The sequence below is a fragment of the Paeniclostridium hominis genome (assembly GCF_014306135.1).
Lineage (GTDB): Bacteria > Bacillota > Clostridia > Peptostreptococcales > Peptostreptococcaceae > Paraclostridium > Paraclostridium hominis.
The window spans coordinates 57,672-115,342 of the sequence record NZ_JACRWD010000005.1 but is presented as its reverse complement, the minus strand read 5'-3'; the positions used below and the strand labels follow the sequence as shown (position 1 = coordinate 115,342).

Below are 57,671 nucleotides of genomic sequence, written 5' to 3'. Positions count from 1 at the left end.
CACAAGTTACGTCAAACACACCTTTTGTAAGAGTTCCAGTTTTATCAAATACTACTGTGTCAACACTTCTTAAAGCTTCTAAGTAGCTACTTCCTTTTATAAGTATACCTTGTCTTGATGCATGACCTATTCCACTAAAGAAACTTAATGGAATAGATAAAACTAATGCGCAAGGACAAGAAACTACTAAGAATACTAATCCTCTATAAAACCAATTACTGAAATTTTCGCCTGGTATAAAAATAGGCGGAACTAACGCTATTAATAATGCTGCCACTACAACTATTGGAGTATAGTATTTTGAGAATCTAGTTATAAAATTCTCAGTTTTGGATTTTTTGCTACTTGCATTTTCAACTAAATCAAGTATCTTAGATGCTGTAGATTCTTCAAATTCTTTTTGTACTTTTATAGTTAAAACTGCATTTTTATTTATAAATCCAGATAAAACGTCTTCTCCTGCTACCACTTCTCTAAGTAGTGATTCTCCTGTTAATGCAGATGTATCTACCATGCTAGATCCATCTATTACAGTACCATCTAAAGGTACTTTTTCTCCTGGCTTTACAATTATTATATCTCCAACTTCCACATCATATGGTGAAACTTCTTTGATTTCAGATCCTAACTTTAAATTAGCATAATCAGGTCTTATCTCCATAAGTTCAGATATAGACTGTCTAGATTTACCTACTGCTTTACCTTGTAAGAACTCACCTATTTTGTAAAATAGCATAACCCCTACAGCTTCTGCAGATTCTCCTATTGATAATGCTCCTATTGTAGCAATAGACATTAAGAAGTTTTCATCAAAAATTTGACCTTTACCTATATTTTTAATCGCCTTTAATAGTACATCCCCACCTACCACTATATACGCAACTATAAATACAATTGTATTCATACTTGACTTAATACCAGTAAATGTTTCATATATTCCAAATAGATAAACTAGAGTTCCTATTATAAGTTTAATTAACTCTTTTTTATCATTATCCTCAGTCTTGATTTCTTTTTTATCATTAGAAGATTTATTTTCTCTAAATTCAATATCAAGTCCTGGTTCTGTATCATCTATTATTTTTATTACTTTATCTATTGTATCTTTAGAGTTTGCTCCAGAAACTAAATTAACTGTTAACACCTTGTTGATAAAGTTTAAGTTAGCATTTTCAATTTCACTTAACTTATTCACTTTTTCACAGATAACCTCTGCACAATGTGCACAATTTAATCCATTTAATACTAATTCTTTCTTTTTAGACTTCATTTTAGGCTCTTTTACTTTTATATTTAACCCTGGTTCTGTATCATCTATTATTTTTATTACTTTATTTATAACTTCGTCTTGATTAAAACTTGATATTATATTTAAAGTCAATACCTTGTTTATAAAGTTCAGATTAGCACTTTCTATTTCTTCTAACTTGTTTACTTTTTCATTTATAACTTCTGCACAATGTGCACAATTTAACCCTTCTAATGTTATCTCTCTTTTAATGAGAACATCTGTACTCATAATATATCCTCCCATCTATGTCAATTTATTTATTATAAATTTCCTGTATATGAGATAATCCACAATTAAAGATTTGACTTATATGATTATCATCTAATGAATAATATACAGTTTTTCCTTCTCTTCTAAATTTAACTAACCTTGCTTGCTTTAAAACTCTTAATTGATGTGATATAGCAGAGTGGGTCATTCCTAATAAATCAGCTATATCGCATACACACATCTCACTCGAGAACAATGCATATAAAATTTTTATCCTCGTTGTATCTCCAAACACCTTAAATAGTTCAGCTAAATCGTATAAAGTTTCATCTTCTGGCATCTTTTCTTTAGCTTTACATACAAGTTCTTCATGAACTTCTTCACATATACAATCTCTTATCTCACCCATATCACACATATCAATTAACTCCTCCTTGGGTTTATGTAAATCATTATATATGAACAATTGTTCATATATAATATATTATATGTATATGTCCATAATTTTGCAACTAATTATATAAATTTAATTTTAAATGCACATAATACAGCCTTCTTTCTTATATATATATAATAAAGTGTTTTTGAAATAAGATTCGAAAAGTTTTTAATCCAGGAGGTCAAGTTTATGAGTTTTGATAATTACATGAACCCTATGTTTTCTGACATGGATAATAAGTATATATATCCTATGCCTTATGTTAATCCTATGATATATATGAACCCTTATATGATGAATTCCATGCCTTATCAGAATAATAAAAATCAAAATAACAATGAAAGTCAAACTGAGCAGTATACAAATACTTCTCAATACAATCCTATGATGTATATGAACCCTTATATGATGAATCCTATGATGGGTGGTATAGACCCTAGTATGTTAATGCAAATGTATATGCAAATGGTTCAGATAATGCAAATGATGGGTTGTGTACCTAATATGAACCCTATGAATAACATAAATCCTATGAACAATATGGGAATAGACCCTACAATGATGCAAGATTCTATGAATAATGGTTATCCAGATCCTATGAAACAAATGCCTGGTATGCCTATGATGGGCGGCATGCCTGGTATGCCTATGATGGGTGGTATGCCTGGTATGCCCAATATAAATATAGAAGAATTTGATGAAGAAGAAATGTAATTAATTTTTAAAATTATTTTTTATTTAATGTATAAAGTATTTAATTTGGGGTCATAATATAAATGTATTCCTCATAATATTCCCCCAATATTATAAATACATGGAAAAAGCCCTAGCATATTGCTAAGGGCTTTTTTTACTTATTTGTAATAACACTTTTTATAATACTTACTATATCTGCTGCTATTTCCACATTAGATTTAACACGTTCTTTTGCTACGATAAAATCAGCAGTTGTATCCGTAATAACTCCTGTTACATCTTTTAAATTATCACTTATTTCACTAAAATTTTCTGCTACTTCTGGTAATTTGGTTATAGTAGTTGATACATTTTCAGAATTAGAAGATACCAAGTCTTTTAGATTTTTTATAAAATCATTTAAATTTTTCAAAGTAAATATTAGGTATATTAATGCTATACATCCTAATAAAGCAGCTATACAATATAATACATTTATATCTATATACATATTACGCCTCTACTGCTTCGCTTGTTTCTAACTTATCTATTTCTTCTTCAGTATTTTCTAAATTTAAATCTTTATTTTTCTTATTTTGTAAATACTCTTTTATTCTTCTCTTTGATTCATTTACATTTTCATTAACTCTGACTTTAGCTAATTGTGATTTTTCACTAACTGTATTTGCCACTTGTTGTGATTTATCTTTTATATCTGCTATTGTTTCTTTTCCTGCTTTAGGCGCTAATAGTATTCCTCCTAAAGCTCCTGCTGTTACTCCTGCAACCATTCCAACAGTAGCTATTTTCATTTTTTTATTTCTTTCAGCCACTCTTTTAGCTTTTTTTCTTTGTTCTATTTTTTTTGTTAAGTTCATAATATCCCCTCCAAAGTTCTTATATTTACTTTATACCCAAACTGTAATATTTCTAACTATTTTTGTAAAATATTGTTAGTTTAATCTAAAAAGTCATAAAAATCTTCAGATTCAGATTCTACAAACTCATATAATACATTTTGTTCGAAGAATAATTCTTCATTTAATGTTACATAATTCTTAAAGTTACATTGAAGTAGCTTATTTATATATAACCTATCTTTTTCGTTATATGTAGCTACAAAAAACTTATCATTCATCTGATAGTATAATGCACTTAAATCATTATTAATTACGTAAGTTTCTTCTTTTACATGATTATTATCAAAGTTGAATCTAGTAAATAAAACTCCTAAATCCAAATCACTTCTAAGCACAAATGGATTCAGTTTATAAAACTTATCTACAAATTCATCTCTATTATTTAAATCATAAATTGCTATATATTCAGGTTTTGATATTTCATCAAATACTTCAAAATCAAAAATACCTTCTTTATCAGTAAACATTAATGAATTTATTTTGTATTCATCATTTTCATAAGTTATATGAAATGCTAATTTACATGTATAGTATCCATCGTTATCTTCATATAAAACATCGCATATATACATATCATCATCTTTTCTAGTAACTTTATTTTTAAGTAAAGCTCCATTTATATTAGTTATGTGCATATTAGCTATGTCTTCATTATTAGAAAAATATTTTAAACTATCTTTATCCCATGCTATAAATCTCATAGTCATGTAGTTTATAAATTCTATATCTGTATCTATTTTTTTGCATAATTTAGGATATAAATCAAATATATCTACTTCAGCTTTATAATTATCTATAAAATCAATGTATTCATCAACATCTCCTGGTAATTCTTTTTCCCAGTAATAGTTCTTTTTACCATAATAATTAACTAAACTTAAAGCCTCTTTTTTTGTAAGTTGTATTCTATCTGCGCCTAATCCACCCATTAACCTTTCTTGTTCTCTATTTAACTCTTCATATGAAGCATTTCTTAAACTTACATAATCAGCTATCCCTAGTCCTTCTGCATCTATCAAATAATATTGATATAGTATATCTTTGTTATCTTCCCAGCCTATTATAAGACCCATACTACCCATTAATCTCGAATTGGTTACTTTAGCAAAAATGAAATCCATTTTATTAAACACCCTTCCTTAAAATATGTACTATTTAGATATAAATCTATTATCAACTATATTTACTAAGTTTAATTAGCATATTTTAGAATATACCCATTTAAAAATTAATTTTAAATTATTTCTTATATTTTTACAACTACATGCAAATTTTATAATATAATAGATAAAAGAAAAAACGTATTAATTGAGGTGATATATATGAAAAAAATTGCAGCATTCTTTGATATAGATGGTACTCTATATAGAGATTCATTAATGGTTGAACACTTCAAGAAACTTATAAAATATGAAATAATAGACGAGAAAGTATGGTTAGTTAATGCTAGAGATACTTTTGTAAACTGGGATAAAAGACAAGGTAATTATGATGATTATTTATTTGAAGTATGCGATATATACGTAGAATCTTTAAAAGGTTTAGATTTATGTTCTATTCATTTTACTAGCGATCAAGTTATAAAATTAAAGTCAGATAGAGTTTATAAATATACCCGTTCTCAAATAAAATGGCACTTAGACCAAGGTCATGTTGTAATATTTATATCTGGAAGCCCTGATTTTCTAGTTTCAAAAATGGCAAGTAAATATAAAGCTACTGACTTTATTGGAAGTAATTATGTATTTGAAGATGGAAAATTTAATGGAGAAGTTATTCCTATGTGGGATTCAGCTAGTAAAAATATAGCTATTGATAATTTTGTAGATAAATATAATATTGACTTATCTAAATCATATGCCTACGGAGATACAAATGGAGATATAAATATGCTTAGAAGGGTTGGAAATCCTGTAGCTATAAATCCGACTAAAGAGTTACTTCATCAAATAAGATCTGATGAATCTATAAATAATATCTCTAAAATAATAGTGGAAAGAAAAGATTTAATTTATCAATTGCCTTCTTCTATAGAAATTTTAGACATATAAATATTTTAATTTGGAGGTTTTAATGGATTTAATTAAAGACAATGAATTTATGAAAAAACTAGATGCTGATATAGAATCACTAAGTAGAACTTTATACTTAGATAATCCTGATTTATGGCTAGATTTTTTAGAAAAATCTTCTGATAAAAATTTTGATGAAATGTCACTATACTTTGCAGCTAAATATAATTTTATATCTATAATAAAATATGCTGTAGAAGTAAATAAATTTGACTTAGATTCCACTTCTAAAAACAAGGCTTTTTCTTCTGTAAAAAAACATCTAATAGATGTTGCTCATTCAGAAAAAGCTTCTGACATTTTATCTTACTTAACTGGTGAAGAATATACAGAAGAGGTAGAGAAATCTAATAAAAAAATAAATTTAGTTGATGCTAATAAATATAAATCTGTTACTAACTATTCTGGGGCTTCTTATAATTGTCCTCATTGTAACTTAAATGTATTTGAATTTGGATATAAAGTATTAATATCTTCAACTTGCTCTTATTCTCCTAGTGATAGAAAAATAGTTAGATCTAATCCAATGGAACTAGATACTATTATTTGTGCTAGTTGCAATAAGGAAATAGAAGATGTTACTCCTAAAAAATTAGAGGATATACTAAATATAGAAAATTGTGTAAATTGTGGATCACACATACCTACATCAGGAGTTTTAAAAGAGGTTTCTGTAAGTTTTAATAAAGATAATGGTAAGTTTGAAGATGGAGGTTCTACATATTGTTGCAAACCTTGTAGAAAATCACTAGAAAAACCTCAACTAGAATATTTTAATTTAATATAATTTGTAATTTCCCCGGAAATTATATATAAAAAACCACTCTTTTTATCGAAATTAAAGAGTGGTTTTTATTATCTTGGTTTTATTATTTTTCTAATCCTTTGTTCATAGTAATCTATAAATAAAGTATAAACATAATCATATATCAAAAATGCAAATTGAAATACTAATATAGTAAATATATTTATAGGAATATATATTATACCTTTAATCATAAAATACAAACTTAATATACTTAAATTAGCATAAACTAATTTAAGTAATATGTCTATATAAAAAGGTCTGTCTTTTTCAACTAAATACTTAATCAATCCGTAAATTCCAAATGTAAAAATATATATTAACCATTGAGCTTTATTAGGAAGTACTAAAAAACTTAATACAGATGATGCTATATAAAATAATATTCCTAATTTAAATCCATATTCCATTATTACTATTGATATCAAAAATGAAGCTAATCCCATAAAAAACACAGTATTAATAGGTATGATATTTGATAATAGTAATAAAATAATATTTAAAGCTAATAGTATTCCTGTATATGCTATTTTCTTACTCATATTTAATCACCCTTAACAACAAGTTATGAAATCTCCTCCAAAGCATTCACAAACTGTGTCTAAACACCATAATTGAGTACAAACTTCACAGAAATCATCTCCACAGCAACAACAATCATCGCAACAACAGCAACAACAACCACCTAAATCACTATGTCTTCTCCTATTATATTGTCTAGCTCTTCTATCATAATCATCATAGTAACGATTATATCTTATTAAAGCGTCTTCATATTCTTTATTTTCTGGACTTAAAGAGACAGCCTTTTTTAAATATTCTTCACCTTGATCATAATATCCTAGGTTCAATGATGCAATTCCCATTAAATAAAACCATTTAGCACTACTTTTATCAGATATAGAAGATAATAAATCATAGGCTTTATTAAATTCTTTATTATCAATAAAATTTTTAGCTAAATTAAACTTTTCATTATAAGTAGGATTACTGTACATTAACTTCACACCCTTTATTTAATATATTTTTATATCTAAGGTAAACTCCTGAGTAGATTATATTTTCTATTATGTTTATATTAAACTTTATATGTAAATTATCTATAGACTGTGCTAAATGTCCTAAGCTTATAGATATAAGTTTATCTACTCTTTTTCTTAGTTCTTCTTTTTTGTTAGCATATTCAATAAAAGGATTGTATCTTCCTTTTTTAATATCCCTATCTAAATCTTCATATGCATCTAACATATATATATACTTTCCTATATTAAACCCTATAATTCTCAAATCATGTTCATACTTATCATTTTTATAAGCAAAAATTTCACCCATAAGGTTTCCAAAAGTATTTGAAACTGCATCTATATCAGTACTATTACTTTCTTCTAAATTTTGTAATACTAATAATTGATTTTTTATATAATCAGCCTTTTCAGGATATTTTTCATAAGCTTTTTTTAACTTTCCTTTATATATATTGTAAGCTAAAATATCCTTTATACCTTTATCATCATGTAAATTATCTTCTAACTTATAATAAGTCAAAAGAACATTCATACTAGCTGCATATTCAGTTATTTCATTTACAATTCTTGCCTTCTTTTTTATTGGATTTGCTATACATACTTCCTGAGTTATAGTAGATTTTGGCCTATAAACAGAAGTTAAAAGAAGTATTAAAAATGTTATATCATAATTTAATGATAGCCTTGAAATTTCTCCATGGTTTTGTTTTAGATATTTACATAAACCACAATAATAACCTTTATAGACATCAAATTCTCTAAAGGTTAAGTCCATCTTATTTATTCTAACATATCCAAACATACTTATCCTTTCTTGTATAAATGCAATTATATTTATAATATATAAACTATTATTTATTATAAATATATTATCTTTTTCTTTATATAATATACATTTTTTATCATTATATCAATCGTTATATAATAGTATTCAAATTAATTTAATATATATTAATTCTCTGTATCTATTATAACTCTATATCAAAATCTAACTTCCTACTTAATAATAAAAAAAGCTATAGAAATCAAACTATTAATTCCTATAGCTTCTATTTTAAATATAAAAACTAATCTACTAAATTTTCTTGTAATTTCCCTAAAAAGTCTTGAACATTAGTAACCATAGTAGTAACTTCTAAACTACCTCTATCTCTTAACTTATTAACAGCAAATTCAGATATATCAATAGTATAGAAATTAACAGGTCTAACTTTACCATCAACGACTCTATAAGAAGGAGTCATATTACCAACAGCTATTGAATGAAGTTGAGTCGCTAAACAAACTACAGTTGTAGCTTTTCTGACATGACTTCTCATAGCATCTTGAGCTTCATAGACATTTCCATATACTATTGGAAGTGGACCATCATCTCTTATAGATCCTCCTAAAACTATTGGCACATTATTTTTTATACAAGCATGTATTATACCATCTTTTATATTTTCATTTTCTATTAACTTTTCTATTGATCCAGCTCTTCTAGCTTTATTTAATAAATCTAAGTGATGATAATGTCCATCTTTTATTGATTCTTGAGTATACACATGTTGACCTAATGCAGTACCGAATATACCTGCTTCTAAATCATGAGTTGCTACTGCATTTCCGCCTAAAAATGCATCAACGTAACCATTATCTATTAAAGATGCCATAGCATCTCTTGCACCTTTTGAAAATACAGCCGCCGGACCTAACACCCAAACTATGTATCCATTTTCTTTTTCATATCTTAATAAATCATACATATTTTCATAGTCTTTAGTATATGAAGTCTCTCTTGATCTACCTGATCTAAAAGCAAAAACATCACCCTTTGCTTCCTCTTCGCTTTGGAATCCATTTGGGTATAAGTATATTCCATCTACTGCATCTTCAGTTCTTCCTACAATTACTTTATCCCCTACTTTAAGTCTTCTAAATTCTACAACTTCAATTTTATTATCAGTTGTTATTACAGGTACACAGTCCATTCTACTTTCTTCAGCCAATATCCATTTTCCATTTACTTTAAAATATTCTGGATAAATTGACATCGCGTGATAATTATCTGGTGCTACCCCATCTTTTTCAACTACTCCATAATTTGCATCTGGAGCATTAATAAATCTTTCCTGTGTGAAATCTGGTTCTCTGTACTCTCTTAATTTAAAAGTCATCTCTAAAACCCTCCATAATAAAATAGTATATCCTTAATTTAACCTCTTTGAGATAATTATATCACTAATTTGTTATGATGCGTCTATTTCAAAGAAAACGTTAAATTTTCTTCATCATATTCCCCCTGATTAGATAATTCTAATTCTTCTAATATCACACTAATAACATCCTTATTTAAAAATAAATTTCCATTTAAATTAATTAATTTTAAATTTCTATCTTTATATTTATTCTTAATATAATCTGTAAGATTATCTTCAACAATTATATTAAAATTTTTGTCCAAATATACTTTAAAAAGCCAAGTCATAGCCTTATTATCTAAACTGCTTACTATATAATCTAATACTACATATGTATCTTCATTTTCTTTTATTAGCATAAATTCAGGTGCATTTTTTATTAAATTGTTTATTAAAGTATCAAACTTACTCATATTTAAGTCCTCCTATATTGTAATATACATCATTTTATCAAATGTTAATAACCAATGTTCAATTTTTCATACTATATTTCTATAAACTCAATACTTGAATTTATTATATCTTTATCGTTTATTTTCAATTTTGCCATTGTAGTTGGTAATTTAAATCTTTTTGGTCCTACTGACCCTGGATTAATATATAGTATTCCATCTTTTTTGTAAGTTTCATTTTTATGTGAATGGCCATATATAACTATATTTACTCCAAGTTTTTTTAAACTATCTTTAATAGTCTTTATATCATGAACTATAAATATTTTTGCGCCTCCTATATCGACTATACTACTTTCTTTAACATCATTAAATTCACCCTTTTTATCACAATTACCTTTTATATATTCCACTTTAGATATATCTTTTAAATCTTTTATTACTTCTATCTTACCTATATCTCCTGCATGAATTATCAAATCACAATCTTTTAAATTATCTTTTACTTCTTTTCTTAACAATCCATGGGTATCTGAAATTATTCCTAATATCATAAATTTCACCATCCTATAAATATACCCCTTACCATTTTGGTAAGGGGTATATTTTAATCTCTAAAATTATATACTAAATTTAATAAATCTAAAAATATATTTATAAAGTCTAAGTATAAATTAAGTACATGCATTGATAAATCTTTACTATCATTTATATCTCCACTAACTATTTCATATTTTATTAAACTTACATCATATAGTATATATCCACAGAATATTACTACACTAAATACTGAAACTAATATATTAAACGTTTTAAATCCAATAAATATAGATACTATACTTAAAAGTATTAAAATTACTAATCCAATTAATAATATATTTCCTAGTCTTAAATATTTATCGCTATTTTCTTTTTTAGCTACCATAGATAAAATAAAAAATATTAAAGCTGTAACTAATAAAATTATTATTACTGTCTGGCTACCTAGCCCACTTATATACATTTGAAGTATTGGATATAATAATATTCCATTTATAAAAGTAAATAAATATACCCAGTTCATACTAAATCGATCTGGTATAATTTCCTTTCTTGATAGTAAACATAAAATTAATAATCCTAAAACCACAAATATAAATATAAAATTAGCTACCATAACTACACTCTCTGGAATAAATGCCTTTCCAAATGCATAGCCTACAAAACAAAATAATATTGATATAGCTAAGTATTTAAACACTTCAGCCATTGGATTAAACTCTGTTTTATTCACCTTAATTCACTTCCCTTATAGTTTGTAAAATAATTATAACTTTTTTATACCCAAATAAAGTTAAATTATAGTTACAAATTTAAGGCTATTTCAGTAAATTCAAATAACGTTCATATCCTTCTTCTTTCATTTTATTCTTAGGTATAAATCTAAGGGCTGCTGAGTTTATACAATATCTAAGTCCACCCTCTTCTTTTGGCCCATCATCAAATACATGCCCTAAATGTGAATTTGCCTTTGTACTTCTAACCTCTGTCCTATACATTCCATGAGAGAAGTCACTTTTTTCTCTTAAAACATTTTTACTTATAGGTTTTGTAAAGCTTGGCCATCCACATCCTGAATCAAATTTATCTTTAGATGTAAACAATACTTCTCCACTTACTACATCTACATATATACCTTCTTCTTTATTATCCCAATATTCGTTATTAAAAGCTGGCTCTGTTTTATCATTTTGAGTAACTTCAAATTGTATAGGACTTAATTTACTTTTAAGATTTTCTCTATTTTTATTATTTTTATCCCAATGAGTTTTTATAAAGTCATATCTTCCAGATCCTTTATAATACATTTCATAATGTATAGGTTCTTTTTTATAATAATCTTGATGATATTCTTCAGCTATATAAAAAGTTTGCGCAGGTAATATTTTAGTAACTATTGGATTTTCAAATAAATTACTTTCCTCTAATTCTTTTTTAGATTTTAATGCTAACTCTTTTTGTATGTCATCATGATAGAAAATAGCAGTTTTATATCTATTTCCCCTATCATTAAATTGTCCTCCTGTATCAGTTGGATCTATTTGTTTCCAAAATATATTTAGTAAGTCTTCATAATTTACAAGTTCATCATCATAAGTCAATTGTATAGCTTCTAAATGTCCTGTTATTTCTTGACAAACTTTTTCGTAGTTAGGGTTTTCGTCTTCTCCACCAGTATATCCAGCTACTATCTTTTCAATTCCTTCGTAATTACTAAATGGTTTGAACATACACCAAAAGCATCCTCCAGCAAAAGTTGCTAACTTTTTCATAAAAGACCCTCCTCACTTTTACATTTTTATTATTTTCCTTTTTATTTATAATTCTATTTATTCCCTTTTGCTTTAAATACTAACCTTGTAAAAATCATATTTTTACAATTATCAATTATCTTCTTATAAACAATAACTAAAAATTTCAAACTACTATTTATAGTATTTTCATACGGGTAATCTCCTGATTATAAATATATAGTTTGTATATCTCATAATGTGGTATTATAATATATGAATTTAATTAACCTTGTTTATGGAGGTGTTATTTTGAACGATAAATACATTGTATATTTTATTAGCCGAACAAAAGCTAATATGATTAAATTTATAGATACTAAATTAAAAAAGAATAACTTAAATGATTTAATTCCAACTCACGGTAATATTCTCACAGCACTTTATGAAAGTGATGGTAGATTAACGATGAAAGAAATTGCCAAGAAAATTGGTAAAGATAAATCTACTGTTACAGCTTTAGTTAATAAGCTAATTAGCTTAGGTTATATAAAAAAAGAGAAATGTGATATAGATAGAAGAGTAACTTATATAAGCTTAACAAATAAAGCTTTTGATATAAAAGATACGTTTGATTTTATTTCCTCACAAGTAAAAGAAACTGCTTATACAGGTTTAACTGAAGAGGAGAAAAAAGAATTTTTAAGATTACTTAGAAAAATAAGTACAAATTTTAAAAATGCAAATGATGAACTTAAATAATTTTATATTTTTATCTATTAGATTAATAATTGTAAATTATTAGATTTACTTATATAACATATAGTTTTATATATTGATTAAAACGTAAATTCCAATAAAAACAATTATTAATCTTTTTCAATTTTATTTAATAAATTTTTAATGTTTCTGAATATAGTTTTTTAATGCTCCTATCATTCCACTATCATTTTGATTTTTTGCAAATTTTATGCTTGTGTTTTCTAAAATTTCAGTTACTACCTTTTCTTTTAAGTGTTTATATAACCTTTCTTTTATATACTCCTCTTGTTCCATTATCCCTCCACCTAAAATTACAACTTCAGGATTTATTATGTATATAATATTAGCTATTCCTATAGCTAAGTTTTCTAACATATTATCAATTTCCTCAATGCAAATATCATCTCCACATTTTGCTAACTCAAATATCTCTTCTCCAGATATTTTTCTATTTTTTAATTTTGATACTCTATTTACTAAAGAACTTGTAGTCGCAATTTTACTAAACCTAGAGTCTTTTATATGCATATATCCTAATTCCCCAGCACTATTGGTAAATCCATTTAAAATCTTATTGTCAACTATTATACACCCTCCTATACCTGTGCCTACTGTTATGCATACACTTGATGAAGTATTTTTCGCTTCGCCTATAAAACTTTCAGCAATACCTACACAGTTTACATCATTTTCTACTTCACAATTTATATTAAACTCTTTTTCTAATTCTTCTTTAAGATTTAAACCTGAATAGTTAGGTATTAATGTAGCAGATATTATCTTCCCCTTTTTACTATCAACTATACCAGCACTTGATATACAAATTCCCTTTACATCATAATCTTTTTTACAACTTCTGATTATATTTTTTATATTATCTAATATATGTTGATTTTCGTTTATTGTTGGATTCTTACCTTTTGATAAAAATTTGCCTTCTTGAGTTAACACTCCATACTTTATATATGTTCCACCTATATCTAAACAAATGTATTTACTCATATACTCCCCCTTAACATATCATTAATTTTAACTATCAGTTTATTTTAATAAACTTACTTATTTTACAAATAAATATATTTATAATTTTATTCTATACATTAAAACTTATTTCCTTTTTATTAAATTCATAAAACTTATTTTTACTATCAATTTAAAAATTCAGAAATTTTATAATATATTTCTTTTGTATTGTAAATATAAATTAAAATAAATATTTATATATTGTTAGTTTTTTTACTATTTACAAATTTATACATTAGGAATATAATTAAAGTGTTCAGTACATCTTTAATGTTTGAACATTGTGTGATAGATTACATATCATACTCCTGACTTTGTTTTATTTTATTTGTTTTGTTGAGATATCTTACATTTAATAGTAAATATGTAAGAAATAAATGTTCAGCTTTGAACTATAGTGTAAAGATATAATAAAAGAAGGTATCTTAAATTAAGATACCTTCTTTTATTATATCTTTATCAACTTATCCATTACTATCCATTAAATAAAATATCTAAACTATAATCATAAAAACAACTATTATAGCACTACCTGTGTAATACTTCCCTTACTATCTTCAATAGTTATAATATCTAAATTTTTATAAGTTTTAGCTAACCATTTTATCTCCCTCATAATTAAATTAACTTCTTGGGAAGATAGATTTCCTATAAAATATTGTTCTCTTTCTTTTGCATGATTTTTATCTGACAACCAACTTCTAACAAAAGTAAATGCAAATGTATTTGGTATGTTACTTACATTCGCTCTTTTAGACTTTATAGATTTAGCAACAATTTTCATAAAGTACCTCCATATGTAGATTGATTCATACTAGATTATATTTATTACTACTTACTAATATACTTAATAATGAAAATTTACAAATGGAAAATCAATATTAACAAAGTACTTTAAAGTTTTTTATAATAAAAAAGAGATATCTTTTGATTAGATATCTCTTTTTTAAATCTTAATTTAGTTATCTAAGAACATTTTTAAATCGTCTTCAACATTAGTTATTCCACCAATTCCAAAGTTTTCAACTAAAACTTTAGCAACATTTGGAGATAAGAATGCTGGTAATGTAGGTCCTAAATGTATATTCTTAACGCCTAAGTATAATAGTGATAATAATACTATTACAGCTTTTTGTTCATACCAAGCTATGTTAAATGCTATTGGTAATTCATTTATATCTTCTAATTCAAATACTTCTTTAAGTTTTAATGCTATTAATGCTAATGAGTAAGAGTCATTACATTGACCTGCATCTAAAACTCTAGGTATTCCGTTTATATCACCTAATGGTAATTTATTGTATTTGTATTTAGCACATCCAGCAGTTAATATTACTGTATCTTTTGGTAGAGCTTTAGCAAATTCTGTATAGTAATTTCTTGATTTAGCTCTTCCGTCACATCCTGCCATAACGAAGAATTTCTTTATAGCTCCAGTTTTAACCGCTTCAACAACTTTATCTGCAAGTGCGAAAACTTGATTATGTGCAAATCCACCTATTATTTCTCCAGTTTCTATTTCTTTAGGAGCTTCACATTTTTTAGCTTGTTCTATTATAACTGAGAAGTCTTTATCAGATTCTGAGTTTCCTGTTATATGAGTACATCCAGCATATCCAGCTGCTCCAGTTGTATATAGTCTATCTTTATAGCTATCCTTTGGAGGTACTATACAGTTTGTAGTCATCAATATTGGCCCATTAAAGCTTTCAAATTCTTCTTTTTGTTTCCACCAAGCATTTCCGTAGTTTCCTGCAAAGTGAGAATACTTTTTAAATGCTGGGTAGTAATGTGCTGGTAACATTTCAGAGTGAGTATATACATCTACTCCAGTTCCTTCAGTTTGTTTTAATAATAACTCTAAGTCTTTTAAGTCATGTCCTGATACTAATATACCTGGATTTTTTCTAACACCTATATTAACTTTAGTTACTTCTGGATGTCCATAAGTTCCTGTATTTGCACTATCAAGTAAAGCCATAGCATCTACTCCAACTTTACCTGTTTCTAAAGTTAAAGCTATTAACTGATCTACAGTTAAAGTATCATCTAATGTTTTAGCTAATGTACTTTGCATAAATGCATTTACTTCTTCGCTATCATATCCTAATGCATTAGCATGTTTCATGTATGCTGACATACCTTTTAATCCATATATTATAAGTTCTCTTAAACTTCTTATATCTTCATCTTTAGTTGCTAAGACTCCAACCTTAGTAGATTTTTCATCTAATATAGCATCTATTGCTACTTGTTCTTCTCCGCTTCCTAGTATAGCATTCTTTAATTTAGCTAATACAAAAACCTTAGCATCCATTTCTTCATTGCTTGATGCATTCCATAATGCTGCTTCTGATAAATTTTCTTTATTGTTTAAAGTAGCTAATAACTCTTCTTTAGTTGCTAAAGTTTGTTTTACTCTTTCATAGAATATTGCATCATCAAAGTTAGCATTTGTTATAGTTGTAAATAAGTTTATAGTTATTAAGTGATTTACTTGTCCATCTACTTTTTTACCTTCGCTTCTAAGTCTTGTAGTAACTTCTGATAATCCTTTTGTTGTATATATTAAAAGGTCTTGCATTCTTGCTAAATCTGGTGACTTTCCGCAAACACCAAATTTAGTACATCCTGTGCAACCTGCTGTTTCTTGACATTGAAAACAAAACATTTTATTTTCCATAATATTTCCTCCAGTTTTTCGTATTTATCTTATGTACTCATTATATATACAAATAAAAAAAAAGAACGTAACCTAAGTTACGTTTTTATACTTTTTATATATAAGTGTATTTATTTCGTCCACTTTCTTTAGACATGTAAAGTGCTTTATCTGCTAAAGCTATAGACTTTCTAAGGTTTTCCTTTGAATATACTGTAGTAATCCCCATACTTAAAGTAATATAATCATCTACTTTAGAATATTCATGTTTAATTTTTTCATTCGCTACATTTTCTTTTATTCTTTGAGCTAAAGCAATAGCTTCTTCCTTAATAGTATTTTTAAGTACAACGCAAAATTCTTCTCCACCATACCTAAACACAATATCATTTCTACGACAGCTACTTTTTAGAACTCTTGATATACATTTTAATACTTCATCACCTTTTTGATGCCCATAATTGTCATTATATAATTTAAAATAATCAACATCTATCATTAAAACCGTTAGAGGAAAATCCCCCTTCCTCGCTTTTATTTTATATGATTCAAGATACCTTCTATTGTATGTATTGCATAAAGCATCTCTCATAGAGTCTGTTTTTGACTTTCTCATCTTTTCATATATAAATATAACTACGGCTATAAGAATTAAATCAATAAGTATAAATAATACTACTGTTTTTTTCATAGCGCCGATATTGCTTTGTTCTAAAATTTTATTATTTAAATGAAAGTCATACTGTTTATCATTTATATCTAGTATCTCTTGATCTTTATTATAAAATTCTTGTAATAATTCATTATATTTTTCTTTATCTCCGAGTCTTTTATATATTTCAATTCTTTCTCTAATTGAAAATTGAGCAATAAATGTATCTCCTTCTTTTTGAGCATATTCTTCAAGTTTATCAAAATATTTTATAGCTTTTTCTACTTCACCAATTTTTTCATAATACATAGCATATGCTCTAGTTTTAAACATATTATTTTCAGTATAATATACTTCATTATTTTTATTTTTTAACTTGTTTATCTCATTAAAATAATAATCTACCTTATCCAGATTATTTCTATATATATCTCTTATAATTAAGTCAGAATAATATATAATTAATAAATCATCTCTATGCTCTTTTGGTGAATCATATATGTAATCTTCTACTTTTTCAAGTATTGAACTGTATTCTTCAGTATTTCCAATTTGTAAATATATCTCTGCTAGATTTAGCAGTGAATATGTTTTTACACGCGCATTATCTCCATCAATTTTACCTTTTGATGTTAGAATTTTCACTAATATTTCTGCACTTTTTAAATACTCACCAATTTGCCTATAAGCAATCGCAGTATTCATCTCTACCTTATATTTATTTATCTTACTTACATATTTATCAGCTTTTTCATACATTAGTAATGCACTAACTGTTTCTCCTTGAAGTGTATTTATAACTCCTAGGTAATTTAAAACATCAAATTTATCATCTTTACTTAAAGTTTTAAATTTATGCTTATCATTTAAAATGTACTCTAATTTTTTTTCTGCTAAATCATAATTCCCCTTTTGTATTTGTAATTTTGCTTTATTTATTGTATCTCTTTCCATAGATTCAAGTTTACTAAGGTCAATTACTCTATGACCTAATAAACATATAATTACAAAAAATGTAAATATAACTAAATATAGTATCTTTTTATTAGATTTCATATATCACCTCACTAGGACTTTTAATTGTAAATATCCTATTGATTTAAAATTTTCATCCTAATTTCCTTTTTTTAATATATTTATAAATATATCTGCTATATTCGGATCAAATTGTTTCCCTCTACATTTTTCAATTTCCTCTATAGCTTCCTCTTTAGTTTTTACTTTATTGTATCCCCTATCTGTTATCATAGCATCATATGAGTCTACTACATTTACAATCCTAGCCATTATAGGTATTTCTTCACCCTTCAATCCTAAAGGGTACCCTCCTCCATCATATCTTTCATGATGAGTTAAAACCCCTCTAGCTACATTAGATAATTCATTTGATGCCTGAAGTATTCGATATCCTTTTTCTGTGTGAGTCTTTATTTCTTCGAATTCTTCTTCGCTAAGCTTTCCTTTTTTTAATAAAACAGTTTCACTAATTCCAATTTTGCCTATATCGTGAAGTTTCGTAACTAATTCAAGTTCATCTAATTGAGCAGTTGTAAATTCCAAATATTTTCCTATTTCCATAGAATATTTGACTAACCTTTGGGTGTGTGCTTGTGTTTCAACATTTTTTTCATGTAAAGATTGGCATAATGAAAATATTATAGAACTTCTGATACTTTTTTCTTTTAAAAATTTTTGCCTGTGCAATTTTTCTTCTGCTTCTTTTAGATTTTCATATATATCATCATTCAAAGCATTTTTTATAGATGCACCTAGTGATATGCTCATTTCAATTAAATTAAATTGATTTTTTTTACATTCATTAGTAATATTATTAATTATTTTTTCACATTTAGATTCATCACAATTGGGAATAAGAATTACAAATTCATCCCCGCCCCATCTAAATATAAAGTCATTTTTACTTACTATAGATTTAAGCATTTTTGCAATTTCTGCTAAAAATTTATCTCCTTCTAAATAACCAAATGTATCATTTACTATTTTTAATCCATTTACATCTCCCACTATAATACCAATCGGCATATATTTACTATTATTTAGTTCTTCCTTTTTTTTCTCAAAATAAGCTCTATTATATACCCCTGTTAAATTATCTATGTATATACTTTTTCTAAGTTTCTCTTTAAGTTCGACTTTTTCAGTAATATCACTTGCTAATCCTAAGATTCCCAAAACTTGTCCATCTTCATTTGTAACTGAAGTTTTAGTAATTTCTTCTATTTTTAAATTCCCATGAGAATCAGTTATTCTTCTTTCATATACTTTAATTTTTTTATTTTTTATTATTTCTTCATCTTCAGATAGAATACTACCTTCAAAATCATTTTTTACTATCATACTTTCTATATCTGATTTATTATTTCCTTTATCATTAAAACCATTTCCCTTATAAAATATAAATCCCGGTATAGTATTTATTATTGTACGAAGCACATTTTCCCTTTCTTCATAATATTTTTGCTTGTGCTTTATATTAGTTATATCTATAAGGATTCCTATAATTCCTAATACCTCTTCATTTTCATCAAAAAAAGGTTTCATGTAACATTTAGTTATTTTATTGCCTATAGAAATTTCAAACCAACATAAATCCTTATTTTCTATAACCCTATCTATTGTGTCATAGCACAATTTCTGACTAGAACATTTATTACAAATAATTTTGCAATTCTCTTTTTTATTTTTAAAATTTATTTTATATAATTTATTAAACTCATAATTTGTATATTTAGTATTTTTTCCTAAGTCTTTTATCCATATAGGAAACGGTATGTTATTTAAAACTTGATCCATATCCCAATTTTTCATAATATTCCTCCTATAATGTGATCTATTACATATTTACGTAACCCGGAGTATTATTCACTATCTTTATTTTAACATAATTTTAAATTACATATATATCTAAGTCTCTTAATTGCATTCAGTTTAATACTTTTTAATAAAATAATTTACGATTTATAAATTTTCATACACAAATTGATTAAATTTAAATTTCACATATTAATTGTTTAATCATAAATGTTTTAATATCATTTTTTCCTAATTTAAATACATTAAAATATGAATATATAATAAATATGATATCTGAATTTTATATAAAAAATAATAAAAAAGACTATTTTAAAATAGTCTTTTTTATTATTTTTTATAATTTCTAAGTATGTAAATTTACATTAATGATTGTTCCTTACCACAAGCCTTACATTTTTGCATCTCAAAAATATAAGTTTCATTATTTTCATTTATATTTTGGTATGTTACTATAGTATGTTTTCTTTCTTTTTCACAAATATTACAAAATACTGTTTCTTTTAACTTTCTAGTTTTTAAAACTTCCATCTAAATAAACACCCTTTCCTCAATAAATTTTACTTATAATAAATTATTGAGATTATGTTATTAATTTATACCTATATTATTCATATAAATTAGTTTTTACCAAAATAATTCAATACTATTATTTTTTTAAAATTGTTTTCCATATCATGTTCATTATTTTTAAGATAATAATCTTAATCTATTTAAACGAATTTCTAACTATGTAATTATATACTGCACCTATTTTTCCAGAATCATTTTTATATTTGCATACTCCCACATTCCATTTATTTACTAAACTGTTAAATCGTCCAGTTTCCTTAATTAACTCTATAGATAATTTATTTAGTTCTAATTTTATATCATTTATAAATTTAGGTTCATTACTTATTCCTCCCCCAATTAAAATGACTTCTGGATCTATAACAAACCCAATATTATATATACAAATAGCTAATCTCCTTATCCATCTTCTATATATATTTAGAACTTCTTCATCTTTATTTTTTATCATATTAAAAACATCAATGCCGTCTAAGTTTTTATAATTGATTCTTTTTTTGTCAGCAATTTCTTTGATAAGAGTGATTGTAGATGTATCTCTATTTAAAGTTTTTAATCTGTATTTATCATATAAATTATCAATAATCATATATCCAAATTCTCCAGAAAAATAGTTATTTCCCTTAACTAATTTATTATTTATATACAAAGCCCCACCTATACCAGTTCCAATTGTAATACATATAAAATTTTCACATTCCATTGCATTTCCAATCCACTTTTCAGCCAATAATGCACAATTTGCATCATTTTCAACTTCAACATTTATTCCTAGTTCATTTATTAATATATCTTTTATATTTAATCTATCTAAAGCTCTTATAGATCCTCCATCTTTAATATATCCATTTTCTGAATCTATACATCCAGGTAAGCTAAGTCCTATTCCATCTATACGTTCAAATTCATTAACTATAAGTTTAATAATTTTTATAAGTTTTGATAAATCGTATTTGGGTGTTTTTATATAATCTTTCCCTCTTTCAACTTCTGTTCCATGTTCATTATATAAACTATATTTAATATATGTTCCTCCTATATCAATCCCTAAATAATTTCTCAATTTATTCCACCCCCAAAACTTGTTGTTTGATACAATTAATTTTAGTATATATATTTATAAATATCTATTCTAAGCTAAGTTCAATCAGTATATAATTTTTTATTATTTAGCTGTATACTGTTTATATAATTATATTTTTTGAAAGGAGTTTTAATTTCTATGAAAGATTTCAAATTAAAAAATCAATTCATAATATCAACTTATATAGTTGTTTTAGCTTTTTTGCTTTTAAATATAAAATCTATTGGAAATATATTAATTCAATCAATTTCTGTATTAAAACCCTTTATAATAGGTATAGCGATTGCATTTTTAATAAATATACCTATGAAATTTTTTGAAATTAAGTTAATAAGTCCAATTTTAAAAAAGTCAAAGCTTAAAGATACTAAAACAATATCTAGAATTTTATCTTTAATACTTACATTAATAATACTTTTTATATTTATTAGTGCTTTTGTTAATTTTGTTGTTCCTCAATTAATTAAGAGTACTTCAAGTTTGGTAAGTAAAGTTCCTCAATATATAGATTCTTTACAAACTTATATTCCAAACTATTTATCTCATATAAATATATCAAGTAGTATGCATTCTAGTCTTTTATCTGGAGTTGAAAAAGTTTCAAATTTTGTTATTAAATTTGCAAATTATTTTATATCAAATATATTATCAATTACATTTGGTGTTACATCTGCTATAACAAACTTTGTTATAGGATTTATAATTGCAATTTATATTCTTTTAAGTAAAGAAAAGCTTCTAATTCAATGTAAAAAAGCTGCATATGCATTTTTAAGTGAATCTTATGCTAAGAAACTTATAGAAGTATCTCATCTTGTATCTTTTAAATTCTCAAGATTCATAGCTGGCCAATGTATGGATGGAGTGATTCTTGGAACACTATGTTTTATAGGTATGACTATTTTTGATATGCCTTATGCTATACTTGTAAGTTGCATAATAGCGATAGCGGATTTAATACCTATATTCGGTACGTTTATAGGAAGTGCTATAGCTGCTTTCATTATATTTATGGTAAAACCTATAACTGCCCTATACTTTATAATAATGATTGTTATAATTCAACAAATTGAAGGTAACTTAGTTTATCCTTTTGTTGTTGGTAATTCTATAGGATTATCTTCATTTTGGATATTAGTTCCTATATTTATCGGTTCTTCTACATTCGGAGTTCTAGGAATTTTAATAGGTGTTCCTCTTTTTAGTGTAATTTATACACTAGCTTCAAGACATATAAATAAAAAGCTTAAAGAAAAAAATATACATTTATAAAACAAGAAAAGTCAGATCTATTTATATTAGATCTGATTTTTCTTGTTTTATATTTAATATTATCTTCTCTTTGTATTTTTCAGCAATTTCTAGTATCATATTTAACTCGTCTACTTTTAACATATACATTACTCCTAAATAAACTATTCCTCCTACTGAAATTGATATACCTAAATTAATTATTTTTATATTTATTAAATTAGCTAAATTATTATAAATAAACAGTACAATAAAACTCATTATCACAACAGAGATTAATGACTTTATCAGAGTGGAAAAAATCTTATCCTGACCAAAATAACCAGCTTTCCTGTATAAACTTATAAACAGTGTAATTATGCATATTATAGATGATATACTTGTTGCTAAAGTTAATCCGACATATCCAAAACTCTTTGAAAAATATATATCCATAACTATATTTAAAGCAACAGCTATAATACCATTTATCATAGGAGTTTTAGTATCTTTTAGTGAATAAAATATCTTACTTAAGATGTCCCTAAGTGAATATGCTATCATACCTATTGAATATCCTGATAAAGCTAATGCTGTCATTTGAGTTGCATTATTATCAAACATCCCTCTTTCAAATAACATACTTACTATAGGTTTTGATAATATTATAGACCCGGCAGATATTGGTAATATAAATATTATTACTAAGTTTATACTTTTAGTTATTATACTTACAAATCCTTCTTTATTTTTATCAACTAATAACTTGGATAAACTTGGATATATTACAGATGTTAATGATACTGTAAAAATTCCCATTATGAAACTATTTAGTTTATTTGCATAGTTTAGTGCTGCTACACTCTCTACTCCAAAACCAGTTGCCATACTATTATCTACTGCAGTATTAATTTGATTTACAGCAACTCCAATTAAAATTGGAGCTAATAAAATCATCATTTTTATTAAATATTTATCCTTTAGATCTATTTTAAATTTATATCTATATCCTTTTTTATATGCATATATTAATTGGATAAGAAACTTTGATATAAGTCCAATCGTAGTTCCTATAACCATTACATATGGGCTAGTTTTTATACTTAAAAACATAGAAATTATTACTATAATATTAAATGGCAAGCTCACTATAGATGGTACTACAAACTCTTCATTTATATTTAAAAATGCAGTTATAACTCCAGATATTCCTGTAAAAAATCCTCCAATCATTAATATCTGAGTAAAATTAACTGCTATTTTAAATTGATTTCCTTTAAGTCCCATAGCAAATATTTTCACTAAAACATCTGGGAAAATCATACCAAATAAAGTTATAAACAAGCTAACGACTATTGTTATATTAAATATATTATTTAAAAAACTTTTAGCTCTTTCTTCTCCATCTTTATCTTTTATCTCATAGTGCATAGGTATAAATGTAGTCATTATACATGTTCCGACTAAAGCAAATATTATATCTGGAATATTTGATATAGCCAGGTATATCCCACCATAACCCTTTACTCCATATAATGAACTTAAAGTTATATCTCTACCAAAACCAATTACTTTGCAAATTAACCCTAAAATCATTATTAATGCAGTATTTTTAGCTATCTTACTCATCTGATTTCTCCTTATAAAAATTTTATAAGTTTAAAATATCAATTAGTATTTTTATATTCAATATAAATTGCGTGTTTGGTAGCTTTTACTGCATAGTTGGTAATGGTATTAGTATTTTTACGATAAATTTTTCATCATCATATTTTATATCAACTTCTCCATCATAACTATAAATAGTTCTTTTTACATTCTCTAATCCAATTCCATGAGTTAATTTATCTTCTTTATCTGTTATTAAATTACCACCTTTAATTTCAATTTCATTGCACTTACTATTTTCTATTTTCATTACAAAAAAATTTTCATTTATATACGAACCTTTTAAACTTATATATTTGTCTCCCTGTAATTTATCACAGGCTTCTATAGCATTATCTATTAAGTTCGAAAATATAGTACATACGTCATTAACTTTAATAAAGTCGCACTTTTTAAATTCTATGTATGCATTAAATTTAATTTCTTTTTCTAAACAAATTTCTTTTTTTTCATTAAGAATGATATCTAAGATTAAGTTTCCTGTATTAAAACAACTTTCGCAATTTTCTATTTTCGTATTTATTTCTGTTATATACTCATTAAGATTCTCACTTGTATTAGATAAGTTTTTCATACATGACATATGATTTTTCATATCATGATACATTTGTCTTACTCTATCTTGATTTTCTTTTACCTTCATGTAGTACTTATACTCCATCTCCATTTTTTCTTTCATAAGCTTATTTTCTATATAAATACGATTATCTCTTGTTATTTTCCTAAAAAGGAATATCATTAATATATTAGAAAGTATCATTAATATTCCCATGAAAAAGACTGAAAAATCATTTATAAAATCGGCTCCTGATATTTTATTAGTTTTATTAACTAAAACTATTGCTAAGCTAAGTATATTAACACATATAGGAAAAAATATTGCTATAAAGTGCTTTTTATTTATGTATTTATATGATTTAAAGTATTTATAAAGTAATGAAGTAGCTATAAATATAAGAACTGAAAAAGTCATTATTTCTAAGCTTGAAAAATAATTATATGAATTAGTTTTAATTCCACTTAAGTTACGAGTTCTTAAAATTATGGCTAATCCCATTGTTTTTAATGTAACTATTAATATCCAAAATATAGATGTAATAATAACTGATTTAAATAAGGTTTCTGTATAATTGGTTTTATAAAATAAAAATCCTGCAATTATATAAACTAATGGTTTTAACGAATTAGTAGATAATACACTAACTAATACACATACTAAAAAGGTAATAAATCTTATTTTTTTTGATGTTTTTTGATTACTCATATAATCTATTAAAATTTTAAAACATAACCATTCTATAGTTGTTAAGCTTAAACTTGTTATTAGTGCAATGAAAGTTTTATTTATAATCATAATTTATCTCCTAAAAAACTAGTAAATTGAATTTTTAACTCTTTCATTTTATGTCTGCTCACTTGTATCTCATATTCTTCTAAAAAAACACTATCTTGTCCTATTTTATTTATATATTCTAAATTTATTAAAAAGCTATTATGGCATCTAAAAAATGTCGATACTTCTAAATATTTCTCTAGTTTGCTTATTCCCATATTAGACCTATAGCTTTTTTCCTTTGTATGTATTAATGTATTCCTATTATCTGTTTCAATATATACAATAGATCCTATATCTATTTTATTTACTTCTCCTTTATAAGTAACAACTATACTAGGTCTTTTCTGATTTTCTATCTCTTTTATACAAAGATTTAACTGTGTTTTAAAACTATTAAAATCAATAGGCTTTATAATATATCTATATGCTCTTACTTCATATCCTTCTTGAACATAGTCCCAAATTCCAGTTATAAAAATAATTTCAACATTATTATCGAAAGTTCTTATTTTTTTCGCTGCATCCATCCCATTTACTTCTTCCATTTGTATATCAAGAAATAATATATCAAGTTTTTGCGGATAATTGGCTATTAACTCCTCTCCACTTTTAAATTCAAATATCTCGTAATTTCTATTTAAAAGTGACCTATCTATATAATTTTTAACCAATTCTCTTTGTAATTGGTCATCTTCACATAAGGCTATCTTAAGCATATTAATTCTCCTTATCAATTTCAAGTTTTAATATATTTTATCATAATAATAAAATAAACCATATATTATGAATTTAACATATGGTTTATTCTATATACATTAAAATATAACAAATTTATGATTTTCATAGTCAGTAAATACAACTACTAGTACTATACTATTTGTTTTTGTTTTTTCAAAATAAATCTTTTATAAGTTATATATTTTATAAAATAAAAAAACCTACTTTATAAGTAAGTTTTTTGTAATCTAAAACTTTACTTTAAAAATAGGTTTTTATTTATAAATTTAATTACAATTTTTTTCTTTATATATTTTAGTCATGTAAAAATAGAATGGTATTGCTACTAGTAATCCACCTAATCCCCAAACAATTTTCATAGGATCACTCATTCCAGCTTCTATTAATAACCAGACACTTATTGCTACTGCAAATATAGGAATAAAAGCTCCTCCTGGTATTTTAAACTTAACTTCTTTATCTTTATATTTTTTTCTAAAAACTAATACAGATATACAAGTAGGTATATATTGTATAAATCTAGATATAACACTTATTTGTAATAAGAATTTAAATGAGCCTGACCAAGCTATTAAAAGTGTTCCAACAACAGTAATTATTATAGCTATATATGGAACCCCTTTTTTGTTATTTTTAGCTATACACTTAGGAACTAATCCTTGTTCTGCTAATGCAACCCCTGATCTTGGAGTAAGGAAAGATGCTGCTATATTTATACCTCCAACAGAAATCACAGTTCCTATTGTTATTATATAAACGCCTATATTACCAACCATCGATTTTGCTGCATCTGCAACTGGTGTAGCTGCTCCACTTAAATCTGATCCTAATATACCTACACTTATTGCTAATACAAATATATATACTATAGATACTATTGCCATTACTGTCATCAATGCTTTCGGAACGTTTTCCTTAGGATTTTGCATATCCTTGGCTGCAACTGCTAAAGATTCAAATCCTGTAAATGCATAAAATAACGATATAGATGCTGCCACAAATGCAGTAGTTGTAGCTTCACCTTTTGGCACTATTACAAATGGTGTAAAATTATTACCTTTTATAAAGAATATACCAGCTGCTATAAAAAATATTAATGGAACAAGTTTTCCAACTGTTATTATATCATTTAAAACTTTAGATGCTTCAACACCCATTATATTTACAATTCCAAGTCCAATTAAAACTACACCTATTATAACATTTTTAGTAAATGGATCTGCCGCTTGTGGCCAAACTGTAGAAATAGTTATAGCAAAGAAGTTTGCCATTGCTGCCCAAGCTATCATTCCTATAGCCCATTTCATAAATCCAACTTCAAATCCTACAAAATCACCAAATGCTTCTTTAGCATAAAGATAAGGTCCTCCATTTTCATCAAACCAACTACCTGCTTCTGCAAAGCAAAGAGCTATAGATATTGCAAGTACCATACAAAATACTAGTACTACTATACTTGCAGGTCCTATCATTTTATATGCTTCTCCTGGTAACCCAAATATACCAGAACCTATAATTGAGTTAATACCTAAAAGAACAATACTCCAAAATCCTAATTTTTTACTATCTCCCATAGTGTTCCTCCATAAATTTATTATATTATTTACTTAGTTGCTTCATCTACTAATGCTTGGAATAACTTTTGCATTATAGGATAATCTCTAGTCATCATTTCTGGATGCCATTGAACTCCTATTACAAAATCTTCTCCTTCTTTTTCTATAGCTTCAATTACTCCGTCTTTAGATAATGCTGAAACTATATAACCATTAGCTATTTTATTTGCAGCTAAGTGGTGGAAACTATTTACATGGATTTCTTTTTCACCTAAAATTTTATATAATTTGGTACCTTCTTTTATAATTGCTGTATGTGTAGATACATTGGATAAATGTCCCTGATTGTGTTTTATATAACATCCATCTATTAAAGATAAATCTTGATATAAACTACCTCCACCAAATACATTTATAACTTGTTCTCCTCTACATATTCCTAAAATAGGTTTTTTCATTTCTAATGCATATTTTAATAACTTAAAATCATAAGTATCTCTCTTAGGTAAAATCCCACCTAATTTTTGGTGAGGTTCTTCTCCCCAATTTAATGGATTTATGTCATGGCCTCCAGATAATATAAGTCCATCTATATTTTCTACCTGTTCTTTTATTAATTCATCATCATAAACCATTGGTATTATATAAGGAACTGCCTTGCACATTGCTACAGATTGTACGTAATCATTATTAACATATGCTCTTTCATATCCAGGGAACATTCCTCCTTCATCAATTATTAAACTTCCTGTAATTCCTATTATTGGCTTTCTGTTGCTTTTCATAGCTAAATGCACTCCAATCATTATATAAAATTTACGTTTAATAAATAAGGATTAGATATATCTAATCTTTATTTATAATTAACTATAATAGCAACTATTATGCCAATACTAAAACTTCAAATTTATTTTATTTTAAAAATTTAAATATATATGCTTATACAGTAGCATTTTTAACATATTTACTAAATTTAAAATGCAAACGTTTCACGTGAAAGCTACAATAATCTAAATACATTTATTTTTTATAATTATATAAAATAGGTTTAATAGGTTAATTACTAAACCTATTTTATAACCTATTTTATATTTTCAAGTATTTCTAATCCTTTTTTATTTAATTCACTACCTTTTCTACCTATCCCTGACTCTATAAGATTCATAGATTTAAGTACTTCTAATATATGTCTAACTTCACCTTCTGTAATTAACACATTGTCTTCATTAAGCTCTTTTAATATACTTGTTCTTCCTGAGGATTTGTTTAGCAAGCTATGTCTCTTAATACATTTCATAACCTCTACAGTTTTTTCAATACAAGTTTTATCTTTTAAATAACTAATTTCCTTGCTATAATCTTTTTTTATATTTTTCAAATTATGTGGTAAATCACTTAAAAGAACTTTTTCTCCTGAAGCCATAGTATTTATATACATAGCTATATTTCTAAGTTCTCTTATATTTCCAGGCCAATTGTAATTAATTATTATATCTTGTACTTCTTCACTTATATTTATATCTTTATTTATAAAATATTCAAGCATCATGTTTATGTCTTCTTTTCTCTCTCTTAAAGGTGGAATATGTATAGGCAATACATTTATTCTATAGTATAAGTCAGATCTAAACTTCTCTTCTTTTATCATACTTAATAAATCTCTATTAGTGGCTGCTATAACTCTAACATCAACATCTATTACACTTTGACCTCCAACCCTCATAACTTGATTTTCCTGAAGTACTCTAAGTAATTTAATTTGAAGATACATAGGCATATCTCCGATCTCATCTAAAAATATAGTTCCATTATGAGCTTGTTCAAATAAACCTTTTTTCCCACCTTTTAAAGCTCCTGTAAATGCACCTTCTTCATATCCAAATAATTCACTTTCAAGTAAATTTTCAGGCATTGCAGCACAATTTATAGCTATAAATGGTTGATTACTTCTATTAGATTCATTGTGTATTGACTGTGCTAACAATTCTTTTCCCGTACCACTTTCTCCAGTTATTAAAACAGTATAATCGGATTTAGAAATTTTCTTAGCTAAATTTTTAGTATTTTCCATATTTGCAGAGTTAGTTTTTATATCATTAAAAGTATACCTAGCAACTTGCCCTTTATCTCTAAGCATTTTACTTAAGTTTTGCTCTAACTTTTTTATATATGTTATTTCTTGTATGCAAAAATACATTCCTATATCTTTTCCAAAACTATTTATATTGTGTCTATTTACAGTTATGTATTTATTTCTAAATTTAAATACTTCATCATCTAAGTTTTTTGACTCTAAAATTGAAACTATTTCTCGATTATCTAAATTCTTGATGTGTTCTCCAGCTATATCTGTTTTTATATCTAATATATTTTTAGCACTTTCATTGCATACTTTTATGTATCCATCATTGGAAATTAATATCATTCCATTTTTAGATAAATTTATAATAGATTTTAATTCATCATTTTCTACTGTTAAGTTTTTATATGTATGGTTTACACCAGAGTGAAGGCTTATAACATCCTCAGAATATTTTATTAACCTCTCTGTTATATCTTTATCATCTATATTCAATTTAGTTATTATTTGTAAAAAAGTAGATATATCAATAAATCTATGCCCTATATCAATTACTTCATCTATATAACTTGGTACTAAATTAACTTCTCCAGGAGTTATACAAACTTTAATATTTTTATATTCTTTTTCTTTGTTATAAGGAATTAAATTCAAATGATTTATCCCTATATGATATAACATTGATATAGTTTCAAGTATAGTTTGTTCATTATCATTTACAACTAGTACATCTATATCCTTGGGTAATGAAAATAATTTATAAATATCATTTTGTTTAACGCTTCTGTTTATAATAATTATTTTTTTACTATCATCTACATAGTCTTTTATTTTTATATACCTTTCTCTAAGCATGACAAGAACTACATCATCTTTTATTACTTTCCCTTTTTCTAGATTATTAAAAAAGTAATTATTAATTTTTACTGTATCTTTGAAAATCATCTTTATATTATTATTTAGAAAAATTTCTAATTTCGATAATCCATCGGTAACTATACCTATAGTTTTCATACTTATATCTCCTTTTTTAAACATCAGTAACTTCATGTAAAACTTTTAAATTAAAAAACTTTATTAAGCTATGTATTTCATGTAATATTATACACAATCTTTTTAATTTTTTAAGTTTAATATATTTGTGCAAATAAAAAAAGATGACCAATGCCATCCTTTTTTATTAATTTATTTAAATAAAGTTTTGCTAAATTTAATAAATATTTAGTTATTTACTATTTCATTTAATGCATCATATGCAAAATCAATTATCTCTGAACAACTAACTTTATTCTTCTTTAAATCTCTACATATTTCACTATTATATTTTTCTCTAACTTTATTCATTAACTCTCTAGAATACTGTCTAGCATCATTTGATTCAGAATTATCTTCTCTTCCTTTTAAGTATCCTAATACTAATATAGCTGCATTTACAGCTCCACAAAGGCTTCCAACTGTCATACCTGTACCCATACCACTCCCTAATGCAACTGGTATATCTGTATCATGCTCTTCATTATATGACTTTATTATAGATTCTGCACAATTGTATCCTTGTTGATGATATAATGATGGTTTTGTCACTTATATTTCCTCCACTCCATATTAATTTTTAAATTATTTAAGTAATAACTTATATAATATATATTAACTCATTTACTTAATATCTGACGTGAAAATATTAAACACTATAAATTTTTCCTCTCGAATTCATAAATTTATCTAACCTTTTACAAAGCCCTAACCAAGTTTTGTCATTCATATTTAAAACTTTATTTCTTGTCTTAAATTGAAGTATATTTTCTATCATTTCATTTATAGCTAAACCTAAATTATTCTCAAATTCCAAAAGATCTCTTTCTAATGGTAGGCCAATATCCTTCATATCAGGCAAGTTAACATACTTTATCTTTCCAGATGTATTTATATCTTCTCCAATCCATTCGCTTACACCAGGTATATTAGTAGTAATCACATTACATCCACTAGCTAAAGCTTCTATTACTACTAGTGGCAGACCTTCAAAAAATGATGGTAATATAAATATATGAGTATTTCTAAATACTTCAGCTAAATCCGTTTGTTCAATTTTTCCTAGAAAATTTATATTTATTTTACTTTTCTTAGAAAGGTTGATTATACTTTCATACTCTTCTTTATTACTTCCATCTCCAACTATATTTACACTTATAATTTCTTTTTTATAATCAATTTTGTCTAAAGCTTTTATCAAAGATTCTACTCCTTTAAGCTTACAAATCTTCCCTGCAAATGTAATATTTATAGTTTCATTATTTATTTGTTTATTAAAAAATATATTCTCATCATACCCACTACCTAATGAAAATACCTTATCTTTATCTATGTTAAACGTATTAATTATTTCTTCTTTTTGTTCATCATGAAGTGAAAATATCATATCTAAATTACTTATGTTATTTTTTATATAATTTTTTTCTAAATCATGGCTTTTTATTTGTTTAAGACACGTCCCATGACATACCCCTACAACAGGAATATCTTTTACTGTTTCTCTTATAAAAGCAGTTATTAGATATAGGTGATGACAAATTATCAAATCTGGATTTATTTCATTTATTGCCTTTTCTAGATTATTTTTAAAAACTTCTTTTAAGTTATTTACCATATCCAAATTCATATGCCTATATACAGTACTTTCATAAGGCATGACATCACTCATACCTACAACATTGAAAGGTAATTTATCTGTATTATAAATTACAGGATAAAAACTTATATTCTCACTAAAACATTTCCTAGAATCATTTTTGTCAATACCTGCTATTACTCCTTGTTTATACCCTAAAGTGTTAAACCCTTTTATCATTCCACTCATATAAATACCACTGCCGGTGCTATTTGGTTTTTGCGTTATTATATGTAGTATATTCATATATCCCCCTTATTAATGATTTAAAAATTTATGTCTAAATAAACACATGATGAGTCATCATTTATCTTAAATCTTGGAAATCTAGTCGTAAGATAATCATCTTCTTCTATTTTTCTAAGTTTATTATAAATATTACCAACTCCACTTTCTTCTACATTATTCAAAAGTTCTTGTTCCTCTATCTCATTGTATCTATCACTAATACATGAAAATCCATCACTAGTTAACATAAGTTTTATATTATCTTTTATATATATAAACCCATTTATTGAGTTATCTATAGCTTCTTTATCAAAATCTAAAATCCAATATCCATCTTTTGTATTCTTTTTTAATCTATTTGATATTATTGTTTTCATAACACTACTTTTTATTTCTTCATATGAAAGTTCTTTTAAATTAGGTAAGTTTTCCATTTCATCATATACTAATTTATCTAAGTAACATAAAGTTCTATCTTTTATAATTTTTACTTTATCTTCGTGTTTAAAATGAAGTGCACAATCTCCTAGTAAAAAATATTCTATTTTATCACTATAAAACTTTATAATTGAAATAGAACTTGAAGGTGTATCCAATTTTTCTATTCTATCTTTATTTACAATACCATAGTACTCATCCCTAATTAATTTTATTCCATCAGCCATAATTTCTTTTAATGCAATTTCTTTATTTATATTTTGATGTAAATATTTATTCCACCAGTTTACATACCAATTAGCATCACTTTTATCTGATACTAAATTTTTATTATTAAGACCTGTCGCTCCATCTAAAACCCAAGCTCCAAAAGGACTAACACCTACTATATCTTCATTATATTTTGCACTACCTTGATAGCATAAAGTATCACAAACTTTCATCTCCATATGATATCCTCCATCTATGGCACATCTATATTACCATATAATTTTAAAAAAACTTGTCGAAAAATATGTGAAAAAGTATTATTTTATATTTTTTCCATAATACTTCAAAATTCACCTTTAATTAAGTGTATTCTATATAAATTGTTAACTTTCCTTTATATATTTCATAGTTATATTCTATACTATATATTTTAAAATTTTATATAAATTAATTTATAATAAAAAAGGACTATTTCAAGCTACTTGAGATAGTCCTTTTTTATTATTTAAAATATTTAACTCCAGATTCAAATATTTTTTGATCTTTTTCTCCTATAATATTTTTAACAACTTGATTTCCAATTCTTTCTGAGTGACCCATTTTCCCAAGAATTCTTCCATCAATGCTTGTTATACCTTCTACTGCGAAAGTAGATCCATTTGGATTAAAATTTATATCATAAGTTGCATTTCCTTCTAAATCCACATATTGAGTAGCTATTTGCCCATTAGCTATCAATTGTTTTAAAGTTTTTTCATCTGCTACAAATCTTCCTTCACCATGAGAAACTGCTATACTATGAATATCCCCAACTTCTGTACCATACAGCCAAGGAGATTTATTAGATGAAATTCTTGTTTTAACCATTTTTGCTTGATGTCTCCCTATTTTATTATAAGTAAGTGTAGGGCAATTTTCATCTATATCCATTATTTTACCATAAGGAACTAATCCTAATTTTATAAGTGCCTGGAATCCATTACATATCCCTAGCATTAATCCATCTTTTTTAGTTAAAAATTCGTTAACTGCTTCAGCTATTTTAGGATTCCTAAATACTGTAGCTATAAATTTTCCTGAGCCGTCAGGCTCATCTCCTGCACTGAATCCTCCAGGTAACATTATTATTTGTGAAGATTTTATTTCTTCTACCATAGAATCTATAGAGCTTTCTATATCTTTATCAGTTAAGTTTTTAAATACCTTTATAGAAGTTTTTGCTCCAGCTTTCTCAAATATTCTAGCTGAATCATATTCACAATTTGTTCCTGGAAAAGTTGGTATAAATACCTTTGGCGAAGCCAAACTTATTCCTGACTTACAGTCTTTAGTATCTGTTATAAAGCTTATAGTTTCTATCTTTTCTTTAATCGGCTCAACTTTTGTTGGAAATATTGGTTCTAAAACTTCACAATACTTATTGTATATAAAATCTATATCTATTTTTTCATTTTCTATAAATATAGATTCTTCTTGTACTGTATTTCCCAATATCTTATAATTGTATCCTTTTAATGACTCTAAAACTTCTTTAGTATCATCTTTTAATTCCAGGATTATATTGCCATAAGATGCCCCAAATAATATACTTTCATCTATTTCAATAGATTCATTAAACCTAAATCCTATTTTATTTCCAAAACTCATTTTGCATATTGCTTCACATACTCCACCGTAGCCCATTGAATAAGCTGAACTTACTTTTTCATCTTTTATAAGTTCAGTTACTTTAGATAAATTTTTCTTTAATTCTTCAAAATCAATCACTTTATTTTCAAGTACTTTTGTTGATAACATTATCACTGTAGAATTAGAATTTTTAAATTCTGGGGATAAGACCTGTTTTGCATCCACAGTATCAACAGCAAAAGATACTAGTGTAGGTGGCACATCTATATCTTTAAAAGTACCAGACATACTGTCTTTCCCACCTATTGCAGGTATTTCAAGTTTGTTTTGCGCATAGTACGCTCCAAGTAGTGCTGAAAACGGTTTGCCCCATTTTACTTCACTTATCCCCAATTTTTCAAAATACTCTTGAAGAGTAAGTCTTATAGAGCTAAAGTTACCCCCAATAGCCACAACTTTACACACAGATTCAACTACTGCATATAAAGCTCCATGAAATGGACTATATTTTCCTATCTTTGGATTATATCCATATGTCATTATAGTAGATGTGTCTGTTTCTCCATTAAGAACAGGAATTTTTGCCACCATTCCTTGGGTTGGGGTAGCTTGATATTTACCTCCAAATGGTAATAACACTGTATTTCCTCCGATTGTATTATCAAACTTTTCAACCAGTCCTTTTTGTGAGCAAACATTTAAATCTGTCATAGTTTCTATAAACTTATCTTTTAAACTTATTTCTTTATCTACTACTACTTCAAATTTCTTTTCTTTTACTTTATTATTTATTTTTATATCATCTATAGCTTTAACTCTAACCTTAGTAGTTTGTTTAACTCCATTAGTTTCTATAAAGTCTCTAGACATATCTACTATAGTTTTTCCATTCCAGAACATTCTAACTCTTTTACTATCAGTTACATCAGCAACATAAGTAGCCTCTAAATTTTCTTCTCTTGCCATATTTATAAACTTTTCTATATTTTCTTTTTTTATAACTACAGCCATACGTTCTTGAGATTCTGATATAGCTAACTCTGTTCCATCTAATCCTTCATATTTTTTAGGAATAACATCTAGGTTTATGTCTATACTTTCTGCTATTTCACCAATAGCTACACAAACCCCACCAGCTCCAAAATCATTACATCTTTTTATCATTTGAGCTACTTCTTTATTTCTAAAAAATCTTTGTATCTTTCTTTCATTTGGTGCATCACCTTTTTGTACCTCAGCGCTACAAGTAAATAAAGATTCTTCACTATGCTCTTTTGAAGAACCCGTTGCTCCCCCACATCCATCTCTGCCAGTCTTTCCTCCAAGTAATATAACTACATCTCCACTTTCTGGAGTTTCTCTTATTACATTTTCTTTTGGAGCCGCTGATATCACTGCTCCTATCTCCATCCTTTTAGCCACAAAATCATCATCATATACTTCTGCAACTTGACCTGTAGAAAGTCCTATCTGATTTCCATATGAACTATATCCATTAGCAGCTTGCGTAGTTATTTTCTTTTGCATTAACTTTCCTTCTAATGTATCTTCTAAGGAAGTTCTAGGGTCAGCACTTCCTGTAACTCTCATTGCTTGATACACATAACTTCTACCTGAAAGTGGATCTCTTATAGCTCCTCCTAAACAAGTTGCAGCTCCTCCAAATGGCTCTATTTCTGTTGGATGGTTATGTGTTTCATTTTTAAACATTACTAAATATTCTTCTTTTTTCCCATCTATTTCAACATCAACATTTATACTACAAGCATTTATTTCTTCACTTACATCTAAGTCTTCTAATTTTCCTATCTTTCTTAATTCTTTCATAGCTATTGTTGCTATATCCATTAAGCAAACATCTCTATTTGTTTCACCATAAACATTTTTTCTTGATTGTAAATAAAGATCGTAAGCCTCTTTTACTACATTTGTATATTTACTTTCTTCTATAACTATATCCTCTATTTTTGTCATGAAGGTAGTATGTCTACAATGATCTGACCAATAAGTATCTAAAACTTTTATTTCTGTTATTGTAGGATTTCTATTTTCTATTTGCTTAAAATATTTTTGTACATGGAGTAAATCGTCAAAAGTCATTGCAAGTCCTAAAGCCTTCATTAAATCTTTTAATCCATTTTCATCTAGATTTATAAATTCTTCTAATATATCTACTGATGTTGGTATTTCAGTATCAACTTCTAAAGTTTCTGGCTTTTCTATCCTTGCCTCTCTACTATCTACAGGATTTATACAATAAGATTTTATTTTCTTAAATTGTTCATCAGTTATGTTTCCTGTAAGAATTACAACTTTTGCTGTATTTATAATAGGTCTTATTCCTTCGTTAATAATTTGTATACATTGAGATGCCCAATCACCTCTTTGGTCATATTGGCCAGGTAAATATTCTATAGCAAATACTCTATCTTCTTTGCTTAATTCTACATACTCTTTATATACATCATCTGTATTAGGCTCTGAAAATACAGTATTTATTGCTTTTTCATATACTTCATCTTCTATTTTTTCTATATCATATCTATTTAAAATTCTTAAATTTTCTATTGTATATATATTCAAACTTTCTTCTAAATCAAATTTTAGATGCTTGGCTTCCAAGTCAAATCCTTGCTTTTTCTCAACTAATATTCTTCTTACAGAAGATGCTAAGTTAGTGATAGACATCATAGTATTTACCCCCATTAAATGAATTGGTTTAGTCTCTCATTATATAAGTAATAGTTTCTTATAAAATTCCTATATCCGTTCTGTAATGCATTCCTTCAAAATTTAATTTTTCAATATTTGAGTAAACTTTTTTACTTGCTTCCTCAAGGGAATTTCCTTTTGTTGCTATACCAATAACCCTACCTCCATTAGTAACTAATTGGCCATCTAATATTTTTGTCCCACTGTGAAAAACAACTATATCTTCATCTAAATCTTCAAGTCCTTTTATTACTTTTTCTTTTTCATAGTTTTCAGGATATCCACCTGAAGTTAGCATTACACATACTGCATGTTTTTCATCATATTTTATTTTAACTTCATCTAGTTTATTATCTAAAATAGATTCTATTATCTCAATTAAATCTGTTTCTAATCTTAAAAGTACTGATTGTGTTTCCGGATCTCCAAATCTAACATTATACTCAAGAACCTTAGGCCCATCTTCTGTTATCATAAGACCGATAAATAATATTCCCTTATAATTTAAGTTTTCTGCTTTAAACCCTTTTAATGTTTTATCTAAAACTTCTTCTTTTACTATCGTTGATAACTCATCATCATATATATTACTTGGAGAGAATGTTCCCATTCCTCCAGTATTTGGCCCCTCTTCATTGTTATATACTTTCTTATGGTCTTTTGCACTTTCCATTGGAACAATTGTGTTATTATCAACGAAAGCAAGTATAGAAGTTTCTACTCCTTTTAAAAATTCTTCAACTACTATTTTTTCTCCAGCACTTCCAAATTTTTTATCACTCATCATATCTTCTAAAGCACTTACTGCTTCTTCATGGTTTTGTGCTATTATTACACCTTTTCCAGCTGCTAACCCATCAGCCTTTATAACTACTGGATATCCAAATAAATCAATATCTTTTATAGCTTTATCAATTTGTGTATATTCTTTATATTTTGCAGTTGGAATGTTGTGTTTTATCATAAATTCTTTTGAAAAAGCTTTGCTCCCTTCAAGTCTTGAACATTCCTTATTAGGTCCAAATATCTTTAAATTTTCTTTTTCAAATTCATCAACTATGCCTTCTACCAATGGAACTTCAGGGCCTACTATAGTTAAATCAATTTCATTTTCTTTAGCAAAGCCTAGAAGTTTTTTTATATCATCATCTTTTATATCTATACATTTAGCAATTTTACTAATTCCAGCATTCCCAGGTGCACAATAAATTTTTTCAACTTTATTTTCTTGACTTAACTTATAACATATAGCATGTTCTCTTCCTCCTGAACCTACAACTAAAACTCTCATATATTTCCCTCCTAGTGTTTGAAGTGTCTTATTCCTGTAAACACCATTACCATATCATTTTTGTTGCAAGCATCTATTGAGTCTTGGTCTTTTATAGATCCTCCAGGTTGAACTATACCTTTTATACCGTACTCACTAGCTAAAGTTACACAGTCATCAAATGGGAAAAATGCATCCGATGCTAGTACTGCTCCTTTAAAATCTTTATCTTTATTATTTTCTAAAGCATTTTTTAATGCCCATATTCTAGATGTTTGACCACATCCAAGTGCTAATGTTTGCCCATCTTTGACTATAGCTATAGCATTTGATTTCATATTTTTAACTATTTTCATTCCAAATTCCATATCTTTTTTCATTCTTTCATCAGCTTCATTTACTGTAACATTTTTATATTCATTAACTAATTTTTCATCTCTGTCTTGAACTAATAATTTTCCATCTAAGTATTTTAAATCAAATCTTTGAAGACTATCTTCTATATTTGAAAGCTTTAATACTCTTAAGTTTTTCTTTTGTTTTAAAACTACAAGGGCTTCTTCTGTAAAGTCGTAAGCTACTACTATTTCTAAAAATATTTCATTTAATTTTTTAGCAGTTTCCTCATCTACAGTTGAAGTAAATCCTACAATTCCTCCAAATATTGAAACCTTGTCAGCCTCATAACATTTTTTATAAGCATTAAAGCTATTATTTGCAATTCCAACTCCACATGGATTAGTATGTTTTACGGCTACACAAACTACATTTTTACTATCTTTAAATTCTCTCATTATTTCTAAGCATCCATGTAAATCATTTATATTATTAAATGAAAGTTCTTTTCCATTTAATTGTTCATAGTTTAATATTGGATTTTTAGCATTAGACTGAGCATAAAGTACTGCTTCTTGATGGGGATTTTCACCATATCTTAAGCTATCTTCCTTTTGGAAAGTCATAGTTAGATATTCTGGAAATTTATCATCTAATTCTCCTCTAAAGTAATTAGATATTAAAGTATCATATCTTGCTGTGGTTGCAAATGCTTTATATGCTAATTTTTTTCTATCCTCTAATGATATTTCTCCATTTCTTAAGCTCTCTATTATAAAATCATAATCTTTAACATCAACTACTACTAAAACATCTTTATAATTTTTAGCCGCAGATCTTATCATTGATGGTCCACCTATGTCTATGTTTTCTATCATTACATCATGTTCTTTATTATTTTTTAAATTACCTTCAAAATCATATAAGTTAACAACAACTAAATCTATTGCTTCTATTTTATGTTCTTTAACTGTTTTAACATGTTCTTCATTATCTCTTTTATAAAGTATTCCTCCATGTATATATGGATTTAATGTTTTAACTCTTCCGTCAAGTATTTCTGGAAAGTTTGTAACTTCATCTATTTGTATAACTTTGCATCCTTTTTCCTTAAGCGTTTTAAATGTATTTCCTGTTGATATTATTTCATATCCTAAATCATTTAAATTTTTAGCAAAATCTACTACCCCAGTTTTATCAGTTACACTTATTAATGCTCTTTTAGTCATTTATAATTACTCCCCTTCCATTAACAGTTAATTTATTTTCACAATATAGTTTTACACTTTTTTTAAGAATTTTGTGTTCTACATCTAGTACCCTTGATGCTAAGGTTTCTGGTGTATCATCATACTTAACTTCTACACTTTCTTGAATTATTATAGGACCTGTATCTGCACCTTCATCTACAAAATGTACAGTAGCACCACTTAATTTTGCTCCATAATCTATAACAGCTTTATGAACTCGTTTCCCGTAATACCCTTCTCCACAGAAAGCTGGTATTAATGATGGATGAATATTTATAATTTTATTTTTAAAAGTTTTTACAAAGTTTGGACTCATAATTTTTAAGTATCCAGCAAGAACTATTAAATCAATTTTTTCGCTCTTTAATAATTTAATAACTTCATCTTCATTTTTCTCAACTATAGCTTTTATATTGTGTTTTTTAGCCCTTTCTAGACCATAAGCTCCATCTTTATTGGATATAACAAGCTTGACTTTTCCATTTATATATCCACTTTTACAACCATCTATAATGCTTTGTAAGTTGCTTCCTCCTCCGGATATTAAAACTGCAATGTTTAGCATAGATTTACTCCTTCATGGCTATCTACAACTTCACCAATTATAAAAGCTTTTTCTTCTCCTTCATTTATAAATTTAGTTATCTCTTCTGATTTATCTGAATCTACAACTATTACAAGTCCAATTCCCATATTAAAACTTTTGTGTAGTTCTATTTCATCTATAGAATTAAATTTCTCTATCATTTTGAATATAGCCGGCTTTTCCCAAGAATTTTTATTTATATCTATTCCAAGACCTTTTGGTATTACTCTAGGTATATTTTCTATAACTCCTCCACCTGTTATATGTGCTATTGCTTTTAAGTCATATTTTTTTATTAAATTCATAACAAGTTTCACGTATATCGTAGTTGGTACAAGAAGTGCTTCTCCTAATGTCATTTCTAATTCTTCTATATACTGATTTAATTCATATTTATATTCTTCTAAGAAAATTTTTCTTATAAATGAATATCCATTGCTGTGTATTCCACTTGATGCTATTCCTATTAAAGTATCTCCTGCTTTAACATTTTGCCCACTTATTATTTTATTTTTATCTGCTATCCCAACTGAAAAACCAGCTAAATCATAATCTTCTTTTGAATACATTCCAGGCATTTCAGCCGTTTCTCCACCTATAAGTGCACATCCTGCTTGTCTGCATCCTTCAACTATTCCAGAAACTATATCATCTATTTTTTCAGGAACTAGCTTACCTGTAGCTATATAATCTAAGAAAAATAATGGCTTAGCACCTTGACATATAAGGTCATTAACACACATTGCTACTAAGTCTATACCTACTGTATTATGAATATTTAGCATCTGAGCTAGTTTCAGTTTAGTTCCAACTCCATCAGTCGATGAAAGAAGTACTGGTTCTTCCATATTCATAAAGTCTTTTAAGCTGTATAATCCACTAAAATTTCCTAAGTCACCTATAACATTATTGTCATAAGTTCCTTTTATTTTATTTTTTATAAGGTCAACAGCTCTATTTCCTTCGTCTATATCTACACCTGAATCTCTATAAGTTAACATGATACAAGTTCCCCCTCATCAATTTTTTCAACTGGATATTTTCCATCAAAACATGCCTTACAGAAGGTTGATTTATTTTCTGTTGCTTCTAAAGTTCCTTCTATACTTAAAAATTTAAGTGTGTCGCACCCTATATAATTTCTTATTTCTTCTAAATCATATTTTGAAGCTATTAAGTTAGAACGATGTGGAGTATCTATTCCATAGTAACAAGAGTGAGTTACTTCGGGAGAAGTTATTCTTAAATGTATTTCTTTAGCTCCCGCATCTCTTAATGATTTAACAATTTGTCTTGAAGTTGTACCCCTCACTACTGAATCATCTACTAAAACAATTGACTTATCTTTTACTACATTCATTAATGGATTTAATTTTATCTTTACTCCTATTTCTCGTTCTTCTTGAGTTGGCTTTATAAATGTTCTTCCCACATATCTATTTTTAACAAGCCCTTCTGTAAGTTTAATTTTACTAGCATTTGAATATCCTATGGCCCCGGCCCATCCAGAGTCAGGTACAGGAACTACTATATCTGCATTTATATTTTCATCTTGAGCTAAAATTTCTCCACACTTTACTCTAAACTCATATGCATTAACATTGTCTATAGTTGCATCATTTCTAGCAAAGTATATATGTTCAAATATACAACTTGCTTTTATCGGCTTATAATTTTCTCTATAGTGATATGATTTTAGTTTGTTATCTTTTATCACAATAATTTCTCCAGGCTCAATATCTCTTAGAACTTCGCCTCCTAATATATTAATTGCACAGTTTTCAGATGCTACTATATATGTATCATCTTTTTTCCCTAATAATAATGGTCTAAATCCATGAGGATCCCTAACCGCTACAAGTTCATTTTCACTGCTCGCTATAACTAATGAATAAGCACCCTTTATATAGTCCATAGTTATTTTTAAACTTTCAACTATATCCCCTTTATAATATCTCGCTAGTATGCAAAGTATAGCCTCTGTATCTGAATCTGATTGAAGCATATATCCTTCTTCTTCTAACATATTTCTTAAATAATTTGCATTAACAAGGTTTCCATTGTGTGCTATAGATAATTGTCTCTTTCTACATCTTCCCACTAATGGTTGACAATTAGATAAGCTACTTCCCCCAGCTGTAGAATATCTTACATGCCCTATTCCTATATTTCCTTTTAGTTTTTCTAACTCGCTAGATTTAAAAACATCTCCTACAAGGCCCATATCCTTTTTAAAATTTATTTGGTTTCCATTTAAAACTGATATACCGCAACTTTCTTGCCCTCTATGCTGTATAGAGTATAATGAGTAATACAGTTCTTTTGATATATCTTTATTCGAGCATATTCCTACTACACCGCACATTTAAATATCCCCCTGATTAATTTTCTATTCTAGAAAGAACTTCTGTGTATCCTTCTACTAAATCTCCCAAATCTCTTCTAAATCTATCTTTATCAAATTTCTCATTTGTATCTACATCCCAAAGTCTACAAGTATCTGGAGATATTTCATCAGCTAATATTATATTCCCATTTACATCTTTTCCAAATTCTAATTTAAAATCTACTAACTTAAAGTTCATATTTAAGAAAAATTTCTTCATTATTTCATTTATTTTTAAAGTTTCTTCTCTTAAAAATGTTAATTCTTCTCTAGTTGCAAGCTTCATGGCTACTGCATGATCATCATTTAGCATTGGATCTCCATAATCATCGTTTTTATATGAAAGTTCAAATATTGGTTCATCTAAAACTATACCTTCTTCTATTCCATATCTTTTACAAAATGAACCTGCTGTTATATTTCTTACGATTACTTCAAGTGGTAGTATCTCAACTTTTTTAACTATCATTTCTCTGTCCGAAACACCTTTTATAAAATGAGTCTCTATACCTTCTTTTTCTAACATTTCAAACATAGCTGTGCATATTTTATTGTTTAGTATCCCCTTTAAATTTATTGAAGCTTTTTTTTCACCATTAAATGCTGTTGCATCATCTTTGTAGTAAACTAGGTATTCATTTTGATTTTCTGTACTAAATATTTGTTTTGCTTTTCCTTCATATAATAACATTTTGATTACCCCCTTAAATTTTGATCATCTTCTAATACTTTTAATTCCATCTCTTTTCTATAGTTCTTTAATTGCTCTTTAATTACTGGATATTTAATACTCATTATCTGAGCAGCCATTAATGCTGCATTTACTCCAGAATCTATAGTTACAGTAGCTACAGGTATTCCTTGTGGCATTTGAACTATTGAAAGAAGTGAATCTAAACCATCCATTGTAGATGACTTTATTGGTAACCCTATAACCGGTATTAAAGTATGTGATGCTATTACTCCTGGTAAATGTGCTGCTTTTCCTGCAGCTGCTATTATTACATCTGTGTCATTTTCTATTTCTTTTAAAAAATTCATTAATTGATTTGGAGTTCTATGAGCTGACAATGCTCGTGCTGAAACTTCTATTCCGAACTTTTCTAAAAGCTCAATTCCTTTTTCTAACTTTGGATAATCTGACTTTGAACCCATAACTACTGCTATTTTCATCATAATCCTCCTATTTTTACATACTTAATGTTTTTTATAATTTTAAACATACGTATTATATAACGAACCTTATATTTAAATGGTATCTTATTATACGTATTTTATCAACCATATATTTATTTTTTGTTCGAGTTTTTTATATAAGTTTTTAATCTTATAAATTAAATAAAAAAAGTCACATACTTGCTATCAAAGATATTTATAGCAAGTATGTGACTTTTATAAAATCATTATATTATCCTAAAAACTTATTCAACCTTTTACTTACATCAAACCCAAAATCTACACCTATTATTAATCCAAATACAATAGCATATGAAAAATCAATTCCCCAAAACAAGAATTTCTTTTTAAGATTTGTGTTCATATTATCACCCTATTAAAATATATTATATATATTATTATATTCCTAACATCTATATTTTTCTACATTTTAAAAACATTACTGATTCATTATATCAACTATTTCTCCAGTATACATATTAACCTCAAACCACCCACTTGTAGCTATATGACTCTCCTCTTTATTTGTTATAACATCATAAGCATGAACAATATATTTATCTCCATCAACATTATCTACTTCTATGAAATTGGGTATATAAGAATTTTTATCTTCTAAATATTTTTTTACTAAATCACTGGCCTCTTTTTTGCTTAGTTTCTTATCTACATTATTAATTGATGTTTCTTTTAAATTTTCTTTATTATAATTTTTATCACTGTCTGAACTACTAGCACAACCTATAATTAAAAATCCTGAAAGAAATATACTAGTTACTAAAACACTATATAATTTCATAGGTTACCTCCATATTATGAAAAATTTACTATCTAATATAGTTCACAAGTTAACTAATTTTCATTCAGTAACAGCTTAATAAAATAATTTTATTTTTCACTAATTCTTAAAATTACGAAAATATAAGAAATCTAATTAAATTGTTTTAATTTAATTTTATGTGGTATCTATATAAAATAATTAAAATTTATAATTTATACTTAGGAGATGAATTAAAGATGAAATCTTTAAAAGGAACTAAAACAGCACAAAATTTAATGAATGCATTTGCAGGAGAATCACAAGCTAAAAACAAATATCAATTCTATGCTAAAATAGCTAGAAAAGAAGGATTTGTTCAAATAGGTGATGTATTTGATGAAACTGCTCATAATGAAGAAATGCATGCTAAAATATTTTTTAGATACTTATTAAATGATTTTACTGGAGAAGATGTTCAAGTAACTGGATCATATGGTGTAGGAATGGCTAGCACTTTAGAAAACTTAAAATTTGCAGCAAAAGGAGAAGATGAAGAAGATACCCTTTACTTAAAATTCGCTGCTGAAGCTAGAGAAGAAGGATTTGAAGAAATAGCAGCTTCTTTCACTCATATACATGGAATAGAAGCTCATCATAGAGATAGATTTTTAAGATTAGCTAAAAATATAGAAGAAAAAACAGTATTTGAAAAATCTGAACCACAAGAATGGATATGTACAGTATGTGGATATGTTCATGTAGGAAATGAAGCTCCACAAGTATGTCCAGCTTGTAAACACCCACAAGGATACTATGAAGTAAGAGCAGACAACTTCTAAAACTAAGTATAAAAAAAGGTTAAATACATATTAAAATGTGTATTTAACCTTTTTTTATTTTATTTTTTAAATATTATATTATAATAATATAAACTTTAGTATAAACATTATCGAAAGTAATATTAATGATAAATTAACTTCTTTTTTCTTTCCTGTAGCTAACTTTAATATTGTAAATGATATTATTCCAAATATAATACCATCTGCTATACTATATGCTAAAGGCATCATTGCAAATGTTAAAAATGCTGGTATTGCATTAGTAAAATCGCTAAAATCTATTTCAAGTAATGAACTTGCCATCATAACTCCAACTAATATAAGTACTGGAGCAGTTGCTTGTGCTGGTATTGCAGTAAATATCGGAGCAAAGAATAATGAAAGTAAAAATAATAAGCCTGTTGTTATTGCAGTTAATCCAGTTCTTCCACCTTCTCCTATACCTGAAGCACTTTCAACATAAGCTGTAACAGTTGAAGTTCCAAGTAATGATCCTGTTGTAGTTGCTATAGCATCTGCGAATAATGCCTGCTTAGCTTTTGGTAATTTACCATTTTCATCTAACATGTTTCCTTTAGATGCTACTCCTACTAAGCACCCTACCGTATCAAATAAATCTACAAATAAGAATGTAAATACTACTACTATCATATCTAAACTAAATATTTGATTAACTGGAACTGAAAATGCTTGTAAAAATACTGGTTTTAAAGATGGTACTGATGAAACTATAGCTGAAGGTAATTGAACTAATCCAGCAACAATTCCTATTGCAGTAGTAACTACCATAGCTAGTAAAAATGTACCTTTAACATTTTTAGAAAGTAATACAGCTGCTATTACTAAACCTGCTATAGATAATAAAACCGTTGGACTTTGCATATTACCTAATTGTAATATAGCACCTCCACCTTCAACTATTCCTGCATTTACTAATCCTATAAAAGCTATAAATAATCCTATACCTGCTGTAACTGCATGCTTTAAAACTTTCGGTATACAGTCAATTATTTTTTCTCTTACATTAGTTACTGTTAATAATATAAATATTAAACCTTCTATTAAAACTGCACATAAAGCAAATTGCCAGCTATAACCCATTTGTAAAACTACTGTATATGCAAAGAATGCATTTAATCCCATACCTGGCGCAAGTGCTATTGGGTAATTTGCTAATAGTCCCATTACAGAACTTCCTATAAATGCTGCTATAGCAGTTGCAGCAAATACAGCATCTTTGTTCATCCCAGCATCCCCTAATACACTAGGATTTACTACTAATATATAAGCCATTGTCATAAATGTTGTTATTCCTGCTATAATTTCAGTCTTAACAGTTGTATTATGTTCGCTTAACTTAAAAATCCTATCTAAAATAGATTTATTTCCCTTTGAAGTTTGTGCTATCTGCATATCCTTCCTCCTATTTTTATAAAATATAATTATAATTTCGTTCGTATTTTACCAACCTTATACCCTAATTATATTTTATGACGGATACTTTTTCAAGATATTTTACGAATATTTTAATATTATTTTTATTTTATATTCGTATTTTATCAATGTTTACTACAATAAAAAATAAACTATCTTAAAATATTTGTTTTATAACATCTAATATCTCAAGATAGTTTATTTATAATAATTTTTTAATTAGCTTCTACAATTTCTTCTTTAACTTCATGCTCTTTAATTTCACTTTCACTTAACCCTCTATTATACTTTTTAGTAAATATAATCAATAATAGTATTGAAGCTATAAAGTACAATGCACTTGCTATATAATATGCTCTACCATAACCTGCATCAGTTTTTAATAATGAATATCTAGCAAATATACCTGCAAATATACCGACTATAGAGTTTGATATAAGTATAAATGAACTATATGCTGGAGCCAAATTTTTAGGTACAAATGTAAGTGGCAGTGATTGCTGTATAGGATTTGATGCATTAGCAAATCCAGATCTTAAAAATAAAACTCCTCCTATTATCCATGCTATGTTTCCTCCAAGCATAGCTCCATTTGCCATTATTATCATAAGTGGTATACATAGCATCATAGATGCTGATATAGTTATTATAGATCCAAGTTTTTTCTCTAAATATGGTGCAGCAAGAAATCCTAGTACCATAGCTAAAGTTTGTAATGTAATTATTGTTGAAACTGTACCCCTACTTATATGTAAAAAGTTATTTAAATATATTGGGAAGTATGGAGTTATAAGCAATGCTCCAAATCGTATTATACTAAATATTACAACCCACATTATTATATGCTTATTAAGAAATATCTTAAAATCAAATTTCTTTTCTGCTTTTCTAGCAATTATCTCTTCTTCTGATTCTCTATAATCTTCAACTCTTTCTCTTAAAAAAACTAAACAAATTAATGCTAAAACAGTAAATATTATTGCGATCCATAAAGCAAATCTATATGAATTTATATAATAACTCATTTGAGTTGAATTTAATTTACTGGCATTTTCAGATAAAGTTGAAGCTTGATTATAATCAATTCCTAAATATCTACTAAATTTCCAAACAACCACTTTCCCATTTAAAAATGTTAAAAGTGATTGACTTATTAAGTTGCAATACATTACTCTTGAAAACATTGAAATTCTTTTTTCTTTTGGTGTGTATGATGTAAACATTAGAGGATATATGAAGTCGAACATACCAGCCCCTATGTTAACTAAGATGTTTGAGATTAGAATTACTTTCGCATTACTACTATAAATACAAGATAGTAGCGCACCTATTAATGCTATTGGTGCAAATAATATAATTTTCTTATACCCTAATTTGTGAACTAATAAAAGTGTCATTGCCATGATGAAAGTTGCTATTGAGGTATACATTGGTAAAGCCTTTACAACATTCGGTACTGTTAAATTTAGGTATGATATATATGAATCATTTGTTATACCTGTAACAGCTCCCATAAAAATGTAACTAACAATAAATATGGCACAATTATATTTCCATCTGCTGTCCCAATTCTTGTCATTGCTTGTAATTATACCAACTAACTTCTCTTCCATAGAACTCACCCCTTAGTTGTTTTATATAATTATATAACAATATTTGACAAAAACCTCGCGTTTTTTGTTTACATAATTATTACATTACGTAAAAATATATTATATTCAAAATATAGTTTTATTTTTAACAATCTTATTCTTAATTTTAAATATAAAGAAAATACTGAATTGAAACTAAGATTTTTAAACTGATATTAATTATCATATCCTCTATAAATACATTTTATATTTATAAGATAAACACTATATTTTTTTATATTTTTAAGTAATATATTTATCATATTTATTATTTTATTTTTATTTTTTAATATCAAAAAAATCTATAAGCATACTAACATATACTTATAGATTTTAATCATATTATAAAAATGCAAATTTTAAAATAAATATTACACTTAATATAATCATTGAAATTTTTGTTTCTTCTTTTTTTCCACTAACTAATTTTAAGAAAGTGTAAGCTATTATACCAAACATAATTCCATCTGCTACACTATATGATAAGGGCATCATTACAAATGTTATAAATGCTGGTATAGCATCCGTAAAATCTTCAAAATTAATTTTTAATATAGAACTTGCCATTAAAAATCCTACTAGTATAAGTATTGGAGCTGTTGCTTGCGCAGGTATAGATACAAATAATGGTGCGAAAAACAGTGATATAAAAAATAAAATTCCTGTAATACAAGCTGTTAAACCTGTTCTTCCTCCTACGGCTATTCCAGATCCACTTTCTACAGTAGTCGCTAAAGTTGATGTTCCTAAAACTGAAGATATCGTTGTAGAAACAGACTCTGCTAATAATGCTTTTTTTACATTTGGCATATTACCATTTTTATCTAATAAATTAGCTCTTTGGGCTATTCCTAATAAAAATCCAATTGAATCAAACATATTAACGAATAATAATGTAAGAACTATAACTAACATATCTAAACTAAATATTTGACTACGACTTACATCAAATACTTTCATAAATACAGGTTGTATAGATGGTGGTACATCAATTACACCAGTTGGCATAGGTACTATTGCAAATAGCATACCTATTGCAGATGTTATTATTATAGATATTAAAAATGCTCCATTTACATTTTTTACTAATAGTGTAGCAGCTATCATTAAACCTATTATTGCAAGTAAAACTACAGGAGATTTTATATTCCCTAAAGATATTATTGCTCCTCCTTGCTGCACTATTCCTGCATTTACAAGACCTATAAATGTTATAAATAATCCTATCCCAGCTGTAATTGCATGTTTTAAAACATCCGGCATACACTCTATTATTTTTTCACGAACATTAGTTACTGTTAATAATACGAATATAGTACCTTCTATAAACATGGCACATAATGCAAATTGCCAAGTATATCCCATTCCTAATACTACAGTGTAAGTAAAGAATGCATTTATTCCCATACTAGGCGCTAGGATTATAGGATAGTTAGCAAGTAATCCCATTATAAAACACCCTATACCTGATGCTATTGCCGTTGCTGTAAATACAGCGCCTTTATCCATACCAGCTTGTCCAAGTATATTAGGATTTACAACTAATATGTATGCTATAGTCATAAAAGTCGTTACTCCTGCTAAAACCTCAGTTTTAACACTCGTATTATTTGCGCTTAACTTGAAAATTTTTTCTAAAGTACTATTAACTTTAGATGAACTCGTATTTTGCATATTGCTCCTCCGATGCTGATAATTTTAGTATTAATTGTTATAAATATAAAAAAATAAAAAGCCTAGGCTTTTTATTTTTTTATATTTTATTAATAAAGTGTTTGAATAAACTTCTTATTCCCATTCAATAGTTCCAGGAGGCTTACTAGTTATATCATAAACTACTCTGTTAGCTCCATCAACTTCATTAACAATTCTATTAGATATTCTTTCTAATACGTCATATGGCATCTTATACCAGTCAGAAGTCATACCATCTGAAGAAGTAACAGCTCTTATACCTACTAAGTAAGCATATGTTCTTTCATCTCCCATAACTCCAACAGTTTTTACATCTGGTAAAGTTGCGAATGCTTGCCATATATTGCTATATAGCCCAGCTTTTTTAAGCTCGTCCATATATATAGCATCAGCTTCTCTTAATATATCACATTTTTCCTTAGTTACTTCACCTATAACTCTTATTCCAAGTCCTGGACCTGGGAATGGATGTCTATATATTAAATCATAATCTATTCCAAGTTCTAAACCTATTTTTCTTACTTCATCTTTGAATAATTCTCTTAAAGGTTCAACTATTTTGAATTCTATATCTTCAGGTATTCCACCAACATTATGGTGAGATTTTATTGTAGCAGCCTCTCCTTGTCCACTTTCTACAACGTCTGGGTATATAGTTCCTTGAACTAAGAAATCCATTTTTCCTAATTTATTAGATTCTTCTTCGAATACTCTTATAAATTCTTCACCTATTATTTTTCTCTTAGCTTCAGGTTCAGTTACACCTTTTAACTTAGATAAGAATCTATCTTCACAGTTAACTCTTATTAAGTTCATATCAAACTTATCTCTAAATATTCTTTCAACATCATTACCTTCATTTTTTCTAAGTAATCCATGGTCAACGAATACACAAGTTAAGTTGTCTCCTATAGCTTTATGAACAAGTACAGCAGCAACTGATGAATCAACTCCACCACTTAATGCACAAAGTACTTTCTTATCACCTATAGTTTCTTTTATTTCCTTTATTTTTTCTTCTATAAATGAATCTGTTGTCCAATCTCCACTTACTTCACAAACATTATATAAGAAGTTTCTTAAAACTTTATCTCCATCTAGACAATGTTCAACTTCTGGGTGGAATTGAACTCCGTATAATTTTTTCTCAGGATGATGCATAGCAGCAACTGGACAATCAGTAGTGTATGCAGCAACTTCAAATCCTTCAGGAAGAGTATCTATTAAGTCTGTATGACTCATCCAAACAGTGTTTGTATCTATACCTTCAAATATACTTGAAGCATTGTATGTTATAGAAGTTTTACCATATTCTTTTTCACTGTTGTTACCTTTTCTTACATTACCACCAAGTAAGTGAGCCATTAATTGAACTCCGTAACAAATTCCAAGTATAGGTACTCCTAGCTCAAATATTTCTTTACTTATCTTAGGAGACTCTTCTAAATATGCACTATTAGGTCCTCCTGTAAATATTATACCTTTTGGATTTTTAGATTTTATTACTTCGATATCTGTTGTATGAGGTAATATTTCACAATATACGTTATTTTCTCTAACTCTTCTTGCTATTAATTGATTATATTGTCCCCCAAAATCTATTACTAAAACTAATTCATGTTGCTTTTTCATATTTTATACCTCCCCTTGAGTGCTGTAATTTGGTGCTTCTTTAGTTATTGTTATGTCGTGTGGATGACTTTCTTTTAATGAAGCTGCTGTTATTTTTATAAATTCACCATTTTCCATTAAATCTTTTATAGTAGGTGCTCCACAGTATCCCATACCAGCTCTTATACCACCTATCATTTGGTATACTATATCTTCAGCTTTACCTTTATATGCTACCATTCCTTCAACACCTTCAGGAACTAATTTCTTAGCATCATTTTGGAAGTATCTATCTTTAGAACCTTTTTCCATAGCTCCTATAGATCCCATTCCTCTATATGTTTTATATGATCTTCCTCTATATAATACAGTTTCTCCTGGACTTTCTTCAGTTCCAGCAAACATTGATCCCATCATACATACAGATGCTCCTGCAGCTAATGCTTTAACTATATCACCAGAATATTTTATTCCTCCGTCAGCTATTACTGGTACCCCGTACTTATGTCCAACTTCAGCACAATCCATAACTGCTGTTACTTGTGGAACACCTATACCTGCAACAACTCTTGTTGTACAGATAGATCCTGGTCCTATACCAACTTTTACACAGTCTGCCCCTGCTTTTATTAAATCTTCAGTAGCTTTAGCAGTTGCAACATTTCCTGCTATAACTTGTAAATTTGGGTATTTCGCTTTAACACTCTTAAGTGCATTTATAACACCCATAGAATGTCCATGTGCACTATCAAGTACAACTACGTCAACATTAGCTTTTACTAAAGCTTCTACTCTATCCATTAAATCAGCACTTATTCCAAGAGCTGCTCCACATAATAATCTACCTTGAGCATCTTTAGCAGAGTTTGGATATTGTATTTTCTTTTCTATGTCTTTTATAGTTATTAGTCCTTTTAAATGACCTTCTTCATCAACTATAGGTAATTTTTCTATTTTATTTTGTTTTAATATTTGTTGAGCTTCTACTAAGTTTATTCCTTCTCTAGCAGTAACAAGATTTTCTTTAGTCATAACCTCGTCCACTTTTTTAGTAAAATCATCTTCAAATTTTATATCTCTATTTGTTATTATTCCGATTAACTTATTATTATCATCAACTATAGGTACACCTGATATCTTATATCTAGCCATTATATCATCAGCATCTTGTATTGTGTGATCTTTTGATAAGTAAAATGGGTCAACTATAACTCCACTTTCGCTTCTTTTTACTTTATCAACTTCTAAAGCTTGCTCTTCTATAGACATGTTTTTGTGTATTATTCCTATACCACCTTGTCTTGCCATTGAAATAGCCATTTTAGATTCAGTAACTGTATCCATACCTGCACTCATTAATGGTATGTTTAATTTTATAGTTTTTGTTAATTGAGTTTGTGTGTTAACATCTTTAGGTAAAACTTCTGACTTTTGAGGAACTAAAAGTACATCGTCAAAAGTTAATCCTTCTTTTAATAGTTTTGCCATATCAGTTGCCCCCTTCGTTATTTTTTTATGCTTACTTATTATTTTTATATAATTAAAAATTTTTATGCTTAAAATTGTTAAATATTAAAATTATAAAAATATAAAAAAATCTGTATAATAATTTCTTATTTTAATATAAGTGAAATTACTATACAGATTCCCAAAGTTCATTTATTTATAGCTAACCTGTAGGGATTTAGTATCAGCCTACAAATTTACTTACGATGATAGAACTTTGTTATAATAATTTCACTCATAGTCGATGTATTTTCGGTACTTCGGTAGAAACTCTCAGACCATATTTCTGAGTATATATGAGTGATTTTTATTTGCGATATTGTATACACGTTGTAATAAGTTGTTTATTAATTTATCAAATTTTATTACTCGTGTCAACATTTTTATATGAATTTATTTTTTATTGAACAGTTTATGCTATCATAGACAGTTTTTATGGATATATTAGCCCTTTTAGCTATCATTTTACACTCCTCATATTCAGGAGTAACTTTTACAATTTTATTTTTATAATATCCTATTTTAACTGTTACATCTCCATATTCACAATGTACTTTATCAAACTCTCTTAAAAGAGTCTTCCTATTATATATATGATATCTAACTCCAAAAGTACTAGTTTCTATCAATATCGTTTCAATAAATTTGTCTAAATCTATCTCATTACATAACACAGATAACTTAATTGCAGGTCTGTTTTTTTTCATATATATGCTTTGTGTGTATACATCTAAAGCTCCATCTTCTATTAATTTCTCATATAAATAAGAAAAAATCTCAGAAGACATATCATCTATATTTGCATTAATTTCATAAATTAGTTCTTCTTTTTTTTTATACCAACTATAGTTCTAAGCATATTTGGCATTTCAAACTTTTTATGACCTATTCCATAGCCAACTTGCTCTACCTCAAATTCTAATACATCTACAAATTCATCACATAAAGTTTTTATTATTGCAGCTCCAGTAGGAGTTGTACATTCACCATTTACAGTATTTAATTTAATTGGAACTCCTTTTAATATCTCAATTGTAGCAGGTGCTGGAACTGGCATAATACCATGATCACACTTTACAGTACCAGAACCAACAGGTACAGAACTTGAATATATCTTATCTATATTTAATAAATCTATTAATACTGAACAACCTACTATATCAACTATAGAGTCAATAGCTCCAACTTCATGAAAGTGTATTTTATCTATAGTTGTTCCATGTACTTTAGCTTCTGCCTCTGCTACAGTCATAAATATCTTTTTAGCTCTGTCTTTTATACTATCCTTTAAAGATGAATTATCAATAATTTCAAATACATCTACTAAGTATCTATGAGCATGAGTTTCTTTTGCTATTACATTAACTTTTGTCCCTACTATACCACTTTCATTTTTATAATCTATTTCTATACTAAACTCGTCATCTAGATTAAGCTTATTCATTTCTTCTAAAAATATTTCTGATGGAACTCCTGCATTTATTAAACTAGCCATAGTCATATCCCCAGAAATACCATTTACTATATCAAAATATAAAACTCTTTCTTCTAACATAATTTACACTCCCATTTAATTAGTGTTAATCTAATTTATTTATAGTAGCAGCCAAATAGCCAGCTCCAAATCCATTATCTATATTAACTACCGATATACCTGATGCACAGCTATTTAGCATGGTTAAAAGAGCTGAAAGACCACCAAAATTGGCTCCATACCCCACAGATGTAGGAACTGCTATAACAGGTACATCAACTAGTCCCCCTACAACACTTGGAAGTGCACCTTCCATACCTGCTACAACTATTAATACCCTAGCTGATTTAAGTATACTCATTTTATTTAATAATCTATGTATACCTGCTACTCCAACATCATAAACTCTTTCTACTTCATTTCCTAAAAATTTAGCTGTATAATAAGCTTCATCTGCTACAGGAATATCTGAAGTACCTCCCGTAACAACTACAATTTTCCCTTTACCTACATTCTTTATAGGCTTATTTTGTATTTTTAAAATTCTAGATAATTCTTCATACTCACAATTTGGATATACGTTTTTTACCTTCTCATAAGTATCTTTCCTACATCTAGTTCCTAATATATTAGAACATTTTTCCTTCATTCTTTTTATAATCCCTAATATATGTTCATCACTTTTTCCTTCACAATATATAACTTCTGGATATCCATTTCTTATTTGCCTATGATGGTCAATATTTGCATATCCTATATCCTCATAAGGTAAATCTTTTAATTTATCAATAGCTAAATCTATATCTATATCACCATTTTTAACTTCTTCTAGTAAATTTCTAATATCCATAAGTTCCCCCTATTATTGGTTGTTTAATAATAATTTTAACACACTAAGCATACCTTTTCCAGCCACCCAGTTCCATATAATATTTACATATAAAAAAGAGATAATTTGAAAAAATCAATTTCAAATTATCTCTTTTTATTTTTCTCTTATCACAATAAGTTAAATAATAAGAATTACAAAGGGCGAAGTGTTAATTATAATTGTTGAAGAAACGTTAAAGACCATGCCCTATAGGTCTTTAAGTGAATGAAACAACTATAATTAACACGATGCCAACCAAAGCTTACTATTACCAACCTACATCATTGGAGGCATTCCTCCACCCATTCCAGGTACTGGCTCGCTTTCTGGAAGATCAGCAACAGCAGCCTCAGTAGTTAAAAATACACCTGCTATAGATGCAGCATTTTGTAACGCACTTCTAGTTACCTTAGTTGGATCAACTATACCAGCTTCTATCATATTCACGTATTTTTCATTTAAAGCATCAAATCCTACTTCAGC

At 27.1% G+C, this 57,671-nt stretch carries 54 protein-coding genes and 1 riboswitch (2 of these 55 cut by a window edge); of the genes, 6 read left to right on the top strand and 48 right to left on the bottom strand.

All coding sequences use genetic code 11. The features are described 5' to 3' along the window. Together H8891_RS11945 and H8891_RS11940 are read right to left on the bottom strand one after the other, a co-directional pair. Window positions 1–1,519 carry the 5' portion of a heavy metal translocating P-type ATPase gene (locus H8891_RS11945; protein WP_187006628.1) on the bottom strand. It extends 848 nt beyond the left edge of the window, so 1,519 of the gene's 2,367 nt are visible here — the first part of the coding sequence; its start codon is at window positions 1,517–1,519; its stop codon lies beyond the left edge, outside the window. A gap of 25 nt (window positions 1,520–1,544) precedes the next feature. Beyond that, window positions 1,545–1,910, bottom strand: coding sequence for an ArsR/SmtB family transcription factor (locus H8891_RS11940; RefSeq protein ID WP_147547501.1), 366 nt, complete (start codon window positions 1,908–1,910; stop codon window positions 1,545–1,547). Window positions 1,911–2,129: 219 nt separating this feature from the next. Here H8891_RS11940 and H8891_RS11935 point away from each other — a divergent pair, with 219 nt between their 5' ends. Continuing rightward, window positions 2,130–2,654: a hypothetical protein gene (locus H8891_RS11935; protein ID WP_187006627.1), complete on the top strand. Its 525-nt coding sequence runs from the start codon at window positions 2,130–2,132 to the stop codon at window positions 2,652–2,654. A 136-nt stretch (window positions 2,655–2,790) separates the two neighbouring features. Here the strand turns inward: H8891_RS11935 and H8891_RS11930 are convergent, their stop codons facing one another. The 3 genes from H8891_RS11930 to H8891_RS11920 all read right to left on the bottom strand — a co-directional run bounded on the left by H8891_RS11930 (window position 2,791) and on the right by H8891_RS11920 (window position 4,656). Beyond that, the gene (locus H8891_RS11930) at window positions 2,791–3,126 is read right to left on the bottom strand and encodes an ANIS5 family metal-binding protein (protein ID WP_147547276.1); all 336 of its coding nucleotides are present in this window, start codon (window positions 3,124–3,126) and stop codon (window positions 2,791–2,793) included. Window position 3,127: 1 nt separating this feature from the next. Continuing rightward, window positions 3,128–3,493, bottom strand: a complete 366-nt coding sequence (locus tag H8891_RS11925) for a YtxH domain-containing protein (RefSeq protein ID WP_147547278.1) — start codon at window positions 3,491–3,493, stop codon at window positions 3,128–3,130. An 80-nt stretch (window positions 3,494–3,573) separates the two neighbouring features. After that, on the bottom strand, window positions 3,574–4,656 hold the full coding sequence (locus H8891_RS11920) for an immunoglobulin domain-containing family protein (RefSeq protein ID WP_187006626.1): 1,083 nt from the start codon (window positions 4,654–4,656) through the stop codon (window positions 3,574–3,576). Between the two features lie 201 nt (window positions 4,657–4,857). Here H8891_RS11920 and H8891_RS11915 point away from each other — a divergent pair, with 201 nt between their 5' ends. Both H8891_RS11915 and H8891_RS11910 read left to right on the top strand, forming a co-directional pair. Next, window positions 4,858–5,586: an HAD family hydrolase gene (locus H8891_RS11915; protein ID WP_187006625.1), complete on the top strand. Its 729-nt coding sequence runs from the start codon at window positions 4,858–4,860 to the stop codon at window positions 5,584–5,586. 22 nt (window positions 5,587–5,608) lie between these two features. After that, a complete protein-coding gene (locus tag H8891_RS11910) occupies window positions 5,609–6,394 on the top strand; it encodes a hypothetical protein (RefSeq protein WP_187006624.1) in 786 nt (261 codons plus the stop codon). A 68-nt stretch (window positions 6,395–6,462) separates the two neighbouring features. Here H8891_RS11910 and H8891_RS11905 read toward each other — a convergent pair whose 3' ends face one another. From H8891_RS11905 to msrB, 8 genes are all read right to left on the bottom strand, one after another. Beyond that, window positions 6,463–6,954 carry a hypothetical protein gene (locus H8891_RS11905; RefSeq protein ID WP_187006623.1) on the bottom strand — a complete coding sequence of 164 codons (492 nt, stop codon included), beginning with the start codon at window positions 6,952–6,954 and terminating at the stop codon, window positions 6,463–6,465. Window positions 6,955–6,966: 12 nt separating this feature from the next. Beyond that, a complete protein-coding gene (locus tag H8891_RS11900) occupies window positions 6,967–7,410 on the bottom strand; it encodes a tetratricopeptide repeat protein (RefSeq protein ID WP_187006622.1) in 444 nt (147 codons plus the stop codon). Then, a complete protein-coding gene (locus tag H8891_RS11895; RefSeq protein ID WP_187006621.1) occupies window positions 7,400–8,239 on the bottom strand; it encodes a DUF5685 family protein in 840 nt (279 codons plus the stop codon). The genes H8891_RS11900 and H8891_RS11895 overlap by 11 nt, the downstream gene beginning before the upstream one ends. 265 nt (window positions 8,240–8,504) lie before the next feature. Then, on the bottom strand, window positions 8,505–9,596 hold the full coding sequence (locus tag H8891_RS11890) for a putative NPN-dependent ornithine cyclodeaminase (RefSeq protein WP_147547293.1): 1,092 nt from the start codon (window positions 9,594–9,596) through the stop codon (window positions 8,505–8,507). An 83-nt stretch (window positions 9,597–9,679) separates the two neighbouring features. Then, entirely contained in the window at window positions 9,680–10,033 is a 354-nt protein-coding gene (locus tag H8891_RS11885; RefSeq protein ID WP_187006620.1) for a hypothetical protein, read from the bottom strand. A 71-nt stretch (window positions 10,034–10,104) separates the two neighbouring features. Continuing rightward, on the bottom strand, window positions 10,105–10,566 hold the full coding sequence (locus tag H8891_RS11880) for a metallophosphoesterase family protein (RefSeq protein ID WP_187006619.1): 462 nt from the start codon (window positions 10,564–10,566) through the stop codon (window positions 10,105–10,107). A 53-nt stretch (window positions 10,567–10,619) separates the two neighbouring features. Continuing rightward, a complete protein-coding gene (locus tag H8891_RS11875; protein WP_187006618.1) occupies window positions 10,620–11,285 on the bottom strand; it encodes a Bax inhibitor-1 family protein in 666 nt (221 codons plus the stop codon). An 85-nt stretch (window positions 11,286–11,370) separates the two neighbouring features. After that, the gene (msrB, locus tag H8891_RS11870) at window positions 11,371–12,324 is read right to left on the bottom strand and encodes a peptide-methionine (R)-S-oxide reductase MsrB (protein WP_187006617.1); all 954 of its coding nucleotides are present in this window, start codon (window positions 12,322–12,324) and stop codon (window positions 11,371–11,373) included. Window positions 12,325–12,594: 270 nt separating this feature from the next. On the opposite strand from msrB, the gene H8891_RS11865 reads away from it, so the two are divergent. Next, a complete protein-coding gene (locus H8891_RS11865) occupies window positions 12,595–13,044 on the top strand; it encodes a MarR family winged helix-turn-helix transcriptional regulator (protein WP_187006616.1) in 450 nt (149 codons plus the stop codon). Between the two features lie 138 nt (window positions 13,045–13,182). Here H8891_RS11865 and H8891_RS11860 read toward each other — a convergent pair whose 3' ends face one another. The 7 genes from H8891_RS11860 to H8891_RS11830 all read right to left on the bottom strand — a co-directional run bounded on the left by H8891_RS11860 (window position 13,183) and on the right by H8891_RS11830 (window position 21,849). Further along, window positions 13,183–14,046: an ROK family protein gene (locus H8891_RS11860; RefSeq protein WP_187006615.1), complete on the bottom strand. Its 864-nt coding sequence runs from the start codon at window positions 14,044–14,046 to the stop codon at window positions 13,183–13,185. 541 nt (window positions 14,047–14,587) lie between these two features. Next, window positions 14,588–14,851 carry a hypothetical protein gene (locus H8891_RS11855; RefSeq protein ID WP_187006614.1) on the bottom strand — a complete coding sequence of 88 codons (264 nt, stop codon included), beginning with the start codon at window positions 14,849–14,851 and terminating at the stop codon, window positions 14,588–14,590. Window positions 14,852–15,025: 174 nt separating this feature from the next. After that, a complete protein-coding gene (gene hcp, locus H8891_RS11850) occupies window positions 15,026–16,750 on the bottom strand; it encodes a hydroxylamine reductase (RefSeq protein WP_187006613.1) in 1,725 nt (574 codons plus the stop codon). Window positions 16,751–16,844: 94 nt separating this feature from the next. Next, a complete protein-coding gene (locus H8891_RS11845) occupies window positions 16,845–18,437 on the bottom strand; it encodes a GGDEF domain-containing protein (RefSeq protein ID WP_187006612.1) in 1,593 nt (530 codons plus the stop codon). Window positions 18,438–18,494: 57 nt separating this feature from the next. Then, the gene (locus H8891_RS11840) at window positions 18,495–20,210 is read right to left on the bottom strand and encodes a sensor domain-containing diguanylate cyclase/phosphohydrolase (protein ID WP_187006611.1); all 1,716 of its coding nucleotides are present in this window, start codon (window positions 20,208–20,210) and stop codon (window positions 18,495–18,497) included. A 363-nt stretch (window positions 20,211–20,573) separates the two neighbouring features. Beyond that, on the bottom strand, window positions 20,574–20,744 hold the full coding sequence (locus tag H8891_RS11835) for a hypothetical protein (RefSeq protein WP_187006610.1): 171 nt from the start codon (window positions 20,742–20,744) through the stop codon (window positions 20,574–20,576). A 178-nt stretch (window positions 20,745–20,922) separates the two neighbouring features. Next, window positions 20,923–21,849 carry an ROK family protein gene (locus H8891_RS11830; protein ID WP_187006609.1) on the bottom strand — a complete coding sequence of 309 codons (927 nt, stop codon included), beginning with the start codon at window positions 21,847–21,849 and terminating at the stop codon, window positions 20,923–20,925. Window positions 21,850–22,008: 159 nt separating this feature from the next. On the opposite strand from H8891_RS11830, the gene H8891_RS11825 reads away from it, so the two are divergent. After that, on the top strand, window positions 22,009–23,142 hold the full coding sequence (locus H8891_RS11825) for an AI-2E family transporter (protein ID WP_187006608.1): 1,134 nt from the start codon (window positions 22,009–22,011) through the stop codon (window positions 23,140–23,142). A 21-nt stretch (window positions 23,143–23,163) separates the two neighbouring features. Here the strand turns inward: H8891_RS11825 and murJ are convergent, their stop codons facing one another. The 19 genes from murJ to H8891_RS11735 form a co-directional block, all read right to left on the bottom strand. Then, window positions 23,164–24,729 (bottom strand): murein biosynthesis integral membrane protein MurJ, encoded by a 1,566-nt coding sequence (gene murJ, locus H8891_RS11820; RefSeq protein WP_187006607.1) that lies wholly within the window; start codon window positions 24,727–24,729, stop codon window positions 23,164–23,166. 85 nt (window positions 24,730–24,814) lie between these two features. Further along, window positions 24,815–26,122 (bottom strand): sensor histidine kinase, encoded by a 1,308-nt coding sequence (locus H8891_RS11815; protein ID WP_187006606.1) that lies wholly within the window; start codon window positions 26,120–26,122, stop codon window positions 24,815–24,817. Then, window positions 26,119–26,820: a LytR/AlgR family response regulator transcription factor gene (locus H8891_RS11810; protein WP_187006605.1), complete on the bottom strand. Its 702-nt coding sequence runs from the start codon at window positions 26,818–26,820 to the stop codon at window positions 26,119–26,121. Before H8891_RS11810 ends, H8891_RS11815 begins: the two co-directional genes overlap by 4 nt. Before the next feature lie 288 nt (window positions 26,821–27,108). Then, the gene (locus H8891_RS11805; protein WP_187006604.1) at window positions 27,109–28,416 is read right to left on the bottom strand and encodes an APC family permease; all 1,308 of its coding nucleotides are present in this window, start codon (window positions 28,414–28,416) and stop codon (window positions 27,109–27,111) included. Between the two features lie 29 nt (window positions 28,417–28,445). Then, window positions 28,446–29,183 (bottom strand): gamma-glutamyl-gamma-aminobutyrate hydrolase family protein, encoded by a 738-nt coding sequence (locus H8891_RS11800; protein ID WP_147547328.1) that lies wholly within the window; start codon window positions 29,181–29,183, stop codon window positions 28,446–28,448. A 296-nt stretch (window positions 29,184–29,479) separates the two neighbouring features. Then, window positions 29,480–31,492: a sigma-54 interaction domain-containing protein gene (locus H8891_RS11795; protein WP_187006603.1), complete on the bottom strand. Its 2,013-nt coding sequence runs from the start codon at window positions 31,490–31,492 to the stop codon at window positions 29,480–29,482. Window positions 31,493–31,699: 207 nt separating this feature from the next. Then, complete coding sequence (locus H8891_RS11790; protein WP_187006602.1) at window positions 31,700–32,062, bottom strand: C-GCAxxG-C-C family (seleno)protein; 363 nt, start codon at window positions 32,060–32,062, stop codon at window positions 31,700–31,702. Between the two features lie 97 nt (window positions 32,063–32,159). Further along, a complete protein-coding gene (locus H8891_RS11785; protein WP_187006601.1) occupies window positions 32,160–33,392 on the bottom strand; it encodes a glycosyltransferase family 4 protein in 1,233 nt (410 codons plus the stop codon). Window positions 33,393–33,412: 20 nt separating this feature from the next. Then, window positions 33,413–34,261, bottom strand: a complete 849-nt coding sequence (locus H8891_RS11780) for a hypothetical protein (RefSeq protein WP_187006600.1) — start codon at window positions 34,259–34,261, stop codon at window positions 33,413–33,415. A gap of 262 nt (window positions 34,262–34,523) precedes the next feature. Further along, window positions 34,524–38,339, bottom strand: coding sequence for a phosphoribosylformylglycinamidine synthase (locus H8891_RS11775; protein WP_187006631.1), 3,816 nt, complete (start codon window positions 38,337–38,339; stop codon window positions 34,524–34,526). Window positions 38,340–38,400: 61 nt separating this feature from the next. Then, on the bottom strand, window positions 38,401–39,654 hold the full coding sequence (purD, locus tag H8891_RS11770) for a phosphoribosylamine--glycine ligase (RefSeq protein ID WP_187006599.1): 1,254 nt from the start codon (window positions 39,652–39,654) through the stop codon (window positions 38,401–38,403). 11 nt (window positions 39,655–39,665) lie between these two features. Next, window positions 39,666–41,198, bottom strand: coding sequence for a bifunctional phosphoribosylaminoimidazolecarboxamide formyltransferase/IMP cyclohydrolase (gene purH, locus H8891_RS11765; RefSeq protein WP_187006598.1), 1,533 nt, complete (start codon window positions 41,196–41,198; stop codon window positions 39,666–39,668). Next, entirely contained in the window at window positions 41,191–41,784 is a 594-nt protein-coding gene (purN, locus tag H8891_RS11760; RefSeq protein ID WP_187006597.1) for a phosphoribosylglycinamide formyltransferase, read from the bottom strand. The genes purH and purN overlap by 8 nt, the downstream gene beginning before the upstream one ends. Continuing rightward, window positions 41,778–42,806 (bottom strand): phosphoribosylformylglycinamidine cyclo-ligase, encoded by a 1,029-nt coding sequence (gene purM, locus H8891_RS11755; protein WP_187006596.1) that lies wholly within the window; start codon window positions 42,804–42,806, stop codon window positions 41,778–41,780. Before purM ends, purN begins: the two co-directional genes overlap by 7 nt. Then, window positions 42,800–44,170 (bottom strand): amidophosphoribosyltransferase, encoded by a 1,371-nt coding sequence (gene purF, locus H8891_RS11750; RefSeq protein ID WP_187006595.1) that lies wholly within the window; start codon window positions 44,168–44,170, stop codon window positions 42,800–42,802. Before purF ends, purM begins: the two co-directional genes overlap by 7 nt. A gap of 16 nt (window positions 44,171–44,186) precedes the next feature. After that, complete coding sequence (gene purC / locus H8891_RS11745) at window positions 44,187–44,882, bottom strand: phosphoribosylaminoimidazolesuccinocarboxamide synthase (protein ID WP_187006594.1); 696 nt, start codon at window positions 44,880–44,882, stop codon at window positions 44,187–44,189. Between the two features lie 5 nt (window positions 44,883–44,887). Then, entirely contained in the window at window positions 44,888–45,364 is a 477-nt protein-coding gene (purE, locus tag H8891_RS11740; RefSeq protein ID WP_187006593.1) for a 5-(carboxyamino)imidazole ribonucleotide mutase, read from the bottom strand. A gap of 235 nt (window positions 45,365–45,599) precedes the next feature. Continuing rightward, on the bottom strand, window positions 45,600–45,731 hold the full coding sequence (locus H8891_RS15520; RefSeq protein ID WP_276510627.1) for a hypothetical protein: 132 nt from the start codon (window positions 45,729–45,731) through the stop codon (window positions 45,600–45,602). A gap of 75 nt (window positions 45,732–45,806) precedes the next feature. Further along, window positions 45,807–46,166, bottom strand: a complete 360-nt coding sequence (locus H8891_RS11735) for a hypothetical protein (protein WP_147547353.1) — start codon at window positions 46,164–46,166, stop codon at window positions 45,807–45,809. Window positions 46,167–46,384: 218 nt separating this feature from the next. Here H8891_RS11735 and rbr point away from each other — a divergent pair, with 218 nt between their 5' ends. Next, complete coding sequence (rbr, locus tag H8891_RS11730; protein ID WP_187006592.1) at window positions 46,385–46,966, top strand: rubrerythrin; 582 nt, start codon at window positions 46,385–46,387, stop codon at window positions 46,964–46,966. 78 nt (window positions 46,967–47,044) lie between these two features. Here the strand turns inward: rbr and H8891_RS11725 are convergent, their stop codons facing one another. From H8891_RS11725 to groL, 9 genes are all read right to left on the bottom strand, one after another. Further along, window positions 47,045–48,379 carry an NCS2 family permease gene (locus H8891_RS11725; RefSeq protein ID WP_187006591.1) on the bottom strand — a complete coding sequence of 445 codons (1,335 nt, stop codon included), beginning with the start codon at window positions 48,377–48,379 and terminating at the stop codon, window positions 47,045–47,047. Between the two features lie 236 nt (window positions 48,380–48,615). Continuing rightward, window positions 48,616–50,013 carry an MFS transporter gene (locus tag H8891_RS11720; protein ID WP_187006590.1) on the bottom strand — a complete coding sequence of 466 codons (1,398 nt, stop codon included), beginning with the start codon at window positions 50,011–50,013 and terminating at the stop codon, window positions 48,616–48,618. Window positions 50,014–50,373: 360 nt separating this feature from the next. Further along, a complete protein-coding gene (locus H8891_RS11715) occupies window positions 50,374–51,705 on the bottom strand; it encodes an NCS2 family permease (RefSeq protein ID WP_187006589.1) in 1,332 nt (443 codons plus the stop codon). A 114-nt stretch (window positions 51,706–51,819) separates the two neighbouring features. Further along, entirely contained in the window at window positions 51,820–53,358 is a 1,539-nt protein-coding gene (guaA, locus tag H8891_RS11710; protein WP_187006588.1) for a glutamine-hydrolyzing GMP synthase, read from the bottom strand. A gap of 3 nt (window positions 53,359–53,361) precedes the next feature. Next, window positions 53,362–54,825 carry an IMP dehydrogenase gene (gene guaB, locus H8891_RS11705; protein WP_187006587.1) on the bottom strand — a complete coding sequence of 488 codons (1,464 nt, stop codon included), beginning with the start codon at window positions 54,823–54,825 and terminating at the stop codon, window positions 53,362–53,364. A gap of 236 nt (window positions 54,826–55,061) precedes the next feature. Further along, a riboswitch (purine riboswitch) is annotated at window positions 55,062–55,163 on the bottom strand. Window positions 55,164–55,226: 63 nt separating this feature from the next. Continuing rightward, the gene (larC2, locus tag H8891_RS15515; protein WP_456299646.1) at window positions 55,227–55,652 is read right to left on the bottom strand and encodes a nickel pincer cofactor biosynthesis protein LarC2; all 426 of its coding nucleotides are present in this window, start codon (window positions 55,650–55,652) and stop codon (window positions 55,227–55,229) included. Window positions 55,653–55,660: 8 nt separating this feature from the next. Then, on the bottom strand, window positions 55,661–56,398 hold the full coding sequence (gene larC, locus H8891_RS11695; RefSeq protein WP_187006585.1) for a nickel pincer cofactor biosynthesis protein LarC: 738 nt from the start codon (window positions 56,396–56,398) through the stop codon (window positions 55,661–55,663). 25 nt (window positions 56,399–56,423) lie between these two features. Further along, window positions 56,424–57,167 (bottom strand): nickel pincer cofactor biosynthesis protein LarB, encoded by a 744-nt coding sequence (larB, locus tag H8891_RS11690; RefSeq protein WP_187006584.1) that lies wholly within the window; start codon window positions 57,165–57,167, stop codon window positions 56,424–56,426. A 297-nt stretch (window positions 57,168–57,464) separates the two neighbouring features. Next, window positions 57,465–57,671, bottom strand: partial view of a chaperonin GroEL gene (gene groL, locus H8891_RS11685; RefSeq protein WP_147547375.1) — the 3' portion only. The gene runs 1,416 nt beyond the window's last position; the window shows 207 of its 1,623 coding nt (coding positions 1,417–1,623); the start codon falls outside the window, past its right edge — the gene reads right to left on this strand; its stop codon occupies window positions 57,465–57,467.

Bases quoted from the DNA above. Each gene is read 5' to 3' on its own strand.
- H8891_RS11940 (WP_147547501.1), bottom strand. From the start codon at position 1,910: ATGGGTGAGATAAGAGATTGTATATGTGAAGAAGTTCATGAAGAACTT.
- H8891_RS11935 (WP_187006627.1), top strand. From the start codon at position 2,130: ATGAGTTTTGATAATTACATGAACCCTATGTTTTCTGACATGGATAAT.
- H8891_RS11930 (WP_147547276.1), bottom strand. From the start codon at position 3,126: ATGTATATAGATATAAATGTATTATATTGTATAGCTGCTTTATTAGGA.
- H8891_RS11925 (WP_147547278.1), bottom strand. From the start codon at position 3,493: ATGAACTTAACAAAAAAAATAGAACAAAGAAAAAAAGCTAAAAGAGTG.
- H8891_RS11920 (WP_187006626.1), bottom strand. From the start codon at position 4,656: ATGGATTTCATTTTTGCTAAAGTAACCAATTCGAGATTAATGGGTAGT.
- H8891_RS11915 (WP_187006625.1), top strand. From the start codon at position 4,858: ATGAAAAAAATTGCAGCATTCTTTGATATAGATGGTACTCTATATAGA.
- H8891_RS11910 (WP_187006624.1), top strand. From the start codon at position 5,609: ATGGATTTAATTAAAGACAATGAATTTATGAAAAAACTAGATGCTGAT.
- H8891_RS11905 (WP_187006623.1), bottom strand. From the start codon at position 6,954: ATGAGTAAGAAAATAGCATATACAGGAATACTATTAGCTTTAAATATT.
- H8891_RS11900 (WP_187006622.1), bottom strand. From the start codon at position 7,410: ATGTACAGTAATCCTACTTATAATGAAAAGTTTAATTTAGCTAAAAAT.
- H8891_RS11895 (WP_187006621.1), bottom strand. From the start codon at position 8,239: ATGTTTGGATATGTTAGAATAAATAAGATGGACTTAACCTTTAGAGAA.
- H8891_RS11890 (WP_147547293.1), bottom strand. From the start codon at position 9,596: ATGACTTTTAAATTAAGAGAGTACAGAGAACCAGATTTCACACAGGAA.
- H8891_RS11885 (WP_187006620.1), bottom strand. From the start codon at position 10,033: ATGAGTAAGTTTGATACTTTAATAAACAATTTAATAAAAAATGCACCT.
- H8891_RS11880 (WP_187006619.1), bottom strand. From the start codon at position 10,566: ATGATATTAGGAATAATTTCAGATACCCATGGATTGTTAAGAAAAGAA.
- msrB (WP_187006617.1), bottom strand. From the start codon at position 12,324: ATGAAAAAGTTAGCAACTTTTGCTGGAGGATGCTTTTGGTGTATGTTC.
- H8891_RS11860 (WP_187006615.1), bottom strand. From the start codon at position 14,046: ATGAGTAAATACATTTGTTTAGATATAGGTGGAACATATATAAAGTAT.
- H8891_RS11855 (WP_187006614.1), bottom strand. From the start codon at position 14,851: ATGAAAATTGTTGCTAAATCTATAAAGTCTAAAAGAGCGAATGTAAGT.
- hcp (WP_187006613.1), bottom strand. From the start codon at position 16,750: ATGGAAAATAAAATGTTTTGTTTTCAATGTCAAGAAACAGCAGGTTGC.
- H8891_RS11845 (WP_187006612.1), bottom strand. From the start codon at position 18,437: ATGAAATCTAATAAAAAGATACTATATTTAGTTATATTTACATTTTTT.
- H8891_RS11840 (WP_187006611.1), bottom strand. From the start codon at position 20,210: ATGAAAAATTGGGATATGGATCAAGTTTTAAATAACATACCGTTTCCT.
- H8891_RS11835 (WP_187006610.1), bottom strand. From the start codon at position 20,744: ATGGAAGTTTTAAAAACTAGAAAGTTAAAAGAAACAGTATTTTGTAAT.
- H8891_RS11825 (WP_187006608.1), top strand. From the start codon at position 22,009: ATGAAAGATTTCAAATTAAAAAATCAATTCATAATATCAACTTATATA.
- murJ (WP_187006607.1), bottom strand. From the start codon at position 24,729: ATGAGTAAGATAGCTAAAAATACTGCATTAATAATGATTTTAGGGTTA.
- H8891_RS11815 (WP_187006606.1), bottom strand. From the start codon at position 26,122: ATGATTATAAATAAAACTTTCATTGCACTAATAACAAGTTTAAGCTTA.
- H8891_RS11810 (WP_187006605.1), bottom strand. From the start codon at position 26,820: ATGCTTAAGATAGCCTTATGTGAAGATGACCAATTACAAAGAGAATTG.
- H8891_RS11805 (WP_187006604.1), bottom strand. From the start codon at position 28,416: ATGGGAGATAGTAAAAAATTAGGATTTTGGAGTATTGTTCTTTTAGGT.
- H8891_RS11800 (WP_147547328.1), bottom strand. From the start codon at position 29,183: ATGAAAAGCAACAGAAAGCCAATAATAGGAATTACAGGAAGTTTAATA.
- H8891_RS11795 (WP_187006603.1), bottom strand. From the start codon at position 31,492: ATGAAAACTATAGGTATAGTTACCGATGGATTATCGAAATTAGAAATT.
- H8891_RS11785 (WP_187006601.1), bottom strand. From the start codon at position 33,392: ATGAATATACTACATATAATAACGCAAAAACCAAATAGCACCGGCAGT.
- H8891_RS11780 (WP_187006600.1), bottom strand. From the start codon at position 34,261: ATGGAGATGAAAGTTTGTGATACTTTATGCTATCAAGGTAGTGCAAAA.
- H8891_RS11775 (WP_187006631.1), bottom strand. From the start codon at position 38,339: ATGTCTATCACTAACTTAGCATCTTCTGTAAGAAGAATATTAGTTGAG.
- purD (WP_187006599.1), bottom strand. From the start codon at position 39,654: ATGAGAGTTTTAGTTGTAGGTTCAGGAGGAAGAGAACATGCTATATGT.
- purH (WP_187006598.1), bottom strand. From the start codon at position 41,198: ATGACTAAAAGAGCATTAATAAGTGTAACTGATAAAACTGGGGTAGTA.
- purN (WP_187006597.1), bottom strand. From the start codon at position 41,784: ATGCTAAACATTGCAGTTTTAATATCCGGAGGAGGAAGCAACTTACAA.
- purM (WP_187006596.1), bottom strand. From the start codon at position 42,806: ATGTTAACTTATAGAGATTCAGGTGTAGATATAGACGAAGGAAATAGA.
- purF (WP_187006595.1), bottom strand. From the start codon at position 44,170: ATGTGCGGTGTAGTAGGAATATGCTCGAATAAAGATATATCAAAAGAA.
- purC (WP_187006594.1), bottom strand. From the start codon at position 44,882: ATGTTATTATATGAAGGAAAAGCAAAACAAATATTTAGTACAGAAAAT.
- purE (WP_187006593.1), bottom strand. From the start codon at position 45,364: ATGAAAATAGCAGTAGTTATGGGTTCAAAGTCAGATTATCCAAAGTTA.
- H8891_RS15520 (WP_276510627.1), bottom strand. From the start codon at position 45,731: ATGAACACAAATCTTAAAAAGAAATTCTTGTTTTGGGGAATTGATTTT.
- H8891_RS11735 (WP_147547353.1), bottom strand. From the start codon at position 46,166: ATGAAATTATATAGTGTTTTAGTAACTAGTATATTTCTTTCAGGATTT.
- rbr (WP_187006592.1), top strand. From the start codon at position 46,385: ATGAAATCTTTAAAAGGAACTAAAACAGCACAAAATTTAATGAATGCA.
- H8891_RS11725 (WP_187006591.1), bottom strand. From the start codon at position 48,379: ATGCAGATAGCACAAACTTCAAAGGGAAATAAATCTATTTTAGATAGG.
- H8891_RS11720 (WP_187006590.1), bottom strand. From the start codon at position 50,013: ATGGAAGAGAAGTTAGTTGGTATAATTACAAGCAATGACAAGAATTGG.
- H8891_RS11715 (WP_187006589.1), bottom strand. From the start codon at position 51,705: ATGCAAAATACGAGTTCATCTAAAGTTAATAGTACTTTAGAAAAAATT.
- guaA (WP_187006588.1), bottom strand. From the start codon at position 53,358: ATGAAAAAGCAACATGAATTAGTTTTAGTAATAGATTTTGGGGGACAA.
- guaB (WP_187006587.1), bottom strand. From the start codon at position 54,825: ATGGCAAAACTATTAAAAGAAGGATTAACTTTTGACGATGTACTTTTA.
- larC (WP_187006585.1), bottom strand. From the start codon at position 56,398: ATGTTAGAAGAAAGAGTTTTATATTTTGATATAGTAAATGGTATTTCT.
- larB (WP_187006584.1), bottom strand. From the start codon at position 57,167: ATGGATATTAGAAATTTACTAGAAGAAGTTAAAAATGGTGATATAGAT.